Here is a 56,776-nt window from a genome sequence, read left to right as displayed (position 1 = left end):
AGGCCGGGCGGCCCGCCCCGGGCCATGCGAGGCAGCGCCCCGCCGCCGAGGCCTTGGCCTCGGGCGCCCCCTTGCCGCGCTTGAGAAACTCGAACATCGCCGCCCCCTGCTGGTCGTCTTCCTGGCTCGGGGAGGAGAATGGCAGCGCCGGGTTGGGAAAGCCGGAACGGCGCGAACGGTGGTCAGGCCGGGGACGCAACGGCCAGGGGTGGAGGGGGCTGCCGCCCCCGCCGCGTGCCGCGGCTCCCCCGCGCGTATTTTCGGAACAAAGTCGGGCCCGGGAGTCGGGCTTCAGAGCTGCCGCAGACGCGGGCGGCGCCATTGCCGGGCCGGCAGGATCATCAGCTCGTGCAGCGCCCAGACCAGCGCGTCCACCCGGTCGGGCGAGCCCGACCCGACGAAACCCCGCGCCGTCATCTGCGCCATCTGGTCCTCGAGCGCGCCGAGACCGCGCAGGTGATGCACGCGGCCCTGCTCGTAGAGCGCCGCGACCGGCTCGGCCCGGCGCGCCTTGCCGCGGCTGGCATGCAGCGCCCGGAACGGCACCAGAGGGTCGATCTGGCGCACCACCGCCTCGACCAGCGCGCCGCCCTGGTTCACCTCGGCGACCATCCGCCCGGCCTCGTGCCGCGCCATGGCCGCGCAGGCGGCGCGGGCCCAGCCATGCGGCGAGGCCGCCGCCACCGTGGCATCCTCGAGCACGAAGGCGCGCCAGTCCTGCGGCGGCCCCTTGGTCACGGCGCCGGCCACGACGATGCCGCAGGCGTCTGAGCCGGCATGACCGCTTACCGATGGGTCGACGGCGACGACGACGCGGTCGAGGGCGGGCGCTGTCTCGACCGTGCAGGCGGCCAGCATGTCGGCGGTCCACAGCGCGCCCTCGGCATCCGCCAGCAGCACCCCGTCGAGCTCCTGCCGGCCTTGCCGGGTGCCGGCGTAGCGACGGGTCATCTCGTCGAGGAATCCCCGGGCGAGGTTCGCCGCGTTGGCGGCGGTCGGCGCATGGGTGGTGACGGTGCTGTCGGCGGCCAGCAGGTCGCGCAGCACCGCCACGTTGCGCGGCGTCGTGGTGACGCAGGCGCGCGGATCGCCCAGTCGCAGCCCGAATTGCAGCATGTCCCAAGCCGCCTGCCCGCGCTTCCACTTGGCCAGCTCGTCGGCCCAGGCCGCGTCGAATTGCGGGCCGCGCAGCGCCTCGTAATCATGCGCCGAAAAGAGCTGCGCCACCGCGCCGTTGGGCCATGTCAGCATCCGCCGCGTCGCGCTCCATTCGGGGCGGCGATCGGGCGGTGAACAGGCCATGATGCCGCTGTCGCCGAACACCATCACCTCGCGCGCCTGGTCGAGCGTTTCGCCCAGAAGCGCCACACGGCGCGCGGGTCCAGGCGCGCCGGGGCGCGCGCCCTCGACCTGCGCGCGGACCCATTCGGCGCCGGCGCGGGTCTTGCCCGCGCCGCGCCCGCCCAGGATCACCCATGTGCGCCAGTCGCCTGCGGGCGGCAGTTGATGCGGCAGCGCCCAGACGTCGAAGAGCCATGGCAGCGCCGCCAGCTCGACCGGCCCGAGCCCGTCGAGAAACTCAGCCCTCGCGGCAGCAGGCGCGCAGGCGATCCAGCCGGCAACCGATCCGTCGCCGCGCCTCGTCGAGATCGAAATCGCCCGCGGCGAGCCCGTCATCCTGTCGCCTGTGCCAGTCATTGAACTTCCTCTCGACCTCGAACGCCCCCTTAAGAGCGCTCTCCAAGTCACTGATCTTTTTCTGAATGTCCTTCGGGGCTACGGCATCCGACCGTAGCTCCGTCAGCAGGTCCGCCAGCGTCGACCGCACCGATGACAGGAGCAGCCATGCGTCCTCCCATTCCTTGCGACGCGCGGCTTCGTTCGGTCCCGAGGGGCCCGTCATCTCGTTCATCTTCCATTCTCCCGGCTGTGTCCCGGCCGGGAGCGGACATGAAAAAGGCGGCGCCGGGTTGCCCCGGTGCCGCCTCGTCGTTCTTTCCCAGCCTGTGCTTGACCCTAGGTCATACCGCGCGGAATGTCAATCGAAACGAGTTGAAGTGCGCCCTACAAGCGCCCGTCCCGTTTACGAAAAATCAATTCTGGGCTGCGCGCTCGGCCTCGATCTTGCGCCATTCGGCGACGTTGCTGTTATGCTCGGCCAGCGTTTCGGCGAAGGCATGGCCGCCGGTGCCATCGGCCACGAAGAACACGTAGTCGGTGGTCGCCGGGTTCAGCGCCGCCTCGATCGCCGCGCGCCCGGGATTGGCGATCGGCGTCGGCGGCAGCCCGTTGATCACGTAGGTGTTCCACGGGGTCTCGGCCTGAAGCTCGCTGCGGCGCAGGCCCCGGCCCAGCACGCCCTTGCCCTCGGTGATGCCGTAGATCACCGTCGGGTCGGTCTGGAGCGGCATGCCCTGGCGCAGCCGGTTGATGAAGACGCTCGCGACCTGCGGGCGTTCGGCGGCGATGCCGGTCTCCTTCTCGACGATCGAGGCGAGGATCAGCGCCTCTTCCGGGCTCTCCAGCGGCAGGTCGCCGGCGCGGTTCTCCCAGGCCTCGGCGAGGATCGCGGCCTGCGCCGCCTCCATCCTGTCGAGCACCGCCTCGACCTGCGTGCCCGGCGCGATCTCGTAGCTGTCGGGTGCGAGGCTGCCCTCGGCCGGGATCTCCTCGACATCGCCTTCGAGCGTGTCGAGCGCGTTGAGCGCCTGCACCACCTGCCAGGAGGTCACGCCCTCGGCCATGGCGATGCGGTAGCGCGTATCGGCGCGGCCGCGCATCTCCGTATAGGCTTCGGGGATCTCGACGCCCTCGGCGGTCGGGTCGAACTCGGCGAGTTCGTTGAATTCCGAACTCGCGGGGTCGAGCTCGCGCACCTCGGCCAGCACCGCGTTGACGCCGATCTTGTAGAGGATCTCGGTGCCGCAGGTCGAGGCGCCGCCGCGGGTCACGATGTCGACGATCCGCTCCATCGAGGCCCGCTCGGGGATCAAATGGCTGCCGGCCTTGAGCTGGCCCGCCTTCTCGGAATACTCGGCACCGATGCGGAAGATCGGCGCCGAACCGATCGCGCCCTGCTCTTCGAGCCGGGCGCTGACGCTGCGCATGTTGGTGCCCGGCTCGACCCGCAGGCAGATCGCCGCCTCGAGCGGGCCGTCGCCCGAATACTCGTTCACGCCCCAGGCGATGACCCCGGCGGCGCCCGCGAGACCCACGATCAGGAAGGTGATCGTGTTCGAGGCGAGATGACGCCACATCAGGAGGCGACCTTTCCGAACAGCACGCTCGCATTGGTGCCGCCGAAGCCGAAGCTGTTGGACAGCGCATAGTCGATGCGGCGCTCGCGCTTCTGGTTCGGCGCGAGGTCAACGACGGTCTCGACCGCCGGGTTGTCGAGGTTGATGGTCGGCGGCGCGACCTGGTCGCGGATCGCGAGGATTGAGAAGATCGCCTCGATCGCACCGGCAGCGCCGAGCAGGTGACCGGTCATCGACTTGGTCGAGGACATGGTGACCTTCGAGGCCGCCTCGCCCATCATCCGCTCGACCGCGCCGAGCTCGATCGTGTCGGCCATGGTCGAGGTGCCATGGGCGTTGATGTAGTCGATCTGCTCGGGCGCGATCCCGGCATCCCTGAGCGCGGCGCGCATCGCCCGCTCGCCGCCCTCGCCATCCTCCGACGGGGCGGTGATGTGATAGGCGTCGCCGGACAGGCCGTAGCCCAGCACCTCGGCATAGATCTTGGCGCCGCGCGCCTTCGCGTGCTCGTATTCCTCAAGCACCACGATGCCGGCGCCCTCGCCCATGACGAAACCGTCGCGGTCGGCGTCATAGGGGCGGCTCGCCGCCTGCGGGTCCTCGCGCCGCTTGGTCGAGAGCGCCTTGCAGGCGTTGAACCCGGCGATGCCGATCTCGGAGATCGCCGCCTCGGCGCCGCCCGCGACCATCACGTCGGCCGAGCCGTACTTGATCAGCCGCGCCGCGTCGCCGATCGCATGCGCGCCGGTCGAGCAGGCGGTGACCACCGAGTGGTTCGGCCCCTTGAAGCCGTAGCGGATCGAGACCTGGCCCGAGATCAGGTTGATCAGCGCGCCGGGAATGAAGAAGGGCGAGACGCGGCGCGGGCCCTTTTCCTTGATCAGGATCGCCGTCTCGGCGATCGAGTTCAGCCCGCCGATGCCGGAGCCGATCATCACCCCGGTGCGCTCGCGCGCCTCGTCATCCTCGGGCGCCCAGCCGCTGTCCTCGACCGCCTGTTGGGCGGCGGCGATGCCGTAGAGGATGAAATCGTCGACCTTGCGCTGCTCCTTGGGCTCCATGTAGGCGTTCGCGTCGAAACGCACCGACGGATCGGCATCCTCGCCGCGCGGCACCTCGCAGGCATAGTTCGTCGCGAGATGGCTCGCGTCGAAGCGGGTGATGGTGCCCGCGCCGGATTTCCCGGCCAGGATCGCGTCCCAACTCGGCTCGACCTTGTCTGCCAGCGGCGTCACCAGCCCCAGCCCCGTCACGACCACTCGCCGCATCTGACCATCCTCTTCGCAATAACTCGCGCTCTGATACCGCAGGGCTTCGCGCGGGAGCAAGAGCGCGGGCGTGGCGAATTCGCGGCTCGGCGCCACTGCGCAGCTTAACGCGGAGTTCAGCAAGATCGGCTTTGCTGCGCAAAAGGAGTTCCGCCATGCGCGTCTGGCCCGTGCTGCTGTTCATGATGCTGGCCACGCCGCTGCGGGCCGATCCCGCCTGCGATACCGTGGCGGCGCTCGGCCGCGTGGTGACGAGCGCGCAGGACCGCGATGTCGCGATGCTGAACCGGGCGCTGCGGCGGATCGATGCGGCGCGGGCGATGTGGAACCTCGCGGATCACCCCTTGGTGCGGCATCGCACGGAGATCGAAGCCGCGCTGCGGATCGCGGCAGATTGGGCCAATGCGGCGCGCGGACCGGGCCTCGACCGCGCGCCGCTGTCCCCGGAGGACGAGGCCGCCCTCGCGCGGCTGGAGGCGTTGCTGGCCGGCGCCGGCTGCGGTGACGAGATCGGCGCCCCGGGCGCGTCGGGCTTGGCCGAGCGCAAGGTCGGGGCGGTCGCGGGAAGCGGGGGCTGGCAGGCGATCCGGCTCGTCGGCGTCGGCGTGGCGGCGCTGGTCGTCGCCGGGTGCGGCGGCGCGCTGGCCTGGGTTCTGGTGCGTCACGGGCAGAGGCGACGACGGCGCGAGCAGCGCCATTCGGTCAACCTGCCCGCGCGGCTGCGCAGCGGCGGCGAGGAGATCGAGGCGCGGCTGCTCGACATCAGCCGGCTGGGCGCCAAGCTGCGGATCGACCCCGGCGTCGGAGCGCCGGACCCGTCGCGGATCGTGCTGTTTCTGGGCGATCGCGAGATCGAGGCGGCGCCGCGCTGGCGCAACACCCATTATCTCGGGGTGCAATTCGTCAAACCGCTCAGCGAGGAGATGATGGCGCCGCTGATCCAGCCCGCGCGCGGGCCGCGCGAGGGGCCCTGAATCGAAAACGGCACCCGCGAGGGGTGCCGTTTCCCATGCCAGGCCGGAAGGCCGTGGCCCCGTCGGTTACTGCGCTTCCTTGATGAAGCGGACCGCGTCGCCGAAGGTCTGGATGGTTTCGGCGGCATCGTCGGGAATCTCGATCCCGAACTCTTCCTCGAAGGCCATGACCAGCTCGACGGTGTCGAGGCTGTCGGCGCCCAGATCGTCGATGAACGAGGCGTTCTCGACGACCTTGTCCTCTTCGACACCCAGATGCTCAACAACGATCTTGCGCACGCGGTCGGCGACGTCGCTCATAACAGTTCCTCACGTCTTTCCGGCCCATTTGGGCCTTTTTCTCTTGCCCCGAAGGACATTCTCATGCCCGAGCGGGCCGCTCACCGACAGGGGCCGTGACGGCCCCTTCCGGAAAATCTCGTCGTCCTTTAGCAGAGAATCCGGGCCGCGCAAACGCTTTGTGGGCCCCGATCTTCCCGGCCTCAGAGCATCGCCATGCCGCCGTTGACATGCAGCGTGGCACCGGTGACATAACCCGCCTCCGGGCTCGCCAGATACAGCACCGCCGCCGCGATCTCCTCGGCCTCGCCCATGCGGCCCGCGGGAATCTGGCCCAGGATGCCCGATTTCTGCTCGTCGTTGAGCTTGTCGGTCATCGCCGTGGCGATGAAGCCCGGCGCCACGCAGTTCACGGTGATGCCGCGGCTGGCGACCTCGTAAGCGATCGATTTCGACATGCCGACCATGCCGGCCTTGGCGGCGGCGTAATTGGCCTGGCCGGGGTTGCCGGTGGCGCCGACGATCGAGGAGATGTTGATGATCCGGCCCCAGCGCGCCTTCATCATCGGCCGCACCACGCCCTTGCACAGCCGCATCGTCGAGGTGAGGTTGACCTCGAGCACCTGCGCCCAGTCCTCCTCGGACATGCGCATGAACAGGTTGTCGCGGGTGATGCCGGCGTTGTTGACGAGGATGTCGAGCCCGCCCATCGCCTCGATCGCCTGTTTGGGCAGGGCGTTGACCGCCTCGGCCTCGGACAGGTTGCAAGGCAGGACATGGGCGCGGTCGCCCAGGGTCGCCGCCAGTTCCTCGAGCGGCGCGGTGCGGGTGCCGGACAGCCCCACGGTGGCACCGGCCCCGTGCAGCGCGGTGGCGATGGCGCCGCCGATGCCGCCAGAGGCGCCGGTGACGAGCGCGCATTTCCCGGTCAGATCGAACATGTGTGGTCTCCTGCGTAAGCGGTTGGCAACGGGTCTAGCAGCGCCGAGGCGCCCGGACCACCGCCCGCGCGCATCGCCGCGCGCGCGGGTTCGCGTATTTGTGGAACAAAGTGGCCGCGACTTCAGCCCTTGGCCGCCGCGACATCCTCGGGCGTGCCGATGGCGCGGGTCTCGGCCCCCTTGGCGATGCGGCGGATCATCCCCGAGAGCGCCTTGCCGGCGCCGACCTCCCAGAAGGCGGTGACGCCCTGCGCCGCCATGAACTCCACGCTTTCGCGCCAGCGCACCGCGCCGGTCACCTGCTCGACCAGCAGCGTGCGGATCAGCGCCGGGTCGGAGACCGCGTCGGCGCGCACATTGGCGACCAGCGGCACCGCCGGCTCGCGGATGTCGACGCCTTCCAGCGCCTCGGCCATGGCGCGGGCGGCGGGCGCCATCAGCGCGCAGTGGAACGGCGCGCTGACCGGCAGCAGGATCGCGCGCTTGGCGCCCTTTTCCTTGGCGATGTCGAGCGCCCGCTCGACCGCGGCGCGGCTGCCCGAGATCACCACCTGAGAGGGATCGTTGTCATTGGCGGCCTGGCAGGTCTCGCCCTGCGCGGCGGCCGCGGCCACCTCGCGCGCGGCGGCGAGATCGAGGCCCAGAAGCGCGGCCATCGCGCCCTCGCCCACCGGCACCGCGTCCTGCATCGCCTCGCCGCGCAGCCGCAGCAGCCGCGCCGTGTCGTCGAGGCGCAGCGCGCCGGCGGCGCAGAGCGCCGAGTATTCGCCCAGGGAGTGGCCTGCCACGTAGGCGGCGTCGGTGACGCCGATGCCCTCGGATTTCAGCGCCGCCATCGCGGCGATCGAGGTGGCCATCAGCGCCGGCTGAGCGTTGCGGGTGAGGGTCAGGGTCTCGATCTCGCCCTCGAAGATCAGGGTGCTGAGCTTTTCGCCCAATGCCGCGTCGACCTCGTCGAACACGGCGCGCGCGGCCGGATAGGCCTCGGCCAGCGCCCGGCCCATGCCGATGGTCTGCGATCCCTGCCCCGGAAAAACGTATGCGCGCATGGCCCTGCTCCCTTGTGATGCGGTGCGTTGCGCCACCGCATAACGGCTCGGGCCCGCCGCGACAAGAAAGCCTCAGCCCATGGCAGCGCGGCGGAACAGCGGCACGCCCGGCCGCTGCGGCAGGCCGAGATCGGCCTCGATGCGGCGCGCCAGCTCGGAAATCGCGTGCAGGTCGCCCTGCGCCACCCGCACCGAGAGGTTCTCGCCCGACAGCCGCAGCTCGGCCCGCAGCGCCATGCGCCGCGCGTCGTGGCGGTCGCGGATCTCGGTGGCGCGGAATTCGTCGAAGCCCCAGCTCGCGACCTGCTCGATCCGACCGCCGGGACGGCGCAGCACCTCGCGCACCAGCCGTCGCTCGGTGTCGAAATGCATCTCGCTGCGGCTGCTGAGCCCGGCATAGCAGAGCAGCCCGCCGCCCAGCGCCACCGCCAGCGCCAGCTTGGCCCAGAGCGCGGCGTCGAACGGCTGGCCCAGCGGCGACAGCCAGACCGCCCCCGCCGCCGCGGTGACGCCGAGGCCGAAGGCCCAGATCGCGAGGAGGCCGAGGCCGGCCAGCCGGCGGCAGCGGGGGCCGCAGCCGAGCACGAGGGGGGCATGTTCGGAGCGGGCTTGGGCGGATGCGTTCATGAGGCGCGACCTTGGAACCTGTGCAATCGGACAGGTCGAGCTTCCATAGGGATAAGGGCGGGATTATGGCCGGCTGCGGGCGCGGATCGGCCTTTCCACGCGGTTTCGCCCACGCCGCTTGCGCCGCGCCGCATGATCTGTATAAGGCCGCATCCTTCCGCGCATTCGCATGAACCGCGCAGACTCTCGTGAACGGGGAGCGGAAGGCCAAGGCCCCGTTCTATGAAATGCGCCCGGAAATCGAACTGGAGTTCACATGCCGCTTTACGAGCATGTCTTCATCGCGCGTCAGGACCTGTCCAACGCGCAGGCCGAAAGCCTCGTCGAGCACTTCTCGACCGTCCTCGCCGACAATGGCGGCAAGGTGCTCGAAAACGAGTACTGGGGCGTGAAGACCATGGCCTACAAGATCAACAAGAACCGCAAGGGCCACTACGCCTTCCTGCGCTCGGACGCGCCGTCGCCCGCCGTGCAGGAAATGGAGCGCTTGATGCGCCTGCATGACGACGTGATGCGCGTCCTGACCATCAAGGTCGACGCCCACGAAGAGGGCCCCTCGGTCCAGATGCAGAAGCGCGAAGAGCGCGGCGAGCGCCGCGAGCGCCGCTGATCGCCTCCAGGAAAGGATAAGAGAATGGCCACCAAACCGTTTTTCCGTCGCCGCAAGACCGACCCCTTCGAGGGCGAGAACGCGCCGAAGATCGACTACAAGGACACGCGTCTGCTGCAGCGCTACATCTCCGAGCGCGGCAAGATCGTGCCCTCGCGCATCACCGCCGTCGGCTCCAAGAACCAGCGCAAGCTCGCCCAGGCGATCAAGCGCGCGCGGTTCCTGGCGCTGCTGCCCTACGCCGTGAAATAAGGAGACCGACACATGGACGTGATCCTTCTGGAACGTGTGGCCAAGCTTGGCCAGATGGGCGAAATCGTGAAGGTGAAGGACGGCTACGCCCGTAACTTCCTTCTGCCCCAGGGCAAGGCGCTCCGCGCGAACGAGGCCAACAAGGCCCGTTTCGAGGACCAGAAAGCCCAGCTCGAGGCGCAGAACCTCGAGTCGAAGAAAGAGGCCGAAGCGATGGCCGCGAAGCTCGACGGGCAGCAGTTCGTCGTGATCCGCTCCGCCTCCGACGGCGGCTCGCTCTACGGCTCGGTCACCACCCGCGACGTCGCCGAAGCCGCGACCGCCGACGGCTTCTCGATCGACCGCAAGCAGGTCGTGCTGCGCGGCGCGATCAAGGAACTCGGCCTCTACGAGGTGACCGTGGTCCTGCACCCCGAGGTCGACGCCACGATCGAGATCAACGTCGCCCGCTCGCCCGAAGAGGCCGAGCTGCAGGCGTCGGGCAAGTCGATCCAGGATCTGGCCGCGGAAGAGGAAGCCGCCGCCGAGTTCGAGATCCAAGGCCTGTTCGACGACATCGGCGGTGCCGCCAATGACGACGAGGGCCAGGAGGGCTGAAGCCCGCCTGAACCGGCATGAGGACATGGCCGCGTCGAAAGACGCGGCCATGTTCATTTCGGGGGACAGGGTGCGCGGGCCTCGCGGACGCGACGCCGTGTCGCCGGTCGGTACGCTTTTCCCCCCTACTGACACCCCCGGCGGCGGCCTATATGATCCGACTGTACTCGAGTGCCGGGCCCGTCCGGCCTCGCTCGGGCAAGGGGCGCAACGACCGGGAGATGGACGGGCGGTGAATATCGAAGCGGACACGACCACGCGGCCGGAAACCGACCGGCTGAACGAGGAACGGCTCCTCGAGACCATCCGGCATGCCCGGCTGCCCTTGTGCATCACCGATCCGACCCTGCCCGACAACCCGATCGTCTTCGCCAACGCGGCGTTCTGCGCGCTGACCGGTTACCCGATCGAGGAGGTCGTCGGCCGCAACTGCCGCTTCCTGCAGGGTCGCGACACCACCGAGGCCAGCATCGACCGGATCCGCCGGATCATCGCCAGCGGCGAGGTCGACACGGTCGAGATCCTGAACTACCGCAAGGATGGCACCAGCTTCGTCAACGCGCTGCAGATCGGACCGATCATGGGCGAGGACGGCACGCCGGTGCTGTTCTTCGGCTCGCAGCTCGACACCTCGTCGCGCCGCGAAGGCGAGCGACAGGCCCGCGAGCTGGCCGATCGCGAGCTGGGCCACCGGCTGCGCAACATCGTCAACGTCATGTCGGTGATGATCCGCATGTCGGCGCGCGAGGCCGCGGACGTCCAGACGCTGGCCCGGATCGTCGACGGGCGGCTCAAGACCCTGAGCGAGGCGCATTTCCGCACCATCGGCGACAGCTCCGAGAGCGCGGCGCGGCTGCGCGAACTGCTGCGGCCGATCCTCGACGCCTACGCGCCGCGCGGCGACGCCCAATTCGCCTTCGGGGGCGACGATCCGCAGGTCCCCGCCGATCTCGTCTCGGCGCTGACCCTCACGGTCCACGAGCTGGCGACCAATTCGGTGAAGCATGGCGCGCTGGGCGCCCATGAGGGCCGGGTCGCGCTCGAGGTCTCGGCGGATGACGGGCTGAGGCTGTGCTGGACGGAGCGCGGCGGCCCCGAGGTGGTGGCGCCCGAGCGGCGCAGCGGCTCCGGCATCATCCGCTCGCTGGTGGCCGGTGTCGGCGGCACGCTCGAGCTCGACTGGCAGCGCGAGGGGCTGGTGGCCCGGCTCGCCTTTCCCGCCGACCGCTGAACCGGCCCGGCCGCGCGCCCGATGCGCGATGTTCCGGTCGATAATCCTTCATTGCCGCCACCCTGCTGGATACGGACGCCCTGCCCGCGCACGCAGGATGCCGCAATTGCGCGTGCCCGCCCCCGGCCTTGACCGGCGCTGCCAAGCGGGCCGGAGCGCAGGCTTCCGCCACGGCAGCCTGCGAATGGTCATTCCCCTGTGACGCGAAGCCGCTACCCTGCGGCCACCAATTACGGGGGCGAAACGACCCCCGACACCAGGGAGACGATCAATGGCACTGATCCTGAACCGCCGCGGCTTTCTCGCCGGAAGCTCGGCCATGCTGGCGCTGCACCCCTTCTCGGTCCGCGCGCAGGCCAATCAGGCGCATCTGCGCATCATGGAGACGACGGACCTGCACGTCCACGTCTATCCCTATGATTATTACGCCGACAAGGAGATCGACACCGTCGGCCTCGCCCGCACCGCCAGCCTGATCGAGGACATCCGGTCCGAGGCCACCAACTCGGTGCTGTTCGACAATGGCGATTTCCTGCAGGGCAACCCGATGGGCGATTACATCGCCTATGAGCGCGGCATGCCCGAGGGCGCCATGCACCCGGTGATCGAGGCGATGAACACGCTGGGCTTCGACGCCTCGACGCTGGGCAACCACGAGTTCAACTACGGGCTGGAGTTCCTGATGAACTCGGTCTCGGGCGCCGCCTTCCCGATCGTCTCGGCCAACGTGGTGACCAGCATGGGCGAGGAGATCACCGGCGACGAAACCCTCGTGCCGCCCTACGTGATCCTCGACCGCGAGATCACCGACGGCGCCGGCGAGACCCACGCCATCAAGATCGGCGTGATCGGCTTCGTGCCGCCGCAGATCATGAACTGGGACCGCAAGCATCTCGAGGGCAAGGTCGAGCCGCGCGACATCGTGCGCGCCGCCGAGGCCTATGTCCCGAAGATGAAGGAGGAAGGCGCGCATATCGTCGTGGCGCTGAGCCATAGCGGCATCGGCCCGGTCGAGCATAGCGAGGGCATGGAGAACGCCGCGATCCCGCTGGCCGGCGTCGAAGGCATCGACGTGGTCCTCACCGGCCACAGCCACCTCGTCTTCCCCGGCCCCGACTACGAGGATCACGAGGGCGTCGACGTCGCCGCCGGCACGATCAACGGCAAGCCGGGCGTGATGGCGGGTTTCTGGGGCTCCCATATGGGTCTCGTCGACCTGATGCTGGAGCGCGACGGCGAAGGCTGGCGCGTCGCGGGATCGGAGGTCGAGGCGCGGCCGATCTACGAGCGCGGCGAGGACCGCTCGATCACGCCGCTGGTCGAGAGCTTCGAGCCGGTGCTCGAGTCGGTGGCGCAGGAGCATCAGGAAACGCTCGACTACGTGCGCCGCGCCGTGGGCAAGACCGACGCGCCGCTGCACAGCTACTTCGCGCTGGTGGCCGATGATCCGAGCGTGCAGATCGTCTCCAACGCCCAGACCTGGTATATCGAGCAGATGCTCGCGGGCACCGAGCACGAGGGGCTGCCGATCCTCTCTGCGGCGGCGCCCTTCAAGGCGGGCGGGCGCGGCGGCCCGGACTACTATACCGACGTGCCCACCGGCGACGTGGCGATCAAGAACGTGGCCGATCTCTACCTCTATCCCAACACGGTGCGCGCGGTGCGGGTGACCGGGGCCGAGGTCAAGGACTGGCTCGAGCGTTCGGCGGGGATGTTCAACCGGATCGAGCCGGGCCGCGAGGATCAGGTTCTGCTCAATGACGAGTTCCCCTCCTACAATTTCGACGTGATCGACGGCGTGACCTACGAGATCGACCTGTCGGAACCGGCGAAGTTCGACCGCGAGGGCAACGTCGTGGCGCCCGAGGCGAACCGCATCAAGAACCTGCAATTCGAGGGCCAGCCGATCGACCCCGAGCAGGAGTTCATCATCGCGACGAACAACTACCGCGCGACGGGCGGCGGCTCCTTCCCCGGGGCCGACGGCTCGACGATCGTGTTCGAGGCCCCCGACACCAACCGCGACGTGATCGTGCGCTACATCGTCGAGCAGGGCACGATCAGCCCCTCGGCAGATGCCAACTGGCAATTCACGCCGATGGACGGCACCACGGTGCTGTTCGACACCGGCCCCCGCGCGGCCGAATACCTCAACGACGTGAAGGGCGTGCAGATCGCCCCCGCCGGCGACGGCCCCGACGGCTTCGCCCGCTTCGTGATCCGGCTCTGACGCCAAGGCCGCCGGGCGCCACGGCGCCCGGCGGCGCGACCGCTTCGTGGTTCGCCTCCGAGCCGCCTCCTCGACACGCAGGAGGCTGGGGCCGCTCCCGCTGCGAACCCCGGCCCTTTGCACTTCGTGGTGCAGCCTCCCGCGAAGGCCCTTAGGACTGCAAAGTCATGGCAATCAGAGGCTCCCGAAAAAATCGTCGGGAGCCTTCGATTGATGTCTGCCATGCTGACGAAGCTGACCTTACACTTTGTCAATGAACGAAGACACGAGCGCTTTAAACGATACACCGCCTGATGTGGTCAGTGCCGTTCGTTGCAATGTCCGGGTGGAACAGACATTAATGAATACTACTAAGATATCGATCAGGCAGGCGGTTTCTGCGGAATCCGATGCCGTCGCAGCGATTGCACGTAAATCTCGATCGCATTTCCTGCCATATCTGCCCGACTTGCATTCTTTTGATGACGACAAGAAATTTTACAGAAACAGTGTTTTCTTAGAGTGCGAAGTCTGGGTTGCGATCGAAAATGAACATATTATTGGCTTTTGCGCCTTCCAGAAGGGCTGGGTGGATCATCTCTACCTTTTGCCAACGCATGTCGGCAGGTCAATTGGCGAATCTCTCTTAAATAAGGCAAAAGAAAGCCATGACCTGCTACGCCTTTGGGTGTTTCAGGAGAATAAACGCGCCATTAGCTTCTACGAACGCAACGAGTTTCAAAAGATAAGTGAAACCGACGGGTCATCGAATGCAGAAAAGGCCCCTGACGCGTTGTATGAATGGCGTAGGCCAACCGGAACTTCCTGAGACAGGACAGCCGAGGAGGGCTCCAAGCCTTGGTATCACTCACCCGCACCACAAAGTGCAGAAGACTGGCTGCACACCCCCGTCCCGTTTACCGCCCTTGAGGCCCTTGGAGAGGCGATTGCCCCGGAACCGCCCGCACTGGTTGCGGAGCCCTCTGGCTCCGACGCGCGAAACGCGATCTAATGACCTTTGCGGGACCAGATGCGCGGAGGATCGAGTGGCAGGCGAGACGGAAGATCACCCATCGATCCCGGACGAGCCGGAAACCCGGCAGGTCAGCGTCCGTGTCGAGGCGGCCCTCGTCGAGCGCTTCGTCGCGGCGCGGCGGATCTGCGAGGCAAACGGCAAGGAGCTGCCCATCGCCGAGGTGGTGCGGCTCGGCATGGAGGCCGCCATCCGCGAGGTCGAGGCGACCTTCGGGGAGACGGCCGAGAAACAAGCCCCTTCGCGTGGCGATGCCCGGGGAACCGCGCCCGACACCTGAGCGCCAGGACTGCATGCCTCGGGCAGCCCGTCGATCGGTCGAAACCGTATCGGGCGCAGTCGTTCGGAAAGGCTGCATGAGGACGCAGGCGCGGTTGGGCCGCAGGCTCATGCGGGGCCCGGTCGCGCATATCCTCTTGAGAGGCCCCGCGACCCAGCCCTGTTCCTATGCCATGACGGCATCCGCCGGGCAGATCAGCGCCCCCGCCGCGATCAGCGCCTTGATCCTCTCGGGCGCATAGCCCAGTTCACCGAGCACCTCGCGGCCATGCTGGCCCAGGAGTGGCGCGGGCGTCGCGGTCTCGGTCTCGGCGGCCGAGAACTTCACCGGGTGGCCGATCCCCTTCACCCGGCCCGCGACCGGGTGCTCGGTCTCGACGATCATCCCGCGCGCCAGCGCCTGCGGGTCGGCCTGCATCTCGGGAATGCTCAGCACCGGCCCGGCGGGCAGGCCCTGCGCCTCCATCCGTTCCAGCCAGTCGGCGGTGTCGCGCTGTCTGAGGTGATCGGTGAGCAGATCGACCAGCGCCGGAAGATTCTGCATCCGGTCGCGGTTCGTGGCAAAGCGCGGGTCCTCGCCCAGCTCGGGCGCCTCGATCACCTGCAGCAGGCGCAACCAGTTCTGCTGGTTGGCGGCGCCGACATTGATCCAGCCATCGCGGGTCTCGAAGGCCTGGTAGGGCGCGTTCAGCGGATGCGCGGAGCCCACCGGCCCCGGCGTCTCGCCGGTGGCGAAGGCGATGGCGCTCTGCCAGTAGGTGAGCGTGATCCCCGCCTCGAACAGCGAGGTGTCGACCTTCTGCCCCTGCCCGGTCGCGCGCGCCTGCGCATAGGCGGCGCAGCAGCCCATCGCGGCGAGGATGCCGGCGGTGATGTCGGTGATCGGCGCGCCGGGCTTGACCGGCGGCCGGCCCGGCCCCTCGCCGGTGATCGACATCAGCCCCGACATGCCCTGCGCGATCAGGTCGAAGCCGCCGCGAGCGGCATAGGGACCGGTGCGGCCGAAGCCGGAAATCTCGCAATAGACGAGGCGCGGATTGATCTCGCGCAGGCTCTCGTAGCCGAGGCCCAGCTTCTCCATCGTGCCGAGGCGGTAGTTCTCGATCACCACGTCGGCCCCGGCCAGCAGATCGCGCAGCGCCTGCACCGCCTCGGGCCGCTTGAGATCGAGCGCGATGCCGCGCTTGTTGCGGTTCATCATGAGATAGGCCGCGCTCTCGCCGGCGATCTCGGGCGGCACGAAGCGGCGGCTGTCATCGCCCGTGGGCTTTTCGACCTTGATCACGTCGGCGCCCATATCGGCCAGCATCAGCCCGCAGGCCGGCCCGGCCATGATATGCGCGAGTTCCACCACCTTCATGCCCGCCAAGGGTCCCTTGCCGCTCATCTGCCCCTCCATTCCGGCTTGCGCTTGGCGAGGAAGGCTTCCATCCCGTGGCGGAAATCCTCGCTCATGTAGCACATCTCGATCAGGTCGGCGTCCTCCACCGCGCGCGCCTCGCGGTTGCGGCGCATCGCCTCCTTGGTGGCGCGCAGGGTCAGCGGCGCCATGCCCGCCAGCGTCTCGGCGATCTCGTCCGCGCGCGCCATCAGCGCCGCCTCATCGGGCAGCAGCTCGGAGACGAGGCCGATGGCGCGGGCCTCCTCGGCCTCGATCAGCCGGGCGGTGAAGATGATCTCGCGCAGCCGCCCCGCGCCGACGAGCTCCGACAGCCGCGCGAGGTTGGCGGCCGAGAGGCAGTTGCCCAGCGTCCGCGCGATCGGGAAGCCGAAGCGCAGGTTGGCCGCCGCGATCCGCAAATCGCAGGCCGCCGCGATCGCGGCCCCGCCCCCGGTGCAGGCACCGTTCAGCGCCGCCAGCGTCGGCAGCGGGCAGCTCTCGACCGTGCCCAGCACCTCGGCGATCCGCGCCTCGTAGCCATGCGCGTCCGCCGCCGTCTCGAAGCCCCGGAACTGGGTCATGTCGGTCCCCGCCGCGAAGGCGCGGCCGCCCGCGCCCGAGATCACCACGGCGCGGACCGAGCCGTCGGTGGGCACGTTGGCGCAGGCTTCGGCCAGCGCCTCGTACATGCCGAAGGTGAGCGCGTTGCGCGCATTGGGACGGTTGAAGACGATGTGGAGCGTCGCGCCGCGACGCTCCGTGATCAGCTCATCACTCATCGGTAGAAATACTCCACGAGGAACAGCGGCACCGAAGGAACATAGGTGCACAGCATCAGCACCGCGAGCAACACGCCGACGAAGTAGACATTGACCTTCGAGACCTCCCAGATATTGGCCCGCGCCACCGCGCAGCTGGTGATCAGCACCGAGGCCACGGGCGGCGTCTGCTGGCCGATGGCGAGGTTGAGCGTCACGACGAGGCCGAAATGCACCGGGTCGATGCCGGCCTGCTGGATCAGCGGGATCACGATCGGCACCACGAGGATGATCGCCGCCGCCGAGTGCAGGAAGAAGCCGATCACCAGAAAGAATACGTTGAGGATCAGCAGGATCGCCCATTGCGCGCTGGTGATCGACAGGATGCCCTCGGCCAGCTGCTGCGGGATCTGCGCCCGGGTGAGGAAGCCGCCCATCAGCACCGAGGCCGCGACCAGCAGCATCACCACCGCCGTCTGCATGCCGCCGTCGAGCATCGCCTGCCGCAGATGCTTGAGATCGACCTTGCGATACCAGGCCGAGACCACCAGCGCCGCGATCACCGCGAGCCCCGCCGCCTCGGTCGCGGTGACGTAGCCGCCGAAGATGCCGCCCAGGATCACCACCGGCAGCGCGAAGGCCGGCAACGCGTCGATGAAGGTGGCCTTGAGGCGCGGGATGTTGAAGGCCTCTTCGGTCGGCAGGTTGTAGCGCCGCGCGAACCAGTAGGCGACGCCCATCAGCCCGGCCGCGCCGAGCACGCCGGGCACCAGCCCCGCGACGAAGAGCTGCTCGACCGAGGTGTTGGCCGAGGCCGCGTAGAGGATCATCGGGATCGAGGGCGGGATGATGATCGCCAGCGAGGCCGAGGAGGAGGTCACCGCCGCCGAGAGCGCGCCGGAATAGCCGCGTTTCTTCATCTGCGGGATCAGGATCGAGCCCATCGCCGCCACGTCGGCCACGGCCGAGCCGGAGATCTCGGCGAAGAACAGCGACACGCCGATATTGACCATGGCGAGGCCGCCGCGCACGAAGCCAATCAGCGCCGCGACGAAGTTGATCAGCCGGTCGGTGATGCCGCCCGCGTTCATGATCGCGCCCGCCAGCACGAACATCGGGATCGCGATGAGCGAGAACTTGGTCGCGCCGCCATACATGTCGAGCGCAATGGCGGCGAGCGAGTTGACGCCCTCGGTGGCCAGCAGGCCGATCACCCCCGCCATGGCCAGCGCCACGGCGATCGGCACGTTGATGCAGATCAGCGCCACCAGCGCCACGAAGATCAACAGCATCAGCATCAGCGCACCTCCCCGATCACGTGGCCGGCGCTGCGGCTCATTTCCGTGTCGACCTCCTCCTCGATCTCGGCATGCTCGAGCGAGATGCCGCGCGCGGTCTTGGACCAGTAATCCGGCAGGCTCAGCAGCTGGCCGATGATGAACAGCAGCGCGCCGATCGGGATCACCGACTGGGTGAACTGCACGGGCACCCAAGTCAGCGAGACGAGGTAGGAGCCTTCGAGGATCGCCAGCACCTGGAACCCCGCCCAGGCCATCAGCGCGAAGAAGGTCAGCACCACCGCCTCGCCGAACAGGAGCGCCGCCAGCCGGGCCCGCGGCGGCAGCGCCAGCAGCACCGTGTCGAAGCCGATATGCCGCCGCTTCAGCGCCGCCAGCGCCGAGCCGTAATAGGTGATCCAGGCCAGCATGATCGCGGCGACCTCGTCGTACCACGAGAAGCTCTCGCCCATCAGGCGGGCGATCACGGCGACGATGACCACCACGGTCAGCGTCACCATCAGCGCCACCATGACCCATTCGAGCAGCAGCGCCATCACGGTCGATATTCGGTTGAGAATTTGCATGGCCCTTCGGGTCCTCGCGGCCTGTGAGGGGGTGCGGCGGAGCGAATGCCCGGCGCCGATCGTCGCTTGCTGTGTCATCGCTCGCTCGCTGGATGGCAGGTCGCGCCCCGCCTCGCGCGGGGCGCGCGGGAGGCAATGGGCAAGCGGGGCGCCCCTGATCGAAGGCGCCCCGCTTGCGTTCCTCAGCTCGAGCCGCCGAGCGCGAGCACCTGATCGATCAGCTCGCCACCGCCATCGACCTCGGCCGCGAAGGCGTCGTAGACCGGGCGCGAGGCCTCGATGAAGGCGTCCTTGTCGGCTTCGTTCACCTCGACCCCGGCGGCCTTGATTTCTTCGAGCAGGTCGACCTCGAGCTTGGCCGCGTGCTCGTAGGTGAAGTCCTGGGTCTGGCTCGCGCAGTCCTTGAGCGTCGCCTGCACCTCTTCGGGCAGCCCGTCGAAATGCTTCTTGGAGGCGAGGATGTAGGCCGGCGTGTAGACGTGGCCGGTGATCGAGAGATAGTCCTGCACCTCCTGGAACTTGGCCGAGGCGATCTGCGCGTAGGGGTTCTCCTGGCCGTCGATCACGCCGGTCTGCAGCGCGGTGAACACGTCGGAGAAGGACATCGGCGTCGGGTTGGCGCCGTATTGCTGGAACATCTTCACCCGCCAGCTGCCATTCGGGGTCCGCAGCTTCACCCCGTCGAGATCGGCGGGCACGTTGATCGGCCGCAGGTTGTTGGTGATGTGGCGAAAGCCGTTCTCGGCGAGGCCGACGATGGTATAGCCCTTGTCGTTGGCGGCCTGCTCGAAGGTGTCCATCATCTCGGACTGGACCCGGCGCATGTGATCGCGATCCTTGATGATGTAGGGCATCTCGAACACCCCGAAGCGGTCGTCGACCGAAGACATCACCGAGGATGGCAGCGCGAACTGCACCTGCCCGAGCTTGAGCTTCTGCAGCATCTCCTGATCGTTGCCGAGCTGCGACGAGCCGAAGGTCTGCACCTCGGCCGTCTCGCCCAGCGCCGCGTTGGCGCATTCGGCGAAATGCTCGGCGGTCGCCTCGAACAGCGAGCCCGGGTTGCCGACATGGCCGAAACGCAATGTCATTTCGGCGGCCATCGCCTGGCCGGCGATCAGCGCCGACACCGCGGCGGTCGCGAGAATCCTGATGGTCATTCTGTCCTCCTCCCTGATGGACATTCCTCGATCATGGCTGGGCGCCCGGCCGTTCCGGCCCTGTCCGCCCCGCCCTTCTCCCTGCCCGAAACCCGCCATCTCCTCCAAGCGGCGGGCACGCGGCGCTACTCGGCGGCGGCCCGAAGCGCGGACTGGCCGCCGCCGAGCACCTCCATCGCCGCCTGCACGCCGCCCTTGCGATGCGGCACGCCGGCATCGCTCAGCGCCATCTCGACCCCCGACAGGGTGCCGCAGAGCATGAGGTCGTTGAAATCGCCCAGATGCCCGATGCGGAACACCCGGTCGGCCACCTTGCTCAGTCCGTTGCCGAAGGAGATGTCGTAATTCTCGAGCGCCGTGGCGCGGAAGCGGTCGGCGGAATGGCCCTCGGGCATCACCACCGCGGTCAGCACGCCAGAGTAATCCTCGGACCGCGCGCAGAGCACCTCGAGCCCCCATGCCTTCACCGCGGCCCGCGTCGCCTCGCCGTGGCGGGCATGGCGCGCGAAGACGTTCGCCAGCCCCTCCTCCTTGAGCATCGCGATTGCCTCGTTGAGGCCGTAGAGCAGGTTGGTCGCCGGGGTATAGGGGAAGTATCCCTTGTCGTTCGGCCCCATCATGTCGTCCCAAGCCCAGTAGGATCTGGGCAGGCCAGACCGCTTCGAGGCCTCGATCGCCTTCTCGCTGATCGCGTTGAAGGACAGGCCCGGCGGCAGCATCAGCCCCTTCTGCGAGCCGGACACGGTGACGTCGACGCCCCATTCGTCGTGGCGGTAGTCGATCGAGGCGAGGCCCGAGATGGTGTCGACCATGAACAGCGCCGGGTGGCCCGCGGCGTCGATGGCGCGGCGGATCGCGGCGATCGGCGAGACCGAGCCGGTCGAGGTCTCGTTGTGGACCACGCAGACCGCCTTGATCTCGTGGCCCTTGTCCTCGCGCAGCCGCGCCTCGATCGCCTCGGGGTCGGCGCCGCGGCGCCAGTCGCCCTCGATGAACACGGGCTTCAGCCCGAGCCGCTCCGCCAGCGCCTTCCACAGCGTCGCGAAATGGCCGGTCTCGTACATCAGCACGGTGTCGCCCGGCGACAGCGTGTTGACCAGCGCCGCCTCCCAAGCGCCGGTGCCCGAGGACGGGTAGATGATCACCCGGCTGTCGGTCTTGAACACCCATTTCGCACCGTCGAGCGCGGCACGGCCGACATCGGCGAAGGCCGGGCCGCGATGATCCATGGTCGGGTAATCCATGGCCCGCAGGATGCGGTCGGGCACGTTGGACGGGCCCGGAATCTGAAGGAAATGGCGGCCGGCAGGCATGGGTGACGCTCCTTTGACAGGTGGCCCGGTGCGCTTGGCGGCCCCGGATTACGGGACCGGGCCTCTCGGTTGACTTGGATTGAATTCTGAATTCATAATTCGAGTCAAGAACGAATATGATCGGAACGGCCGGGGGATCGACAGGATGCTGCGCGAGGGCTTGAGACGCCGGCTGACGGAGGAGTTCGAGGGCGAGGTGCTGTTCGACGCCTTCTCCCGTGGCCGCTACGCGACCGACGCATCGCATTACCAGATCATCCCGATGGGCGTGGCGGTGCCCAAGGGCGCGGCCGACGTGGCGCGCGCATTGGAGGCCGCCCGCGAGGCCGAGATCCCGGTCACCATGCGCGGCGGCGGCACCTCGCAATGCGGCCAGACCATCAATACCGGGCTGATCCTCGACTGCTCGCGGCATCTCAACCGGATCCTCGATCTCGACGTGGCGGGGCGGCGGGCGCTGGTCCAGCCGGGCATCGTCCTCGACGAGCTGAACCGCCAGCTGAGGCCGCACGGGCTGTGGTTTCCCGTCGACGTCTCGACCGCCTCGCGCGCCACCATCGGCGGCATGGTCGGCAACAATTCCTGCGGCGCCCGGTCGCTGCGCTACGGCACCACGCGGGACAACGTGATCTCGATTCAGGGGCTCCTGTCGGACGGTACCGAGTTCGATTTCGGCCCCGGTTCCGGCAACCGCGTGCCGGAGGAGCTGATGCAGCGGCTCCTGGGCCTGGGCGAGCGCGAGGCGATCGAGATCACCAGGCGGTTCCCGCAGGTGCAGCGCCGGGTCGGCGGCTACAACATCGACGCGCTGATCCCGAACGGTCATCCGGTCAATCTCGCGCATCTGCTGGTCGGCTCGGAGGGCACGCTCGCGGTCTCCACCGCGATCGAGATCAGGCTGTCGCCCCTGCCCGCCCAGCAGAAGGTGCAGGGCGTCTGCCACTTCCCGACCTTCCGCGCGGCGATGGAGGCGGCGCAGCATCTGGTGAAGCTCGATCCGACACAGGTCGAGCTGGTCGACCGCACCATGCTGTCGCTGGCGCGCGACATCGCGGTCTTCGTGCCGACGCTCGACGCCTTCGTGAAGGGCGATCCGGCGGCGCTCCTGTTCGTCGAGTTCGACGATCCCGACACCAATGCCGAGAAGATCCGCGAACTGCACGACACCATGTCGGATCTGGGCTACGGCTTTGGCCGCGGCGGCGAACATGAAGGCGGCGTGGTCGAGGTCTGGGACGCGAAGCTGATGGCCGATATCGGCGAGCTCAGGAAATCCGGCCTCAACATCATGATGTCGATGAAGGAGGCCGGAAAGCCGGTCTCCTTCGTCGAGGACGCGGCGGTCCCGCTCGAACATCTCGCCGACTACACCGACCGGCTCAGCGAGGTGTTTCGCAAGCACGGGACCGAAGGCACATGGTATGCCCATGCCTCGGAGGGCTGCCTTCATGTCCGCCCGGTCCTGAACCTGCGCCTCGAGAAGGACGTGAAGGCGATGCGCGCCATCGCCGAGGAAGCCTTCGACATGGTGCGCGACTACAAGGGTTCGCATTCGGGCGAGCATGGCGACGGCATCGTCCGCTCGGAATTCCACGAGAAGATGTTCGGTCGCCGCATGGTGCGCGCCTTCGAGGAGGTGAAGGACGCCTTCGACCCGGAGCGCCGCCTGAACCCGAACAAGATCGTCGAGCCACCGCGCATGGATGACCGGTCGCTGCTGCGCTACCCCGCGGGCTATCGCTTCGCCGATCTCGACACCGGCTTCGACTGGTCGGCCTGGTCCGGCGCCTCGGGCGGGTTCCAGGGCGCGATCGAGATGTGCAACAACAACGGCGCCTGCCGCAAGCTCTCGGGCGGCGTCATGTGCCCGAGCTACCGGGTGACGCGCGACGAACGGGACGTGACCCGTGGCCGCGCCAACACCTTGCGCCTCGCGCTGTCGGGCAAGCTCGGCCGCGACGCGCTGTTTCGCGACGAGATGGCCGAGACCCTGAAGCTCTGCGTCGGCTGCAAGGCCTGCCAGCGCGAATGCCCCACCGGCGTCGACATGGCGAAGATGAAGACCGAGGTGTTGTATCAGCGCGGCCAGCGGCTGGGCTTCCCGCTCAGGGACCGGCTCATCGCCGAGATGCCGCGCTATGCCTATCTCGCCGCGCTGGCAGGCCCGCTCTTCGCGCTGCGCGACAAGGTCCCGGCCGTGGCGCGGCTCGTCGAGCGGGTCACCGGCATCTCGGCCCGTCGCTCCCTGCCCCGCTTTCGCCGCGACGCCTTCCGCGAGGCCGAGATCGATGCCGCGCCGAAGGGCGACGCAGGCGAGGTCGTGCTCTTCGCCGACACCTTCAACCGCTGGATGGAACCCGAGATTCCCCGCGCCGCCCTGAGGGTGCTGGGCCGCGCCGGCTACAAGGTGCATTCGGCGGTGCCCGAGGGGGAACGGCCGCTTTGCTGCGGGCGCAGCTACCTCGCCGCAGGGATGCTCGACCGCGCCCGCGACGAGGCGCGGCGCACGCTCGCGGCGCTGCTGCCGCATGTCGAGGCGGGCCGCCCGGTGATCGGGCTCGAACCCTCCTGCCTGTTGACGCTGCGCGACGAATTCAAGGCGCTGCTGCCGGGGGCCGAGGCCGAGAAGCTCGCGGGCAATGCGCTGCTCTTCGAGGAGTTCGTGGCGCGCGAGACCGGGGCCGGCCGGATGCGCCTGCCCTTCGCGGCGACCCGGGCGACGGCGCATGTGCATGGTCATTGCCACCAGAAGGCCGCCGGCACGATGGGCGACATGACCCGCGCGCTGGCCACGATTCCCGGTCTCGAGGCCGATGTGATACAATCATCCTGCTGCGGCATGGCCGGGGCCTTCGGCTATGGCGCCGACACGATCGACGTGTCGCTCGCCATGGGCGAGGCCGATCTGCTGCCGGCCGTGCGCCGCGCCGCGCCGGAGGCGCTGATCATTGCAAACGGCACCTCTTGCAGGCATCAGATCGCCGACGGGACCAGGCGGCGGGCGCTGCACATCGCGGAGGTCTTCGACCGGATGTCGGCGGGTGAATGAGGAGAACGGCATGAATGTGGACCGGCCGGTTCCGGAACAGGCGGGGCTTCTCGCCCGGCCCGCGCTCGCGGTGCAGGTGGCCGACGCGCTGCGTAACCTGATCCTCGAAGGCGAGCTGAAGGGCGGCGAGAAGATCCGCGAGATCGAACTGACCGAGCGCTTCGGCGTGTCGCGCACGCCGCTGCGCGAGGCGATGAAGATCCTCGCCGCCGAGGGGCTGATCGATCTGATCCCGAACCGCGGCGCCACCGTGGCGCGGCGCTCCGACGCGGAGCTCGCCGACGCCTTTCCCGTGCTTGCCGCGCTCGAAGGGATCGCCGGGACGCAGGCCGCCGAGCGCGCCACCGACGCCGAGATCGCCGAGATCGGGCGGCTCACCGCGCGGCTGCGCGCCGCGGTGGAGGCCGGTGACCGGCCCGGCTATTTCGAGATCAACCAGCAGATCCACGCGGCGATCCTCGCGGCGAGCCGCAACGAGGTGCTGGCGCGCACCCATGCCACCGTGGCCGGGCAGATCCATCGCGCCCGCTACCAGGCCAACCTGACGCGAAGCCGCTGGGAAAAGGCCATGGCCGAGCACGAGCGGATCGCCGAGGCCCTCGCCGCACGCGACGCGGCGACGCTGGGGCCGCTGCTGCGCGACCACATGATGGCCAAGCTCACCGCGATACTGGGCGCCCGCCGCGACAAGACCGCGACCGACTGACCCGCGCCGACCACTGATCGCAGCATCATGCGGGCCCTGCGCCGCACGTTGCCCCCGACCCCGGCCAATCCCGCATGATCAGGTCTTCGCGTCGCGGGCCGACTGGATCTGTTCGGCGCGGAGATAGTGATCCCTGAGCGCGAGATCGGCGGCCGCTTCGGCGTCGATGACGACCCGGACGCGCGGATGCATCTGCAGGATCGAGGCCGGGCACATGGCCGTGACCGGACCCTCGACCATCGCGCGGACCGCCGCGGCCTTGCGGGCGCCGGTGGCGAGCACGACGATGCTTCGGGCCTCGCAGATCGTGGCGATGCCCATGGTCACGGCGGTTTCCGGCACGGTCTCGCCCAGGCCGAAGAACCGCCGGTTCGCCTCGACCGTGTCGTGGCTCAGCAGCTTTTCGCGGGTCCGCGATCCGAGCGAACTGCCCGGCTCGTTGAAGCCGATATGACCGTTCTCTCCCAGCCCCAGAAGCTGCAGATCGACCGGACCGCGCCGCGCGATCTCGGCCTCGAAGGCGCGCGCCGCCTCGGCGGGGACGCCGCGGCCGGACGGCACGAAACAGGAGGTTTCGGCGATGTCGACATGGGCGAACAGGCGCTCGCGCATGTAGCGGCTGTAGCTCTGCGGATGCTCCGGGCCCAGCCCGACATATTCGTCGAGGTTGAATGTGGTGACCTCGGCAAAGCTCAGACCGGCACGGTGACGGGCGATGAGACCCTCGTAGACCGGCTCCATCGTGCCGCCCGTGGCGAGGCCGAGAACGCTGCGCGGGTTCTCCCGCAGCTGACCCGCGATCAACTCGGTCACGTGGCGCGCCGCATCATCGGCGGTCGGAAGGATGACGACCCGCACAGCCCTAGACCGCTGCCCTGAGCGCGTGCGCGCCGGGATGGCGGCGCGGAGCAGGTTTTGCCGAACCCGGGCCGCTTTGCCCTCGCCCCGCTCGAACGGCGGATGGTTCGCTCGCCCGAACGTCACGGAGGACGTCGGCGTGGGACCGGAAGATCGAAATCTCTGGGACGCCGTGCTCGTGGGCCACCACGCCGCGCCCATTTCCGCAGCCCGGGATCAGCGAAGCCTCTGCAAACGCTCCGGGCAATCGGCCCGGGCTGGGCGCGGCGATCCCGGCCCTCGTCACGTGCCCCGCTTCGGCGGAGCCCTTGATATCACTGTCCGATACGGGTTGAGGATGCATCCGAAACCGACCGAGATGTTGTCCCATCGCAGGCTGTTACGAAGCCACATACGATGCAAGGTGATTTGTCCGCCCATGTCTAATATGACATCGCAGTGTATCGAGAGATTGGAACGCCGGGTCATGGCCCGAACCACGACGGATGCGCGAATGAAACGAGTCGATAGCCGTTTCGGCATTGAACTGACGGGGGAGGAATCATGCTCCGCCCGCGTGCCGACGCGTGTGAAAAGGCCAGTCGGGACGGTGCCGTCGAACGAGAACGCCGCTTGGGACGGGACGCCGGTTGCCGCGTCGCTCCCGAACCGGCCGGAACGTTCCTCTGTCGGGCATGACTTGTCGGGCGCCGCGTTCGTGACAAACCGCTCTTTGGGCCCGCGCGAAGGGCGGTCGGCATGGGCGCGATGACTTGCGGCGGCATCGATCTCGGCGGGACCAAGATCGAGGCCCGCCTGTTCGAGGGGCCCGAGGCCAGCACCACCGAGATGCGCCGCATCCCGACGCCGCGCCGGAGCTATGCCGCCATGCTCGACGCGCTGGAGGAGCAGATCCGCTGGCTTTCCGAGATGGCCGAGCGCCCCGACCTGCCGATCGGCATCGCCGCGCCGGGGATCATCGATCCGCAAAGCGGCCGCATCTTCGCCGCCAACATCCCCGCCACCGGCCATTCGGTGCGCGACGACCTGCAGAAACGCCTTGGCCGGGCGTTTCCGGTGGTCAACGACTGCATGGCCTTCGCCCTGTCGGAGGCACGCGGCGGCGCCGGCGAAGGCCATGGCACGGTGATGGGGCTGATCCTCGGCACCGGCGTGGGCGGCGGCATCTGCGTCGATGGCGTGCCGAGCCGTCGCCATGGCGGCCTCGCGGTCGAGCTGGGCCATATCGGTCTTCCGGCCAGCGCCGCCGCGCGCCACGGCCTGGCGCTCAGGCGCTGCGGCTGCGGCCGGATGGGCTGTCTGGAAACCGCCGTCTCCGGCACCGGCCTCGCCAATATCGCCGAGGACATGCTGGGCACCCGCATGAGCGGCGAGGAGCTGGTCCGACATGGCGAAAGCGGGGTTCTCGACGTCTGGGCCGACATCGCCGGGGAATGCCTGCTGACGATCCAGCTCATGCTCGCGCCGGACTGCATCGTCCTTGGCGGCGGCCTGTCGAACCTGCCCGACGTGGTACCCCGACTGGAGCGGAGCCTGCTGCGCCACGCGCTCGACAACATGACACCCACAAGGCTCTTGCGGGCCCGACACGGCGACAGCTCGGGCACCCGCGGAGCGGCATTGCTGGCGAGAAGATGAGCCGACGGATCAAGAGTACCATCCATGCCGACCGGGCCGGGCGGGGCGCCGCCCTGCCCGCCATCCGACAAGCCCAACCCGCCCTGCCGACCGCGTCGCGGCCCCGTGCCGGGGCGACCATCAACGCGCATGGGCAGAAGAGCCCCGTGCCCGGCCTCGACGGGACGCCGTGATGCTGATCTCCGTGAAAGCTCTGTGGCGGGACGGACGCCTGCTCCACGACATGGCGCTCGACGTCCGGGCGGGCCGGATCGACGCCATCCGTCCCCTGGGCGGCGACACGGCGGATACCGAGGTGGCGCTGGCCTCGCCCCTGCTATGCGACCTGCAGGTCAATGGCAGCGGCGGCGTCATGGTCAACGGCACCCCGACCCCCGACGCGCTGCGGACCATCGCGGCGGCGCAGCGGCGCTGCGGCACCGGCGCCATCCTGCCCACCGTCATCACCGACACGGCGGAGGTCATGGAGGCGGCCGGGGAAGCCGCGCTGGCCGTGTTCGGCGAGGACGGCATCGTCGGGCTGCATATCGAGGGGCCGCATATCGCCCCGGCGCGCCGCGGCACCCACGAGGAGGGCTACATCCGCCCGCTCGACGCGCGCAGCGTGGCCCTGGTCGAACGGCTGCGCGCGGCCGGAATGCCGGTGATGATCACCCTCGCCCCGGAGCTCGCGCCGCCCGACCTCTTCGCCCGGCTCGTCGATTGCGGCGCGGTGGTCTCGGCCGGGCACACCATGGCGACCGCCCAGGAAACCCGCGACGCGCTGGCGCGGGGTCTGTCGTGTTTCACGCATCTCTTCAACGCGATGCCACCGATGACCTCGCGCGCGCCCGGCGTGCTGGGGGCTGCCCTGAACTCGGAAGCCCATGCCGGGATCATCGTCGACGGCATTCATGTCAGCTGGGACATGCTGCGCATCGCGCTGCGGGCCCGCCCGAGGCCCGGGCTGACCTTCGCCGTCTCGGACGCGATGGCCACGGTGGGCGGTCCGGATCATTTCGAGATCTACGGCCAGAGGATCGCCGTGCGCGACGGCATGCTCGTCAACGCCGAAGGCGCCCTCGCCGGGGCGCATATCGACCTGCGCCAGAGCCTGGCCAACCTCGTGACCGAGGTCGGCCTGCCGCTCGCCGAGGCGCTGCCCATGGTCTGCGACATCCCGCGCAGGGTGATGGGCCTGAGGCCCGCCCGTCTCGACGAAGGCATCGCCATCGCCGATGCGCTGCTTCTGGACGAGGGTTTCGCACGGATGGAACTGGGATGAGACCCGGACACGCGACGAACGGCGCGACGATCGATCCGAACGTGAAGCGGTCGAACACTACCTGATCGACATCCGCCGAGAGTTCGAACTGCGGAGTTGCACCGAAACGACCATGCGTGGCGGCAATATTCCGAGTGCGCTGCCCTCCTCCGTTCAGGGCGCGGCTGCTCCGCCTCTGGCCGGTGGCATCGCCCCGCCCGATCGCCATGGCAGAATGCCGCCCAACACCGAAACCGGGGGACGCCGAGCTTGCTCGAAAACCGGGCTGGCGCTATCGTTGAGCAATTCGACGACCGCGTTGCCCACTGGTTTACCGGCTGCAGGCTGTGCCGCATGTCTCGAAGCTAGCGCGTCCGAAGGCAATCTGGTCCTCCAAGCGGTACTGGGGTTGCCTTATGTGTTACCCAGATGGCGCAAGCTCAGTGGGCGTCCAGGGAAAGCCCCACGGCTCCCGGGTGACGACCGCCTTGGCATGGGGCCTCCGCGTCCTGATCCTGCTGTGTCTCGTCGTTCTGGGGCCCGCCCTGCGCGCGCAGGAATCGGGGGGCATCGCCGACAATTTCTCCGATTTCGATCACGGCGCGACCGGGTTTCCGCTGGAGGGTGTCCATGGGGAGGTGACCTGCGAAAGCTGTCATCTGGACGGCGTCCTGACTGGGACACCGGAAACCTGCGTCGGCTGCCACGACAATGGCATCGCGGCGGGCAAGCCGGAAACCCACCCTCCCTCCTCGGACAGTTGCGGCCAATGCCACACCGCCCAGAACTGGAAGCCCTTCGCCTTCGACCACGCCTTCGTGGAAGGCGCCTGCATCGAATGCCACGACGGCGGGACGGCGTCCGGCAAGCCGGCGGACCATATCGCGAGCACCGACAGCTGCGACGCGTGTCACGTCACCAGCGACTGGACCGATGTCCGCGTCGACCACGCCGCCGTGAGCGGCACCTGCGTCAGCTGCCACGACGGCGTGACGGCAACCGGAAAGTCCGAGACCCATCTTCCGACCACGGATACCTGCGACGACTGCCACGTCGTCACCGACTGGACCGATGTCCGCTTCGACCACGCCTCGGTCAGCGGCGCCTGCGCCAGCTGCCACAACGGCAGCACCGCCACCGGCAAGCCCGGCAACCACATCCCGAGCTCCAATACCTGCGACGACTGCCACGTCGTCACCGACTGGACCGATGTCCGCTTCGACCACGCCTCGGTCAGCGGCGCCTGCGCCAGCTGCCATAACGGCAGCACCGCCACCGGCAAGCCCGGCAACCACATCCCGAGCTCCAATACCTGCGACGACTGCCACGTCGTCACCGACTGGACCGATGTCCGCTTCGACCACGCCTCGGTCAGCGGCGCCTGCGCCAGCTGCCACAACGGCAGCACCGCCACCGGCAAGCCCGGCAACCACATCCCGAGCTCCAATACCTGCGACGACTGCCACGTCGTCACCGACTGGACCGATGTCCGCTTCGACCACGCCTCGGTCAGCGGCGCCTGCGCCAGCTGCCACAACGGCAGCACCGCCACCGGCAAGCCCGGCAACCACATCCCGAGCAGCAATCTCTGCGAGGATTGTCACCAGACCACCGAATGGTCGGAGGTGCGGGTCAACCACGACTCGGTCGCCGGCGCCTGCGTCACCTGCCATAATGGCAGCTTCGCCGAGGGCAAACCCAGCGACCATCCGCAGTCCTCGAATGCCTGCGACGATTGCCACGACACCCGCGAATGGGATGATTGATGCGGCGGACCTGCGATCCGCTCCGTCCGTCACGGACAGGATTTCCCCCCGCCTGTCGACCCTTCCACAAGCGGCTCTCCCAGACGGCTCGACCCTGGGCGGCCACGCGGAAAATGGCCCAGCCTCCGGCTTTCGGTTCATTGACAGCTTTCCCTTAACCCCGAAGCTGAGAGAGACTGCGAATGGGAGGGATCGGGATGGGCGACCGCAACGGGTTGGACTGCAAACCAGGTTACGGCCCGATCGCGGCGCTCTCGCTGCTTGCCGCGCTGGCCTGTCCGGAAACCGCCCGGGCGCAGTCCGTGCTGGTCGGGGCGAGCGCGGATTTCGATCCGGATCTGGGCTGCCCGATCCTCGCCGTGGAATTCGCCGAGCCGCTGGATCTCCTCGTGCAGAGCGGGGCGGAGGCCAGCAGCCAGATCGATCTCGTCCTGCGCGAGGAAACGGAGGATGGCGAGGGCCTCGAACTGGACGCGCCCGAGTCCATTCCCGCCCCGTCATCGAGCGATCTCGGCGTGACCAGCATCGGCCTCGAGCAATCGGGAGCGGACCTCGTGCTCGGCATTTCCTTCGCCCGCGCGGTGATCACGAACGCCACGATGTCCTCGGACGGGTTGCGCCTGTCCGTCGCGGTCGCCGATGCCGGTGACGAGGGGGAATGCCTTGCCAGCCTCACGGGAGAGGGTCCCGAGCCGGACGGGCCGGAGCCGGATGGCACGGCCCTGTCGGAGCCGGAAACCGATGCCGATCCGGCGGAGACCGCGGGCGATGAACCTGCCCTCGACGAGGACGACACCGAGACCGATTTCGCCGATGCGCGCGCCGCGATCACCGCCGAGGACTATGATCTCGCGATCCGCTTGCTGACTAGGATCCTGAATGCGCCCGAGAACAGCCGGAGCGCCGAGGCCCGGGAACTGCTCGGCGTCGTGCGGGAGCGCAACGAGCAGTTCGCGCAGGCCGAGGCCGAGTACCTGCTCTATCTGGAGCGATATCCCGACAGCGAAGGCGCTGTCCGCGTCCGTCAGCGCCTCGACGCCTTGACCACGGCGAGGGGCGCCCCGCCCGAACCGCTTCGCGAGGTCGCCGAAGCGGACAGTGCCCGTCCCGAACCGGCGGAGGCGGAAGAGGAGGAAGCGGAAGAGGACGTACCCGTTACTCCCGATCTGGAGCAGCCGGAGCCCCCCGAGGTCACGGACCGGAGGCGCGCGGATGCGCCGGAGGCGGAGGAGGACGAACGAGAGGAAGAGGAAGAGACATTTCCGAAGCTCGAATACTCCGGCAGCGTCGATTCCACCTATTTCTTCCGGCAGGGCACGACCCGCTTCACGGAGTTCGACACCTCTCGCCGATCCGTGGACGATTTCGTGCTGCAGAACTCACTGGTGACCAGCCTGAGCACCATCGGCTCCTACGAGACCGAGGACTACCTTCTGTCCTGGCGCGTCGCGGGCGCCTTCGAAATCGACTTCGATGACGAGGAAGAGAACTTCCGCTTCTCCCGGCTCTATCTCGACTATGATCCGAAGGGGACCGATCTGTCGCTGCGTTTCGGGCGGCACCTTGTCCGATCCGGCGGGGTGTTCGACCGGTTCGACGGCGCGACCCTCAGCTGGCAGCATCAGGAGGATATCAGCAGCCATTTCCAGATCGGCTCGCCCGTGGACAGCGTGCGGGATTCCCTCTTTGCCTTCGACCGGTTGTTCTATGGCCTCAGCGTCGATTTCGCGGAGATCTATCCCGACACCGACCTGACGATCTATGCGGCCGAACAACGCGTCGGATCGCTGGTCGATCGCCGCACGGTCGGGTTCGAGCTGGAATACGAGGGCGAGTGGTTCAGCGCCGACGCCGCCGTGGATTACGACATCTATTTCGACCGGCTGAACTACGCCCGGGTTTCGGGCACGCATATCTTCGAGGACCGCTCGACGATCACGCTCAGCCTCGATTTCGTCCAGTCCCCCACGCTCGCGCTGAGCAATGCCGAGCAGGGTCAACTCGGCATGACGCTGGACGACCTGCGGGACAGCTTCACGCTGAGCGAGCTGAGACAGCTGGCGCTGGACCGCACCACCGCGTCGCGCTCGGCCACCCTGACCTATTTCCGGCCCCTGAACGAGACATGGCTGCTCAACATGGATGCCACGATCTTCGACACCGAGGGCAACCCCGCCTCGGGCGGCGTGGCCGAGATCCCGGCCCCGGGCAAGGATTACTACGCCTCCATCGGCGTCTTCGGCTCCGGCGTGTTCTCGGAAACCGATGTCGTGAGCGCATCGGCGCGCTATGCCGACACCTCGTCTTCGACGCTCGTGCTCGCCGATGCCTCCTATCGCTTCGAGCCGACGGAACAATGGCGACTGCGGCCCCGCCTGCGGCTCGGCCACCGGGACCTGAAGAACACCGGCGGCACCGAGATCTTCGCGATCCCCTCGCTGAACGTCGATTACGAGATCAGGGACAACACCATGCTCGAGCTCGAGATCGGCGGCCGGCTGTCGAGAGCCGAGACGTCGACGACGCGCGACAACAGCACCGAGAGCTACGCCTTCATCGGCATAAGGCAGGATTTCTGAGGCCTCGAACGAGCGCCTATTCCAGCAGCTCGGCGACCTCCGCGTGACCCGCCGCGAGGGCCAGATCGTACGCACGGTGGCGGTCCTGGTTGCGGAGCCACTTGTCGGCGCCGGCCTCGAGCAGCAGGCGGACCACCTCGACGCGGTTGGCCTGCGCCGCGAGCATCAGCGCCGAGTTGCGTTTTTCGTTGCGCAGATCGATGTCCACCCCGGCCTTCAGAAGGCGGCGGACCGCGTCCAGATTGCCCTGTTGCGCCGCGATCAGCAAAGGCGTGTTGCCGGTGGAGGTGGCGAGGTTGGCATCGGCGCCCCCGGCCAGAAGCAGCTTCGCCGTCTCCGTCTGGTCGAAGCGGAGCGCGGCATGCAGCGGCGCCTCACCGGCATGGTCCGCCCGATCGAGCCCGAGCCCGTTTTCGATCAGGAAGGCCGTCGCGGGCGCGTTGCCGGAGGCGGCCGCGTGCCACAGCGCGCCCCGGCCGTCTTCGTCCAGAAGATCGAACGGCAGGCCGTGATCGGACAGCAGGTGCAAGAGCTCGGGCCCGCTGCTGCGCGCCGCGGCCATGAGCAGGCGTGACTGGTGCTCGGGGTTCTGGACGGACAGGTCCTCGCCCGCCAGCAGCATGGCGATACGGGTCCGCCCGTCCGCGATCGCCAGTTGCAGGGGGCGGTTGCCCGACCTGTCGGCAAGATCGCTGCGCGCGCCCTTCATGACGAGATATTCGACGATCTCGAAATGCCCCGCGCCGGTCGCGAGCGCCAGCGCCGTCCTGCCCTCGGCATCCTGCAGGTCGGGATCGGCTCCCGCCTCGACCAGCGATCGGGCCGTGTCGAGATGCCCGGCCTCGGCCGCGTGCATCAGCGCCGTGCGCCCCTGCTTGTCGGTCTCGTCCGGTGCCGCACCCTGTTCGAGCAGTTTTCGCGCGGTCTTTACCTCGCCACGGCGCGCCGCCTCCATCAACAGGGTCCAGCCCAGCTCGGTCGCGATCCGCGATGGCGCGAGCGTGATCGCCGGCGTCTCCCCCTCCGGCGGCGACACCGCCGCGTTCGAGGCCGGCTCGGCGTCGCGCGCATCCAGCTCCGACAGCGCCGCCCTGGCCCGGCGATGCCCCGCCTCGCTCGCGGCGGCGATCCAGCGGCGCGCCTCGGCGGCATCTTCGCCCGTGCCGCGCCCCGAGAGGTAGAGGGTTCCGAGGCTGAACTGCGCCTCGACATGCCCCGCCTCGGCCGCCGTCCGGGTCAGGTCGAAGGCCATCGCCTCGTCCTGCGGCACACCACGGCCACTCCGGTAGAGCGTGGCCAGCATATAGTTCGCCTCGGCATTGCCGGCGGCGGCGAGCGCCGTGAGCATCTCGGCGGCCTCGGAGTAATTGCGCTGCCGCACCGCCCACTGCGCCTCCTCGAGCCGCAGGGCCGTGGTCGGGTCCGCCCCCTCCTCGGCGTGAACCGGAAAGGCCAGCAAGGCCAGTGCCAGCACGAGCGGCGATCTATGCAGTGCCATGTTTGGTCTCGATGGTGATGCCGATGGATTTCAGGAACGGGGTCGGAAGGATGCCGCCCGCGCAGACGATGACGGCGTCGTTGGGACGGCTCGTCGTCTCGCCCGATTGCTCGATCTCCACATGCGTCTCGCCGATCGCCTTGACGTTCGAGCTGAGGATCACGTCGAGGCGCTTCTCGGCCTCGGCCTCTTCGAGCCGCTTGCGGTTCTTGGGCTTCACCCGCGAGAAGGCGGCGCTGCGATAGGACAGGGTGACGTTGGTATCGGGCAGGTCCGCGATGCTGGTCGCCGCCTCGATCGCGCTGTCGCCGCCGCCCACCACCAGCACCGACTGGCCCTTGTACTGCTCGGGATCGATCAGGCGGTAGACCACCTTGCTCTGCTCCTCGCCCTCGACGCCCAGCTTGCGCGGCGTGCCGCGCCGCCCGATGGTCAAAAGCACGGCCCGGGTGCGGTAGGTGCCCTTGGTGCTGGTGACCACGAAGCCGTCGCCCTCGGGCGCGATGTCGGTGACCCGTTCCTCGTAGTTGATCTCGAGCCCGGTATCCTCGAGCACCTTGGTCCAGAACTCCATGAGCTTTTCCTTGGTGGTCTCGCGGAAATTCGCCTTGCCGTAGATCGGCAGCGTCACCGGCGCGGTCATCACCAGCTTGCCGCGCGGGAAATGCGAAACCGTGCCGCCGAAGCTCTCCTGTTCGAGGATCACGTGCTTGAGCCCGTGCTGCTTGGCGCCGAGGCCGGAGGCGAAGCCCGCCGGGCCGGCGCCGACGATGACCACGTCGACCCCGCCTTCGGGCGCCTGCGGCTTCTGCTTCGCGATCTCGCCGATCGCTTGGCGGCCCTGTTCGATCGCGTTGCGGATCAGCCCCATGCCGCCGAGCTCGCCCGCGATGTAGATGCCGGGCACGTTGGTCTGGAAATCCGGCCCCACCTCGGGGATGTCGACGCCGCGCTCGGCGGTGCCGAAGACGAGGCTGATCGCGTCCATCGGGCAGGCCGCCGCGCAGGCGCCGTGACCGATGCAGTTGGCGGGCTCGACCAGCTCGGCCTTGCCGTTCACCAGCCCGAGGATCTGGCCTTCGGGACAGGCGCGCACGCAGGCCCCGCAGCCGATGCACATGTTCGCGTCGACGTCCGGGTGCAGCGAGGCGGGCTGGGTCAGCCCGGCGGCCTGCGCCTCCTGCTTTTGCGTCAGCGCCCTGCGTTCGCCCCGCCGGCGCAGGACCACGAACACCACCCACACCAGCGCCAACGGCACGGCATAGATCAGGAATGTCGTATCAATCAGGGGTCCGTTCCTCTGTTCAATCCGCCCGGAGGCCCAGCTCGTCGGCCTTGGCATCGATCCGGGCAAGGGTATCGGGGAACCGGGAGAACTGTCGTAACGCACGCTCGTAGGCCGCGCGGGCCGCCTCGGGATCGTTCAGCACCATCCGCGACTGCATCAGCCGCATCCAGCCCTCGGGATCGTCCGGCGCGTCTTCGAGACGGGCCTCGAGCCCGTCCACCATGCCGGCGATCATCGCCTGCCGCTCGGCGGGCGTCATTCCCGCCGCTTGCTCGACATCCGCCCGCGTCGGACCCGGGGCGACCGGCGGGGGCGGCAGCAGCGACTCGCCATCGGGCAGCCGCCCGGCGATATCGATGCCGTGCTGGCTAGCCAGTTCGCGCACGCGCTGCAAGACACCCGGCACCCAGTCGGCGTCGGGCCGCGCATCGGACAGCATCTCGATCCACAGGTTGATCGCCGCGCGCGGGTCGCCATCCTGTTCCAGCGCCATCCCCTTGAAAAACCGCGCGCGCGCGTCGTCGGGGTTCAGGGCCAGCGCCGCGTCGAAGGCCTCGTGCGCGGGGGTCGTGACCAGCCCGTCGGCCGCCCTCACCAGCGTCTCGCCATAATGTGACCAGAGATCGGGGTCGTCCTCGACGAGCGCCACCGCCTGCGCATAGGCCTTCGCGGCCTCGGCATGGCGCCCGGTGTTGAAGTAGGACCAGCCCAGCATCCGCCAGCCCTCGGCGTCATCGGGCGTCTCGCGCAGCCGCGCGACGAGACTGGCGATCGCGCCGTCGACGCTGCCGGCGGGCTGGGACATCTCCGCCTGCACCGGGCTCTCGGGCGACGCCATGGCGGGCGCGGGCGCGACCGGCTGGGCGAGGCTGGCCCTCGGCAGGTGCGGCGCCGCCGGCAGGTCGGGCCGACCGATCGAGAGGTAGAGCGCGGCCGAACCGATCACCACCCATCCCGAGACGACCGCGACCGCGACCAGCCGCACCTTGTCGGAGGCCTCGCCCAGCGCGGAGCGCGGTGCCCGGGACGCCGCGACGATCCGCCGTTCGATCTCGGTGCGCGCCGATTGTGCCTCCTGCGGGGCGAGCAGCCCCTGCGCCACCTCGGCCTCGATCGCCTCGATCTGGCTGCGCGCCACAGCGATCGACTGGTCGCTGCTGCCCGGACCGCCCATCCGGCGTCGCAGGAACGGGGCGACCACCAGCGTGGCCGCCACCGAGATCATGGCCGTCAAGATGATCCACAGCGTCATGGTCCGTCCCCCTGTGCCGCGCCCTGCCCCGCTCCCTGCCCGAGCGCCCGCGCGAGTATCGCTCTCTCCTCCTCCGACAGGGCCTCGGGCTCGGGCGACGGTCTCTTGTGTCGCCAGAGGATCGAGAACCCGGCGAAGGCCGCGCCCAGCATCAGCGCCGGTGCCAGCCACAGCAGCAGCGTATTCGCGCCGATCTGCGGCCGCAGCAGGATGTAGGCGCCATAGCGGGCCACGAGGTAGTCGATCACCTCGGCGTCGCTGTCGCCCGCCACCAGCCGCTCGCGGATCAGCACCCGCAAGTCGCGCGCGAGCTCGGCGTTGGAATCATCGATCGACTGGTTGCGGCAGACCGGGCAGCGCATCTCGAGGCTCAACGCCCGCGCCCGCTGCTCCAGCGCCGGGTCGGCGAGCATCTCGTCGGGCTGCACAGCAGGCGCGGCGAGCGGCGCAATGGCGCAGAGACAGGCGACGGCCAGCGCCCGTGCGAGCTGCCGCGGGCCGGTCATGACGGTTTCTCGATTTCGCGGATCAGGGGTCTGAGAACCTCCTGCCAGACCCGCTCGGTGAGGGCGCCGACATGGCGATAGCGAATGCGGCCCTCGGCATCGACGAGATAGGTCTCGGGCACGCCGGTCACGGCGAGTTGCGCGCCGAGCCTGCCTGCGGCATCCTCGCCCGTGGCGACATAGGGGTCGCCGTGCCGGTCGAGGAACCTCCGCCCAGCACCGGGCCGATCCCTCCAGTTCAGGCCGTAGAGCGCGACCTCCTCCTCCTCGGCCAGACGCATCAGCATCGGGTGTTCGCTGAGACAGACCGCGCACCACGAGGCGAAGACGTTGATCAGCGCCACCTCGCCCCGGATGTCCGAGGCCGCAAGCCCGCGCTCGTCGCCGATGAGCGGCGGCTGCGCGAATTCCGGCAGCGGGCGGTCGAGATACCCCTCGCCGGCCACCTCGCGGCCGCCCGACGACGCCAGAGCGAGCAGCGCCCCGCCGATCAGCACGAAGACGGCGACCGGGATCAGCACGGATTTGCGGATGCCACCTGCCATCACGCCTCCACGCCTTGGGGGCGCCCCAGCGATCGCTGGGGCGCGCCGATGCGCATCCGGCGGTCGCTCAGCGACACGAAGCCGCCCGCCGCCATGCTCAGCGGGCCGAGCCAGATCAGCAGCGCCAGCGGGTGGTGGTAGAGCCGCACCACCCACTGCCCGCCATCATTCGGCTCGCCGATCGCGACGTAGAGATTCGAGAGCACCACCGCCCGGATGCCGGCCTCGGTGGTGGTGTTGCGGCTCACCGTGTAGAAGCGTCGTTCCGAGGACATGACGGCAAAGGGCTCGCCGTCGCGCTCGATCGTGAACCGGCCCTGCTCGGCGATGAAGTTCTCGCCATTGAGCTGCTCGACCCGGTCGAGGCTGACCTCGTAGCCGGCCAGCGCCACCCGGTCGCCTGGCGACATGGAGAGGATCCGCTCCTCCTGAAAGGCGGTGACGCCGGTGATGCCCGCCACGAGAAGGCCAAGGCCCGCATGCGCCATCACCATCCCGTAGACCGAGCGCGGCACCTTGCGGGCCAGCGTCGCGCTGCGGCGCCACGGCTCGCGAAACAGCCGGATCCAGAGCGCCAGCGCCCAGAGCGACGCGGCCACCAGCCATGCCGCGAGGCCGAATGCCGCGGCGGCGAAGGGGTGCGCGCCGCCGCCCGCGACGAAGACCGCCAGCGCCACGACCAGCGCCACCGCAGCGGGCGGCCGCAGCTGGCCCAGCGCCCGGCGCAGGCTGTCGCGCTTCCACCGCAGGATCGGACTCACCGCGACGGCGACGAGCAGCGGGATCATCAGCGGCACGAAGGTCTGGTTGAAATAGGGCGGGCCGACGGAGATCTTGTCCGGCCCCAGCAGTTCGACGACCAGCGGGTAGAAGGTGCCGACGAAGACCGTGCCGGCCGCCACCACCAGAAAGATGTTGTTCAGGATCAGCCCGCCTTCGCGGCTGACCGGGGCGAACACGGCCGGCCGGTCAAAGGACCCGGCCCGCATCGCGAACAGGACCAGCCCGCCGCCGGTGGCGGCGAACAGGATCGCCAGAACCCCCATGCCCCGCGACGGGTCGGTCGCGAAGGCGTGCACGCTGGTCAGCAGCCCCGAGCGCACCAGGAACGTCCCCACCAGGCTCAGCGAGAAGGTCAGGATCGCCAGTAGCACAGTCCAGACGATCAGTGTCTGTCGTCGCTCGACCACGAGCGCGGAATGCAGCAGCGCGGTGCCCACGATCCACGGCATGAAGCTCGCGTTCTCGACCGGGTCCCAGAACCACCAGCCGCCCCAGCCCAGCTCGTAATAGGCCCAGAAGCTGCCAAGCGTGATGCCGATGGTCAGAAAGCACCACGCGGCGAGCACCCAGGGCCGCACGAAGCGCGCCCAGCTGGCATCGACCCTGCCCTCGATCAGCGCGGCGATGGCGAAGGCGAAGGTCACCGAGAAGCCGACATAGCCGAGATAGAGAAACGGCGGGTGGATCGCGAGGCCCACATCCTGCAACAGCGGGTTCAGCTCCTGCCCGTCGGCGGGCGCCGGGGACACCCGCGCGAAGGGGTTGGAGGTGAAGATCATCAGCGCGAGGAACGCCGCCGAGATCATGCCCTGCACCGCGAGGACGCGCGCCTTGAGCGTGGCGGGCAGGTTGTCGCCCCTGAGCCCCAGCGCCGCGCCGAACAGCGTCAGGATCAGCACCCACAGGAGCAGCGATCCCTCGTGGTTGCCCCAGACGCCGGTCACCTTGAACAGCATCGGCATCGCGGAGTTCGAATGCATGACGACGACGCGCAGCGACAGGTCGGTGACCATGAAGGCGCGGACCAGCGCCGCGAAGGCGACGACCACGAAGCCGAGCTGCACCACCGCGGCGGCATCCGCAAACGACATGAGCTGGGTCTCGCCCCGCTTGGCGCCGATCAGGGGAACGACCGACTGCGCGAGCGCGATCATCAGCGCCAGCACCAAGGCGAACAGTCCGATCTCCGCCACCATCGCCGATCACCCCCGATCCTTCGGCGGCGCCTGACGGCGGCTTCGCGGTGCTTTGCCGGTCGTCGAGGCCACGCAAGGCGGCGCTCCGAAGGTTCCTCCCGACCGGAGCGCGTTAGGGCATTCTTCGCCCATAACGAAGTTTTGTCCAGAAATCCGGCTTGAAGCTGCGCAATTTTGCGCCAGTTTCCGCCGCGACCCGGCCGCGCGCGCGCGTAAACCCGCCGGAATCGGAACATCGACACGGCCGAAGTGGCGCGACCCGCGCGGAGCCATTACGCGGCCTCGGTCGATATCACATGTTCCCTGCCCCGAGGCCCGTAGATGACTGCAACACTCGTCGGAACTGCCGGAGTGGATCCGGGTGCCAGCCCGTCTGGCGGAGAGGCGACCCAGCCGAAGAGCAAGAAACCGAAGGCCCAGCGGCGGACCTCGGGTGCGTTCGAGCTGCCGGTGATGCTGACGCTCTCCTTCCTCGTCCTCGGCTATGCCTGGACCCGGCGGCTGGAAGGGGATCTCACGGCCGAGACGGGGCTTGGGTATTACCTCGGGATCGGCGGCGCGCTGGCGATGCTCACCCTGCTGCTCTACCCGCTGCGCAAGCGGTTCGCCGGGCTGCGCTTCATCGGCAATGTCCGCAACTGGTTCAGGATCCACATGATGCTGGGCATCATCGGCCCGGTGCTGATCATCCTGCACTCCAACTTCACGCTCGGGTCGCTCAACAGCACGATGGCCTTCTTTGCCATGCTGGTGGTGGCGGGCAGCGGCCTGATCGGACGCCTGTTCTATTCGCGCATCCACAAGGGGCTCTACGGGCGGCGGGCCTCGGTGCGGGAATACCTGAACGACATGGAGGACCTGAAACACGAGTTCGACACGGACATGCCCGACCCGTCATGGCTCCTGGAGACGTTGAAGGACTACGAGACGCGCCGCCTCACCCCGTCGCAGGATCTGTGGTCGAACCTCCATCGCACGCTCACCGGACCGGTTTCGCGCTATCGGCTGCGGCGCGACGTGATGCGGCGCTACGGCCAGCTGCTCGGACGCAAGGACGGCCCCAGGCGCGACCGCAGCGCCTTGGTGAAGCAGCATCTCGACAGCTATCTCCATGCCGTCGCGCGGGCCCAGTCCTTCGCGCTCTATGAGCGGCTGTTCGCGCTCTGGCACCTATTTCACCTTCCGCTGTTCGTGATCCTCGTCTTTGCTGCTATCGTGCATGTCGTGGGGGTTCATCTGTATTGAATGTACCTTGTTAGCAGCATAACGCTCCGCGCCGTCCGCCAGGTTCTGGCCGGGGTCTTCCTGCTGCTGATGCCCACCCCCTCCCTCGCACAATCCCTGCTCGAACGGCTGGTCATGCCGGGCGATCTCATCGAGGGGCATGCCGAGCTGGAGGACGACTGCTCGAACTGCCATGTCTCCTTCTCGGAGGAAGGCGAATCCGAACTCTGCCTCGACTGCCACGAGCTGGTCGAGCGCGACATCGCCGAGCGGCGCGGCTTTCACGGCCGCAGGCAGGAGGTGCTGGAGCAGGAATGCCGGTACTGCCACACCGATCATGACGGGCGCGACGCCGATATCGTGCAGCTCGACACGGAAACCTTCGATCACACCGATACCGATTTCATGCTCGAAGGCGCGCACGCGATCCTGCCCTGCGCCTCCTGCCATGCGGACGAGGCCAAGTTCCGTGAGGCGCCGAACGACTGCGTCGGTTGCCACGAGGAGGACCAGCCGCATCAGGGGCGCCTCGGCACCGACTGCGCCGCCTGCCATGCCGAGACGGGCTGGACCGAGCTGAAGCCCTTCGACCATGCCGAGACCGGCTTCGCGCTGGCGGGCGCGCATGCGGAGGTGACCTGCACGTCCTGCCATGTCGGCGAGGTCTATGAGGGGCTGCCCACGGACTGCATCGGCTGCCACCAGATACAGGACGTGCATGCGGGGCGGTTCGGCGAGGAATGCGACACCTGCCACGTGGTCGAGGCCTGGACCGAAGTCAGGTTCGATCACGACCGCGACACCGAGTTCAGCCTGGTCGGTGCCCATGAGGATGCGGCTTGCGAAGCCTGTCACGCGACCAACGCCTTCGCCGAGGATCTCGCCACCGACTGCTTTGGCTGCCACGAGGCCGACGACGCGCATGAGGGTCAGCTCGGCGAGGCCTGCGACACCTGCCACGCGCCGACCGGATGGGCCGTCGACGTCGCCTTCGACCACGACATCACCCGCTTCCCCCTGCTCGGGCTGCACACGCTCGTCCCCTGCGAGGGCTGCCATCTCGATCCCGCCTTCCGCTCGGCCGAGCCGGCCTGCGCGAGCTGCCACCAGAATGACGACATCCATGAGGGAAGCCTCTCCGACCAGTGCGAGACCTGCCACAATCCGAATGGCTGGGAGTTCTGGACCTTCGACCACGACACCGAAACCGACTTCGCCCTCACCGGCGCGCATCGGGGCGTGAGCTGCGGATCGTGCCATACCGAGGCCGCGGCCGCGAGCATGGCGATCTCCCGGGATTGCGTGTCCTGCCATGCCGAGGACGACGTCCATGACGGCCGGTTCGGCAAGAACTGCAGCGCCTGCCACGACACGCAGGGCTTCGAGGACGCCCGGCTGCGATGATCGGCGCGCCCGCGGGGCGGCGGGCCTTCCTCCGCGCCTGACAGAGGGGCGCGAGAGCCGTTGCCGCCTGGCGGGTCTGCTCGGAAAGGGACGCTTCTGGCCAAGACGTACCGACGTTTCGGCAGCGCCGCGCAACCCGCCAAGCGTTGCCGTTTCGGCATCGGCCTAGCCGGAATTCTCTTCTTTATTGGATCACCCTGCGGCTCGATAGTCGCCTCGTGACCCGGAGGAGCACCCCCATGGCCTATGTGATCGCGGAGCCCTGCATCGACATCAAGGATGGCGCCTGCACGCTGGCCTGCCCGGCGGACTGCATCTACGAAGGCGGGCGGATGTTCTACATCCACCCCGAGGAATGCATCAATTGCGGGCTGTGCCTGTCGATCTGCCCGGTCGACGCGATCCATTACGACCGGGAACTGCCGGAGGCCGCCCGCCCCTTCGAGGCCATCAACCGCGAATTCTTCGGCGCGGAGGTCAGCGGGCTCGGCGATCCCGGCGGCTGGGACAAGTCGGTCTCGACCGATGCGGACCACCCTCTCGTCGCGGCCTATCCGAAATCCGAACGCCAGACAGCCTGAGGTGCAGATGTTCCCCAAACGACCGCGCGGCGTCATCGCCGCGATTGCCACCGCCCTGACCGAGGACGGCCGCCCCGATCCGGCGCCGATGCTGCGCCACGCGCGCTGGCTTCTGGACAATGGCTGCGACGCGCTCAACCTTCTCGGCACCACCGGCGAGGCCAGCTCGCTGCCCGCTCCCGCGCGGATGGAGCTGATGAGCGACCTTGCCCGCGAGATTGCCCCAGCCCGCATGATGGTCGGCACCGGCTGCCCGGATCTCGCCACCACCGTGACGCTGACCCGGCACGCGGCCGAGCTGGGCTTTGCCGCGGCGCTGGTGCTGCCGCCCTATTACTACAAGGGCGTCGACGAGGCCGGGCTGCACGCGTATTTCGAGCGGCTGATCGAGGCGACGGCGGACCGGCCGATCCCGATCTATCTCTACAATTTCCCGCAGATGACCGGGCTTCGCTTCGAACCGGGCTTCGCGGCCTGGCTCAAGGCCAGCTTCCCGGACCGGATCGCCGGGGCCAAGGACAGCTCCGGCGATCTCGACTACGCCGCCGAGCTTGCGCGGATCGGGGGATTCGACGTGTTTCCGAGCGACGAGGCCGCGCTCGCGCAATGCGAGGCGCGCGGCTTTGCGGGCTGCATCTCGGCCACCGTCAATCTCACCGCGCCGCTGGCGCAGCGGCTCTGGACCGATCCCGCGGACGCCGCCCTTGCGAATGAGGTCGGTCGCCGCCGCCGCGCCATCGCGGCGACGCCGCTGATCCCCAGCGTCAAGGCGCTTGTGGCGCGGCTGCACGACCTGCCGGGCTATGCCCGCGTGATGCCGCCGCTTGCCCCGCTCACCGATGAACAGGCACGGGCCCTGCCCGAGCTGTCCCCGCACGCCGCCGAGCCGGCCTGAGCGACAATTTTTCAGAACGACAGGACAGACCAGATGAAGATGAACGACGTGACCAAGCAGCACCGCAACCTGATCGCGGGCGAATGGGTCGAGGGCGCGGACGTCAACGAGAACCGCAACCCAGCCAATACCGACGAGATCGTGGGGCTTTATGCCCGCGCCTCCAAGGACGACGCCAAGCGCGCCATCGCCGCGGCCCGCGCCGCCTTTCCCGCCTGGAGCCGCTCCGGTCCACAGCAGCGCCATGACCTGCTGAAGAAGGTCTCGGACACCATCGCCGCGCGTGCCGAGGAGCTGGGCGAACTTCTGGCCCGCGAGGAGGGCAAGACCTTTGCCGAGGCCAAGGGCGAGGTGATGCGCGCCTCCCAGGTCTTCGGCTTCTTCGCGGGCGAGACGCTGCGCCAGACCGGCGACGCGATCGACAGCGTACGCCCCGGCGTCGAGGTCATGGTGCAGCGCGAGGCGCTGGGCGTGATCGGGCTGATCACCCCGTGGAACTTTCCCATCGCGATCCCGGCCTGGAAGATCGCCCCGGCGCTGGCCTATGGCAACTGCGTGGTTCTCAAGCCCGCCGATCTGACGCCGGGCTGCGCCTGGGCGCTCGCGGAGATTATCCACGAGGCGGGTGCGCCCGAGGGCGTGTTCAACCTCGTCATGGGCCGCGGCTCGGAGGTCGGCGCCGAGATCCTCGACAACCCCGAGATCGACGCGGTGAGCTTCACCGGCTCGGTCGAGACCGGGCGCATGGTCGCGGAGAAATGCGTGGCGCAGATGAAGAAGGTGCAGCTCGAGATGGGCGGCAAGAACCCCCTCGTGGTGCTCGACGACGCCGATCTCGACACGGCGGTGAACTGCGCGCTGAACGGTGCCTTCTATTCGACCGGCCAGCGCTGCACCGCCTCGTCGCGACTGATCGTGACCGAGGGCATCCATGACCGTTTCGTCGAGGCGCTGACCGAGAAGCTCAAGGCGCTCAAGGTCGGCGACCCGATGGACAATGCTGTCCATATCGGCCCGGTGGTCGACGAGAACCAGCTCGAGCAGAACAAGCGCTACGTGAAGATCGGTCAGGAGGAAGGCGCCACACTGGTCTGCGGCGGCGAGGTGATCGAAGGGCCGACGCCCGGCCACTTCATGACGCCGGCGCTCTTTACGAACACCACCAACGAGATGCGCATCAACCGCGAGGAAATCTTCGGCCCCGTCGCCACCGTCATCAAGGTCGCCGACTACGACGAGGCGCTGCGCGTGGCCAACGACACCGATTTCGGCCTCTCCGCCGGGATCTGCACCACCAGCCTCGGCCGCGCCGCGCATTTCCGCCGCCACGCCGAGGCCGGCATGGTGATGGTCAACCTGCCCACGGCGGGTGTCGATTACCACACGCCGTTCGGCGGGCGTAAGGGATCGAGCTACGGCCCGCGCGAGCAGGGGCAATACGCGCGCGAATTCTACACCACGGTCAAGACCACCTACATCCAGGCCTGACCGGCACGGCGTCACCACCTCCTCCCGGTGACCCCCGGCGCGCGCCCGCTTCCCCGCGGCGCGCGCCTTTTTCGATGCGGCCCTGCCATGGCGAGCGCGTGCTATGCTGGGGATGGACCGGGGCGTCCCGCCCCGTGCATCGAGGCGAGGGAGGTCCAGCCATGATCATGCGGATATTCCAGGTCGTGACCCGGCCCGGCAAGGAAGCGGCGTTCGAAAGCTTTTTCCACGAGACGGCGATCCCGCTCATGCGGGCCACGGACGGTCTCGTGCAGGTGCTGCCCGGCGCCGCGCGCCTCGACAGCCCGCGCGAATTCGCCTTCGTGATGATCTGGCGCGATCTCGACGCGCTCCGGGCCTTCGCGGGCGAGGATTACGCGCAGCCCCATGTCGATCCGGCCGAGGCGGAGCTGGTCGAGTCCCGCAGCATCCGCCATTACGACCTGGTCGAGGGCTGAGCCGCCCGCCTCAGCTTTGCGCGTAATGCGCCTTCGTCAGCGCCGCGATCCGCGCGACATCGACGCGCAGCGCGTCGAGACGCGGCAGGTCGGCGCGGGCCTGCGCCATCAACTCGGCCAAGGCCGCATCGGCATCGAAGCCGGTGAGCGCCCCGTCGCGCAGCACCGCGCGGCCCGCGACCACGAGATCGCGGACATGGCGCGCGCCCATCCGGGCCAGCAGCCTCTCGCCCGGCGCGTCGTCGGGCCACAGCGCCTCGGCGCTCAGCGCGGCCCAGTCGAGCGTCACCACGTCGGCCCCCTCCGGCATCGCGCCGATATCGGCATTGGTGCCGCAAGCCGCGTCGAAGACGGCGGCCACTGGCATCGCGCTCTCCAGCCCCCGCCCCGCCTGCAGCAAGCCGAAGAGCCGCATCTCGGCCCAGATGTCCTGCGCGTCGTCGAACCCGGTGCCGTCGAGGCCGATGCCGGTCGCCATGCGCGCGCGCACCGCGCCGGGCAGGATGCCCGATCGCAGCCGCAGATTGGCCGAGGGGTTCGAGGCGAGCCGCACGCCGCGTTCGGCCAGAAGCTCCGCCTCGGCCTCGGTCAATTGCACGCCATGCGCCACGGTGAGGCGCGGCGACAGGAACCCGATCGCGTCGAGATGCGCGACCACCCCGCCCGGAAAGCGCCGGTCGAGCCAGTCGCGCTGGCGCGGGCTTTCCAGCAGGTGCATGTGGATGCGCCGGTCGTGGCGCTCGGAGGCCTCGGCCACCGCCTCGAGCATCGCGTCCGAGCACCATTGCGGGCCGATGGGGCCGAGCTGCACATCGACCATCGGCCCGGCATGGCGCCGGGCGATCTCCTCCACGGCGGCGATCTGCTCGGGGATCGGCGCGTAGCGCGGCAGCAGCCCGTCGAACCAATCAGCATCGGCAGCATCGAGGCTCTGCCGGTAGGCCTCCGCCCCGCCATAGACCAGTGGCGAGGCATCGAGCAACGGGCAGCTCAGCGCCAGCCGGATCCCGACATCACGCGCCGCGCGCACCACCTCGCCCGCCTCCTCGACCAGCCGGTCGGCATTGAGCGAATTGTGGCAATGCACGGTGCCCGCGCAGCCGGCGCGGGCCAGCCGCGAAAAGGCGACCAGCGCCTCGAGATAGGGATCGGTGCGCGGCCTGAGCCGCAGCCCGGCGATCCACGGCTCCAGCGCGTCGTCATTCGCCCCGAAATCGAGCGTGCGGATGCCATAGCCATGATCGTGCTCGTTGATCGGCGCGGGCAGCGCCATCAGCCCGGTGCCGCCCTGCCTCGGCACCGCCTGCGGGTCGGGGCCGAAGGTGATGCGGCGCGGCCCCTCGGGGGCGCCGTGCCCGGGGCGCGGCCACCAGCGGTCGACCTCGAGCGCGAGGTTCACGCGCCTTCCAGCGCGTTGAACTTGCGCATCCACGGCGCGTCGCGCAGCTCCTCCAGCCCCTCGGTCAGCTGCGCGACGAGGGCCTCGGCGGCCTGCGTCAGCTTGCGGCGGCGCGGCACCAGAAGCCCCAGTTCCAGGCCCCCGAGGCGCGTGCCCGCGAGCGGTACCGCGGCGATGCTGCCTTCGGTGAGTTCGCGCACCATGCCCAGCGGCGTGTAGAAGGCGACACCGTCGCCTTCGAGGATCAGCGGCTTGAGCATCAGCAGGTTGTTGGAGGCGGCCAGCACCCGGCCGGTGCGGTTGAGCACCGACAGTTCCATCTCGATCAGCGAGCGGATCGGTGCGGTGTCGAGCTGCAAGAGCAGGTTGTAGGCGGCGCAGTCGGCCAGGGTCACCGAGGCGCGATCCGCCAGCGGGTGGTCCTTGGCGACCATCGCCATCAGCGGCATCGGGATCGGCGAGATGAACTCGGTATCCTCGGGCCGCGCGAGGCTGAAGGTGATTCCGAGATCGGCCTCGCCCTCGGCCACCATGGTGGCGACGGTGCCATGCGCGCCGGTGCGCACCCGGAAATCGACCTTGGGATGGGCCTTGTGATAGCGGCTCACCTGCTCGGGCAGGAAGCTCACCAGCAGGCTGTCGAGCGAGGCGATCGAGACGGTGCCGGTCTTCTCGCCCCTGAGCGCGCCCAGCTCGCCCTTGAGCACCTCGAAATCGTTCAAGGTCTGGTCGGCATGGGCCAAGAGCCGCTTGCCCGCCTGCGTCAGCCGCAAGCCCCCCGGCAGCCGCTCGAACAGCGGCGTGCCGAGCTCGTCCTCGACCTTCTGGATCTGCCGGCTGATCGCGGAGGAGGCGACATGCAGCTGCTCGGAGGCCGCGCGGATCGATCCCGCGCGGGCCACCACCGTGAAATAGCGCAGGAAGGCTGCGTGCATGTCGTCTCTCCGGTCAGGCGCCCTGCCAGACCGGCGCGCGCTTTTCGAGGAAGGCGCGAACGCCCTCGTCAGCATCGGCGCTTTTGAGCGCCTTCACAACCGCGGGCAGTTTCATCGCCTGCGCCTCGGACGGGCTCAGGTGGCCGGTGCGGTTCACCACCTGCTTGATCGCGCGCAGCGACAGCGGCGCGGAGGCCGCGATATCCTCGATCCAGCGCTCGGTTACGGCATCGAGTTCGCCCTGCCCCGCCACCTCGTTGACGAGGCCGAAGCGCTCCATCGTGGCCGCGTCGATCCGCCGCCCGCCCAGCATCACCCCCATGGCGAGGTTGTGCGGGATCTTGCGCTGCAGCATCACCATCCCGCCATCAAGCGGCATCCGCCCCACCCGCGCCTCGGGCAGGCCGAACTTCGCGGTCTCGGCGGCCACCACGATGTCGGCCCCCAGCACCATCTCGAAGCCGCCGCCCAGCGCGTAGCCGTTGACGCGCGCGATCAGCGGCACGTCGAGCGAGCGGCGAAACGAGATGCCGCCAAAGCCATTGGGGCGCGGCGCGGCCCAGTATTCGAGGCCCGAAAGCGACGAGTCCTTCATGTCGGCGCCGACCGAGAAGGCCTTCTCCCCGGCCCCGGTGAGGACCGCGACGGAGATGTCGTCGCGCTCCTCGATGTCGCACCAGATCCGCTCCAGCGCGGCCTCGGTCTTCTGGTCGATCGCGTTCATCACCTCGGGCCGGTCGATGGTGACCCGGGCGACGCGGTCGCGGACTTCGTAATGGACGCTCATGCCACCTGCGCCTTCTTCGGGGCGAGCCCGGAGAGGATCTCGCCATTGTGCTCGCCGAGCTGCGGCGGGCCCTGACGGACGCTGAGCTGCGCGGCCGACATGTCGATCGGGCTGCCGACGAGGCGGATCTTGCCCGCCGGCGTCTCGCCCGCCTCGATCACCATGTTGTTCACGATCGTCTGCTCGTCATCGAGCGCCTCGGCCAGCGTGCGCACCGGCGCGCAGAGGATGTCGACCTCCTCAAGCCGGGCGAGCCAGTGCTCGCGGCTGTTCTTGGCGAATTCGCGCTTGAAGATCGCCTGCAGCTCGGCGCGGTGCGCGGCCTGCGCGTCGAAATCGCGGAAGCGCTCCTCCTTCGACAGGTCCTCGATCCCGATCGCGGTGCAGATGTCGCGCAGCGGATTTTCCTTGAACGCGCCGACCATGACGAAGGGCTCGGTCGTGGTCTCGAACACGCCGGTGAGCGGGAACGCGCCCCAGTTCAGGTCGCGGCCCCGCATCATGTGCGCCGCCGCCTCCTGCATCTGCATCGCCAGCATCGAGGAATAGAGGCTCACCGCCACCTGCTGGCCCTCGCCGGTCTTCTGGCGCTGCAGGATCGCCAGCAGCACGCCCTGAACGAGGTGCATGCCGGCGGTGTAGTCGCACAGCGCGGTCGAGAAGATCGCGCGCGGCAGCTCGGGGTCCGAGCGGCGCTCCATCACGCCGCTCATCGCCTGGGCGAGGATGTCCTGCCCGCCCTTGTGCTTGTTGGGGCCTTCGAGACCGAAGCCGGTGCCCACGGCGAAGATGATGCCGGGGTTGCGCTTCTTCAGGTCCTCGTAGCCCATCCCCATCCGCTCCATCACGCCGGGGCGGAAATTGTTGACCACGACATCGGCGGTGTCGATCAGCTCGAGCACCTGAGCGCGGGCCTCCTCGGATTTGAGGTTGAGAGCCAAGCTCTTCTTGTTGCGATTGAGCGAGCAGAAGATCGGGTTGTTGAGCCCGTCCGGGTCGGCACCCAGCGACCAGCGCGACAGGTCGCCGATCTTCTCCTTTTCGACCTTGATCACCTCGGCGCCGTAATCGGCAAGCACCTGGGTGCAGGAGGGTCCGAGCATCACCTGGGTGAAATCGATCACCTTGATGCCTTCGAGGGGGAGCGGTTGGGTCATTATTCTGCGGCCTCCATGACGAGGGCGTTGGACGAGGGCACGTCGCCGGGATCGGCACCCTGCGCGCGCATCTGTTTCTGGATCGCGGAGACGTCGGCCTCGCGCACCGTGACGCCGGCATTGAGCGCGACGGTCGCGGCGACGCCCACGGCCTCGCCTTGCGCCATGCAGGGCGGGATCTCGCGGCTCTTCTTCTGGGCCTGCGGGGTGCAGGAATAGTGACGGCCAGCGACCAGCAGGTTGTCGACATCCTTGGGCACCAGCGCGCCGTAGGGGGTGTAGTAGTCGCGGCCCCGGCAGACGGTGTCGGCGAAGTGGCGGCGCTTCATCACGTCGTCCTTGGTGACGACGTACTCACCTTCGAGCAGGCGGGTGGTGCGCACCCCGGTCTGCGGCGCGAAATCGACCACATGCGCCTTTTCGAAGCCCGGCAGGTTCTCGCGGGCGAAGGTCATGAGCCGCTCCATCCGCTTGCGGCCCTCGAACTCGGCCCCGGTAAGACCCTCGACCGAGAGGCCGCTATACTGCGGCATGTGCGGGCAGTTGAGCCAGATCACGCCCGGCAGCGGCGTCTTCAGCCACCAGTAGTTCCAGCAGCCGCCGATGATCCGCTTGGCCTCGTGGTCGAGACGCTGGAACTCCTCGGGGTTGGCATACTGCCAAGCCTCGGCCTTGTCGGTATCGACATTGCCCCAGCGCGAGACGGTGGTGACGATGAAGCTCGCCTCCTGGAACTTGGCGCCGGCCGAGGCCGCGACGTCGAGATCGCCCGAGGCGTCGATGATCACGTCGCCCATGATCGCCTGACGGCCTTCCTTGGTCTCGCAGATCACGCCCTTGGCGACGCCGTCCTCGACGATGGCCTCGGAGAACCAGCTGTGCAGCCGCAGCTTAACCTTGGCCTCCTCCATCAGGTCGTAGGAGACCTTCTTGTAGCCGTCGGGATCGAAGGCGGCGGCGAAGCAGACCGGGTGCGGCATCGACTGGGTGTGGAAGTCGAACATCCCCCAGCGCGAATACTTCTTCCAGTTCTCCTGGGTCTCGCGGCGGCCGGGCATCCGGTCCTCCTCGGGCGGCGTGTGGCACAGCCCGATGGCGCGCATCCGCTCGATCATCTCCATGCAGATGCCCTTCACCGTGATCTCGGTGTCGTTGTGCATGTCGTCGAGGAGCAGCACCATGCCGCCGGCGGCGAGGCCGCCGAGATAGGGGTAGCGCTCCAGCAGCGTGACCGAGGCACCGTTGCGGGCGGCGGAGACGGCGGCGGAGATCCCGGCGGGGCCACCGCCGACCACGACGACGTCGGAGCGGTCGACCACGGGCACGTCGCGCAGACTCTCCCTGATGGTTTTGTTCAACATCTTGATTCTCCTAAATATTTTATTGCGCGGCGTTCAGTGGACGTCCGATGTCTTCCAGCGGATGAACTTGGCTTCGGCAAAGCTCACCAGGGCGAACATGACCACGGCCAGAAGGGCTGCGGTGAAGACGGTCGCGTAGAGCAGCGGCGAGCGGAAGTTGAAGGTCGCCTCGATGATCAGCGCGCCGAGTCCGAAGTTCGAGCCGATCCATTCCGCCACGATGGCGCCGATGACGCAGGTGGTGGAGGCGATCTTGAGCGCCGCGAAGAGGAAGGGCAGCGAGCTTTGCAGACGCACCTTCCAGAAGATTTCCCAGTTCGAGGCCGAGAGCACCCGCATCAGGTCGAGCGTGGCGGGCGAGACCGCCTTGAGGCCGCGCACCATGTTGACCAGCGTCGGGAAGAAGCAGATCAGGCCCGCGATGATGATCTTGGGGGCGAAGCCGTTGCCGAAGATCAGCACGAGAACGGGTGCCAGCGCGATGATCGGGATGGTGTTGATGAACACCGCGATCGGGAAGAAGGCGCGCTCGGCGGTGGTGTTGTGCACGAACCAGACCGCCAGCAGGATCGCCACGAGGTTGCCCGCGACGAAGCCCAGCGCCGCCTCGAAGAAGGTGGGCCAGAAGTTCAGCCACAGCGTCCCGGCATTGTCCTGGAAGGCACCGAGGACGGCGATCGGGCTCGGCGCCATGTACTCCGGCACCTCGAAGAACCACACCACGCCCTGCCACAAGAGCAGCAGGCCCGCGACGGCGGCGAGCGCGGGGCCGCGGTCGAGCACCGCGTCGAGCACCCGGCTCATGCGCGGCGCCGGCACCGGCATCGGGATTTGGCTTGCCTCGGCCATCTCAGCATTCCTCCAGCAGTTTGCGCAGATGCGCGGTGATCTGGACGAACTCCAGCGTGTCGCGATCCGCCAGCCGCCGCTCGGACGGCAGCTCGACCTTCATGAATTCCTTCACCCGCCCCGGATGGGCGGCGAGCATCAGCACGTATTGTCCGAGAAAGGCCGCCTCGGGGATCGAATGGGTGACGAAGAGGATCGTCGTTCCGGTCTCGCGCCAGATCCTGAGCACTTCCTCGTTGAGCTTGTCGCGGGTGATCTCGTCGAGCGCGCCGAAGGGTTCGTCCATCAGCAGGATCTTGGGCTTGGTGACGAGCGCGCGGGCAATGGCGACGCGCTGGCGCATGCCGCCCGACAGCTCGTGCGGCAGCGCGTTCTCGCGGCCCTTGAGCCCGACGAGTTCGAGGAGATCGCGCGGATCGGCATGGGCATCGCCGCCGCCGCCCACCTCGAGCGGAAGCTGCACGTTCTCCAGGGCGGTGCGCCACGGCAGCAGCGTCGCGTCCTGGAACACGTAGGAGAAGTTGCGGTCGCGCCGGGCGTCCCGGGGCGACTGCCCCTGCACATCGACCACCCCGGCGGCGGCCGGGACCAGATCGGCGATGGCGCGCATCAGCGTGGACTTGCCGCAGCCAGAAGGCCCGAGAATCGTCACGAAGGCGCCCTGCGGGATCTCCACCGAAACGTCCTTGAGCGCGACCACCGTGCCTTCGGCGAAGGTGACGTCGACATTCTCGACCCGGATCGCGCCCGGATCGGGCGTGGCAGCGGGGTTCCCCGCTGCCGTATGAAGCTCTGCCGCAACCATCAGGAGACCTCTTTGCGCGCGTCGGCAGTCATTTCGAGGATCTTCAGCGTCATCACCTCGTCCACGGTCGGTGCGTCGCCGTCGAACTGGCCGAGATCGGCATAGGCCGCGATCTGCGTCTCCCAGTTCTCGCGGTTCATCGTGCCCCAGCCATTCTCGGCGGTGGCTTCGGTGAAGACGAAACCGAGCACCTGCTCGACCGCGCGCATCTCCGCCTCGCGATCCATGTTCGGATAGGCCGCGATCAGCAGATCGACCGCCTCCTCGGGGTTCTCGCGCACATAGTGCCAGCCGCGCGCGGTGGCGCGGGTAAAGCCCGCGAGCGAGTCCGCGTCGGTCTCGATGGTCTCGTCGGTGGCGTAGTAGACGGTGGCGTAGAGCTGGATGCCGGTATCCCACAGCATCAGGTCGACCCGGTCCTCGCCCAGCACGTCGAGCGCCGCGATGTTGGTCAGCCAGCCGGTCACGGCCGCGGCCTGCCCGGTCATCAGCTGGTTCATGTCCGAGCCCATGTTGACGATCTCGACATCATCCTCGGAGATGTCGTTGGCCGCCAGCAGCGCCTTCAAGAGGATATGCGCAGTGGGTTGGGTGGCGATGGTCTTGCCGACCATGTCCTTGGGCTCGCGGATCGGGTTGTCGGGCAGCGAGAAATAGGTGAAGGGGTGCTTCTGGTAGCCGGCCGCGAAGGCCTTGATCGGGATGCCCGCGGCGCGGGCCAGCATCACCGAGGGGCTCGACGAGATCTGGCCCACCTCGGCGCGCCCGGCCGCGACCGAGCCGACGCCGTCCACGTTCGGACCGCCCGGCGTGATCTTCAGCTCCAGCCCCTCTTCCTCGTAGAAGCCCTTGGCCTGCGCCACGACCTCGCCCAGAAGACCGTTGGAGGCGAGCCAGCCAAGCTGCATATCCACCGTCCTCAGCCCGGCTGCCGAGGCGGGGCCGACGCCGATGACGGCCGGCAGGCCGGTTGCAGCGGCCATGCCCCCGGCATATTGCAAGAACCGGCGCTTGGTGAGTTTGGTGTTCGGCATCGTGACGTCTCCCTGTTTTCGATCACCGGCATCCCTCCCGACGCCGACCATCGAGCGGGATGATGCGGGGCTCGCGCGTTCCAATAAAGAACAAACTTTGCGCCACCGCGGTCTAATTTCGGCAATCTAGGGAATCCGCCGAGTTGCCGTGAAGGCACCATCGGAACGGCAGGCCGCATCGCTCCGGAAATCACTCACGGATTCTCCCCCGGCGCGCAGGAAGGACAGATTTTAGGTCATGTTCGCCGCCATCACCGTGGCCCTCTGACATCAATCTCGGAGCGATGGCCGGGGATGGATGCTTGCCGATTAGCAATCGGTGCGGCTGCCCCGAGGGCTTATACTGGAGTTGCACCGCGAGGGTCGCCCGTCACCGGCGCAGCGGTAAATAGTCTGGAACCGGCCAGTCGGGCGCCGTTCGGGCGCCGTCTCCCAATCAAGCCCTCGCCCGACCCAACCATCTACCAGGAAGAAAGCCCGGCGGACTCATACTGGGTCCAACTGGCCTGCGTCGGTGTGTCCGAGACGGTCTCAGGTGGCCTGCGCCTATCAGTCCGGTGGGCGTCCCACCCCTCTCAGGGTCGCATCAGGCCGAAGCGAGCTGCATGAGCGCAGCGCGATGTTGCAGATGAAGCAGTTCCTCGTGCGGCAGCCGTCAGGGACAGGTCTCATCGTGCCGACTTTCGATGCGGCCAATCCGTTCTGGACGGTGTCAGGCGGGTGTCCTGCGACCCTTCTGCTCTCAGACGAGAACGAAATCGTCCAGGGAGAGGCTGCTGGCATCCATCCCTTTGAACTTGAGGGTCTGACCCTTGATGACGACCTCGGCATGATCATCGTCGCCGTCGCGAACCGCATCGAAGATCGACTCTCGAACCAGTTCGGGGGCCAGGCCGTGGAGTTCGATAACGTCGATCCCGGCCTCGAAATCACGGATCGTCTCGACCTCCCCCGCCCGCAATCTCTTGAACACGAACACGTCGCCCCCCAGTCCCCCCGACACCGTGTCATTGCCGATGCCGCCGAGGATACGGTCCGCGCCGCGACCTCCGTACAGGTGATCGTCGTCGTTCCCTCCCCGAAGGAGGTCGTTCCCTCTGCCCCCCTTCAGAGTGTCGTCCCCATTGCCTCCCTGCAGGCGGTCACCGCCGCGTCCGCCGCCGAGAATATCGGCCGAACGGCCACCGAACATCTCGTCGCGCCCCTGGCCGCCATGCAGACGGTCCTGTCCGGACGAGCCTCGCATGATGTCCGCCCCCTTGCCGCCGTTCAGGACATCGTTCCCGAGACCGCCGTTCAGCCTGTCGGCCCCCACGCCCCCATGCAGCTCATCCGCGCCATGGCCACCGCGCAACCTGTCGGCACCGACATGTCCGCGGAGCTCGTCATCGCCCCGGTTTCCGAACAGGACGTCCCTGCCGCGACCGCCGCCGAGCCAATCCGATTCACGGCCACCGAAAAGCTGATCCTGGCCGGCCTTGCCACGCAACAGGTCCGTGCCCCATGACCCCAGGATGACATCGGCGCCACGACCGCCATTCAGCGTGTCATGTCCCGCGCCCCCCAGCAGCCGGTCATCGCCGGTGCCCCCCGCGAGGCTGTCGTCGCCATCATTGCCATGGGCATGGTCGTCTCCCCGGCCGGCGGCGATCCGGTCATCGCCCGCCCCGCCGCAGAGCAAATCGTCGCCCGCGCGACCGAAGATCGTGTCGTCGCCGCCCAAGGCGTCGACTTCGTTCGCCTCGAAATTGCCGACAACATAATCGGCGTATTCAGTGACGGCAAAGTCGAACACGTCGGCGACATTGATGGTCAGGTCGCGACCGAAGCTCAGCCCATCGTTATCGGTCGCGATCAGGTGGAGTTCGACGCTCGGTTCGACCTCGTAATCGAGCATCACCCCGGACTTCAGCTGCAGCTGTCCGGAAGCCACCTCGAAGCGAGCATCCGAAACCGTGAAATCATGGCGTGAACCGTCATCGACATCGGCCACCGTGATCCGGCCGACCACGGCGCCGGCCGCGTTCTCCTCCACGCCGAGAGTGCTGACGTCCAACCACGTCGGGGCCTCATTGATGTCGGCCACGGCGATGTCGAAGCGGCGCACGGCGCTGGAGCCGTCCGAGGAGGTCGCGGTGACGGTCAGCGCGACGCTCGGCTCGGTCTCGGCGTCGAAGCTGGCGCCGGCGGCGATCCGCACCGTGCCGTCGGCGGCGATGGCGAAGCGCGCGTCGTCCACCGCGTAGCTCACCGTGGCGGTGGCGTCGGCATCCTCGGCGCGGGCCTGGATCCCGACCAGCGTGCCCGCGCCCGCGGTCTCGTCGATCCGGTCGAGGGTGGCGCCGTCGGCGTCACTGACCGCGCCGATGGCGTGCTCGTTGATGTCGGCCACGGCGATGTCGAAGCGGCG

The 56,776-nt window shown here is 68.4% G+C and carries 51 protein-coding genes and 1 pseudogene (1 of these 52 cut by a window edge); 21 read left to right on the top strand and 31 right to left on the bottom strand.

Annotated elements, in window-relative coordinates; all coding sequences use genetic code 11:
- The 5 genes from O4G76_RS09710 to fabF form a co-directional block, all read right to left on the bottom strand.
- Positions 1-97, bottom strand: the start of a protein-coding gene (locus O4G76_RS09710; protein ID WP_269397147.1) for a phage portal protein. It extends 1,076 nt beyond the left edge of the window; only the first 97 of its 1,173 coding nucleotides appear in the window; its start codon is at positions 95-97; its stop codon lies beyond the left edge, outside the window.
- Between the two features lie 194 nt (positions 98-291).
- Positions 292-1,677 carry a DNA-packaging protein gene (locus O4G76_RS09705; protein WP_269397146.1) on the bottom strand — a complete coding sequence of 462 codons (1,386 nt, stop codon included), beginning with the start codon at positions 1,675-1,677 and terminating at the stop codon, positions 292-294.
- The gene (locus O4G76_RS09700; RefSeq protein WP_269397145.1) at positions 1,580-1,912 is read right to left on the bottom strand and encodes a hypothetical protein; all 333 of its coding nucleotides are present in this window, start codon (positions 1,910-1,912) and stop codon (positions 1,580-1,582) included. The genes O4G76_RS09705 and O4G76_RS09700 overlap by 98 nt, the downstream gene beginning before the upstream one ends.
- A gap of 181 nt (positions 1,913-2,093) precedes the next feature.
- Positions 2,094-3,257 carry an endolytic transglycosylase MltG gene (mltG, locus tag O4G76_RS09695; RefSeq protein ID WP_269397144.1) on the bottom strand — a complete coding sequence of 388 codons (1,164 nt, stop codon included), beginning with the start codon at positions 3,255-3,257 and terminating at the stop codon, positions 2,094-2,096.
- The gene (gene fabF, locus O4G76_RS09690) at positions 3,257-4,525 is read right to left on the bottom strand and encodes a beta-ketoacyl-ACP synthase II (protein ID WP_269397143.1); all 1,269 of its coding nucleotides are present in this window, start codon (positions 4,523-4,525) and stop codon (positions 3,257-3,259) included. Before fabF ends, mltG begins: the two co-directional genes overlap by 1 nt.
- 155 nt (positions 4,526-4,680) lie before the next feature.
- Here fabF and O4G76_RS09685 point away from each other — a divergent pair, with 155 nt between their 5' ends.
- Positions 4,681-5,499: a PilZ domain-containing protein gene (locus O4G76_RS09685; protein WP_269397142.1), complete on the top strand. Its 819-nt coding sequence runs from the start codon at positions 4,681-4,683 to the stop codon at positions 5,497-5,499.
- Between the two features lie 66 nt (positions 5,500-5,565).
- On the opposite strand, the gene O4G76_RS09680 is transcribed toward O4G76_RS09685, so the two are convergent.
- From O4G76_RS09680 to O4G76_RS09665, 4 genes are all read right to left on the bottom strand, one after another.
- Entirely contained in the window at positions 5,566-5,799 is a 234-nt protein-coding gene (locus O4G76_RS09680; RefSeq protein WP_017929475.1) for an acyl carrier protein, read from the bottom strand.
- 182 nt (positions 5,800-5,981) lie between these two features.
- Complete coding sequence (gene fabG / locus O4G76_RS09675; RefSeq protein WP_269397141.1) at positions 5,982-6,719, bottom strand: 3-oxoacyl-[acyl-carrier-protein] reductase; 738 nt, start codon at positions 6,717-6,719, stop codon at positions 5,982-5,984.
- A 122-nt stretch (positions 6,720-6,841) separates the two neighbouring features.
- Positions 6,842-7,768 (bottom strand): ACP S-malonyltransferase, encoded by a 927-nt coding sequence (fabD, locus tag O4G76_RS09670; protein ID WP_269397140.1) that lies wholly within the window; start codon positions 7,766-7,768, stop codon positions 6,842-6,844.
- A gap of 72 nt (positions 7,769-7,840) precedes the next feature.
- Complete coding sequence (locus O4G76_RS09665) at positions 7,841-8,395, bottom strand: hypothetical protein (protein WP_269397139.1); 555 nt, start codon at positions 8,393-8,395, stop codon at positions 7,841-7,843.
- 256 nt (positions 8,396-8,651) lie between these two features.
- On the opposite strand from O4G76_RS09665, the gene rpsF reads away from it, so the two are divergent.
- The 7 genes from rpsF (at position 8,652) to O4G76_RS09630 (ending at position 14,607) form a co-directional block, all read left to right on the top strand.
- Positions 8,652-9,005 (top strand): 30S ribosomal protein S6, encoded by a 354-nt coding sequence (gene rpsF / locus O4G76_RS09660; protein ID WP_085897358.1) that lies wholly within the window; start codon positions 8,652-8,654, stop codon positions 9,003-9,005.
- Between the two features lie 24 nt (positions 9,006-9,029).
- On the top strand, positions 9,030-9,257 hold the full coding sequence (gene rpsR, locus O4G76_RS09655; RefSeq protein ID WP_017929480.1) for a 30S ribosomal protein S18: 228 nt from the start codon (positions 9,030-9,032) through the stop codon (positions 9,255-9,257).
- Positions 9,258-9,269: 12 nt separating this feature from the next.
- Positions 9,270-9,854, top strand: a complete 585-nt coding sequence (gene rplI, locus O4G76_RS09650; protein WP_269397138.1) for a 50S ribosomal protein L9 — start codon at positions 9,270-9,272, stop codon at positions 9,852-9,854.
- 232 nt (positions 9,855-10,086) lie between these two features.
- Positions 10,087-11,085 (top strand): PAS domain-containing protein, encoded by a 999-nt coding sequence (locus O4G76_RS09645; protein ID WP_269397137.1) that lies wholly within the window; start codon positions 10,087-10,089, stop codon positions 11,083-11,085.
- A 271-nt stretch (positions 11,086-11,356) separates the two neighbouring features.
- The gene (locus tag O4G76_RS09640; RefSeq protein WP_269397136.1) at positions 11,357-13,315 is read left to right on the top strand and encodes a bifunctional 2',3'-cyclic-nucleotide 2'-phosphodiesterase/3'-nucleotidase; all 1,959 of its coding nucleotides are present in this window, start codon (positions 11,357-11,359) and stop codon (positions 13,313-13,315) included.
- A 253-nt stretch (positions 13,316-13,568) separates the two neighbouring features.
- A complete protein-coding gene (locus O4G76_RS09635) occupies positions 13,569-14,123 on the top strand; it encodes a GNAT family N-acetyltransferase (RefSeq protein ID WP_269397135.1) in 555 nt (184 codons plus the stop codon).
- A gap of 217 nt (positions 14,124-14,340) precedes the next feature.
- On the top strand, positions 14,341-14,607 hold the full coding sequence (locus tag O4G76_RS09630) for a hypothetical protein (protein ID WP_269397134.1): 267 nt from the start codon (positions 14,341-14,343) through the stop codon (positions 14,605-14,607).
- Positions 14,608-14,772: 165 nt separating this feature from the next.
- Here O4G76_RS09630 and O4G76_RS09625 read toward each other — a convergent pair whose 3' ends face one another.
- The 6 genes from O4G76_RS09625 to O4G76_RS09600 form a co-directional block, all read right to left on the bottom strand.
- On the bottom strand, positions 14,773-15,993 hold the full coding sequence (locus O4G76_RS09625; RefSeq protein ID WP_269397133.1) for a CaiB/BaiF CoA-transferase family protein: 1,221 nt from the start codon (positions 15,991-15,993) through the stop codon (positions 14,773-14,775).
- Complete coding sequence (locus O4G76_RS09620) at positions 15,990-16,766, bottom strand: enoyl-CoA hydratase (RefSeq protein WP_269397132.1); 777 nt, start codon at positions 16,764-16,766, stop codon at positions 15,990-15,992. Before O4G76_RS09620 ends, O4G76_RS09625 begins: the two co-directional genes overlap by 4 nt.
- Complete coding sequence (locus tag O4G76_RS09615; protein ID WP_269397131.1) at positions 16,763-18,043, bottom strand: TRAP transporter large permease; 1,281 nt, start codon at positions 18,041-18,043, stop codon at positions 16,763-16,765. The genes O4G76_RS09620 and O4G76_RS09615 overlap by 4 nt, the downstream gene beginning before the upstream one ends.
- Positions 18,043-18,609 (bottom strand): TRAP transporter small permease, encoded by a 567-nt coding sequence (locus O4G76_RS09610; RefSeq protein WP_269397130.1) that lies wholly within the window; start codon positions 18,607-18,609, stop codon positions 18,043-18,045. The genes O4G76_RS09615 and O4G76_RS09610 overlap by 1 nt, the downstream gene beginning before the upstream one ends.
- A 182-nt stretch (positions 18,610-18,791) precedes the next feature.
- Positions 18,792-19,769: a TRAP transporter substrate-binding protein gene (locus tag O4G76_RS09605; protein ID WP_269397129.1), complete on the bottom strand. Its 978-nt coding sequence runs from the start codon at positions 19,767-19,769 to the stop codon at positions 18,792-18,794.
- Between the two features lie 125 nt (positions 19,770-19,894).
- Positions 19,895-21,082: an alanine--glyoxylate aminotransferase family protein gene (locus O4G76_RS09600; protein WP_269397128.1), complete on the bottom strand. Its 1,188-nt coding sequence runs from the start codon at positions 21,080-21,082 to the stop codon at positions 19,895-19,897.
- A gap of 160 nt (positions 21,083-21,242) precedes the next feature.
- Between O4G76_RS09600 and O4G76_RS09595 the strand changes: the two genes are divergently transcribed.
- Positions 21,243-24,131: an FAD-binding and (Fe-S)-binding domain-containing protein gene (locus tag O4G76_RS09595; protein WP_269397127.1), complete on the top strand. Its 2,889-nt coding sequence runs from the start codon at positions 21,243-21,245 to the stop codon at positions 24,129-24,131.
- Positions 24,132-24,141: 10 nt separating this feature from the next.
- On the top strand, positions 24,142-24,837 hold the full coding sequence (locus O4G76_RS09590) for a GntR family transcriptional regulator (protein WP_269397126.1): 696 nt from the start codon (positions 24,142-24,144) through the stop codon (positions 24,835-24,837).
- Between the two features lie 78 nt (positions 24,838-24,915).
- On the opposite strand, the gene nagB is transcribed toward O4G76_RS09590, so the two are convergent.
- The gene (gene nagB / locus O4G76_RS09585; RefSeq protein ID WP_269397125.1) at positions 24,916-25,695 is read right to left on the bottom strand and encodes a glucosamine-6-phosphate deaminase; all 780 of its coding nucleotides are present in this window, start codon (positions 25,693-25,695) and stop codon (positions 24,916-24,918) included.
- Between the two features lie 738 nt (positions 25,696-26,433).
- Here nagB and O4G76_RS09580 point away from each other — a divergent pair.
- The 5 genes from O4G76_RS09580 (at position 26,434) to O4G76_RS09560 (ending at position 32,921) form a co-directional block, all read left to right on the top strand.
- On the top strand, positions 26,434-27,333 hold the full coding sequence (locus O4G76_RS09580; RefSeq protein WP_269397124.1) for an ROK family protein: 900 nt from the start codon (positions 26,434-26,436) through the stop codon (positions 27,331-27,333).
- Complete coding sequence (locus tag O4G76_RS09575; protein ID WP_269397123.1) at positions 27,330-27,506, top strand: hypothetical protein; 177 nt, start codon at positions 27,330-27,332, stop codon at positions 27,504-27,506. Before O4G76_RS09580 ends, O4G76_RS09575 begins: the two co-directional genes overlap by 4 nt.
- The gene (locus tag O4G76_RS09570; protein ID WP_269397122.1) at positions 27,506-28,597 is read left to right on the top strand and encodes an N-acetylglucosamine-6-phosphate deacetylase; all 1,092 of its coding nucleotides are present in this window, start codon (positions 27,506-27,508) and stop codon (positions 28,595-28,597) included. Before O4G76_RS09575 ends, O4G76_RS09570 begins: the two co-directional genes overlap by 1 nt.
- 455 nt (positions 28,598-29,052) lie before the next feature.
- On the top strand, positions 29,053-30,342 hold the full coding sequence (locus O4G76_RS09565) for a hypothetical protein (RefSeq protein WP_269397121.1): 1,290 nt from the start codon (positions 29,053-29,055) through the stop codon (positions 30,340-30,342).
- A 197-nt stretch (positions 30,343-30,539) separates the two neighbouring features.
- Positions 30,540-32,921, top strand: a complete 2,382-nt coding sequence (locus O4G76_RS09560; protein ID WP_269397120.1) for an autotransporter domain-containing protein — start codon at positions 30,540-30,542, stop codon at positions 32,919-32,921.
- Positions 32,922-32,937: 16 nt separating this feature from the next.
- Here the strand turns inward: O4G76_RS09560 and O4G76_RS09555 are convergent, their stop codons facing one another.
- The 6 genes from O4G76_RS09555 to O4G76_RS09530 are packed head-to-tail and all read right to left on the bottom strand — an operon-like array spanning position 32,938 to position 39,989.
- Entirely contained in the window at positions 32,938-34,419 is a 1,482-nt protein-coding gene (locus tag O4G76_RS09555; protein ID WP_269397119.1) for an ankyrin repeat domain-containing protein, read from the bottom strand.
- Positions 34,406-35,761, bottom strand: coding sequence for an NAD(P)-binding domain-containing protein (locus O4G76_RS09550; RefSeq protein WP_269397118.1), 1,356 nt, complete (start codon positions 35,759-35,761; stop codon positions 34,406-34,408). The genes O4G76_RS09555 and O4G76_RS09550 overlap by 14 nt, the downstream gene beginning before the upstream one ends.
- Positions 35,724-36,959, bottom strand: coding sequence for a c-type cytochrome biogenesis protein CcmI (gene ccmI / locus O4G76_RS09545; RefSeq protein WP_269397117.1), 1,236 nt, complete (start codon positions 36,957-36,959; stop codon positions 35,724-35,726). The genes O4G76_RS09550 and ccmI overlap by 38 nt, the downstream gene beginning before the upstream one ends.
- On the bottom strand, positions 36,956-37,465 hold the full coding sequence (locus tag O4G76_RS09540) for a cytochrome c-type biogenesis protein (protein WP_269397116.1): 510 nt from the start codon (positions 37,463-37,465) through the stop codon (positions 36,956-36,958). Before O4G76_RS09540 ends, ccmI begins: the two co-directional genes overlap by 4 nt.
- The gene (locus O4G76_RS09535) at positions 37,462-38,010 is read right to left on the bottom strand and encodes a DsbE family thiol:disulfide interchange protein (RefSeq protein ID WP_269397115.1); all 549 of its coding nucleotides are present in this window, start codon (positions 38,008-38,010) and stop codon (positions 37,462-37,464) included. The genes O4G76_RS09540 and O4G76_RS09535 overlap by 4 nt, the downstream gene beginning before the upstream one ends.
- Positions 38,010-39,989 (bottom strand): heme lyase CcmF/NrfE family subunit, encoded by a 1,980-nt coding sequence (locus O4G76_RS09530; RefSeq protein ID WP_269397114.1) that lies wholly within the window; start codon positions 39,987-39,989, stop codon positions 38,010-38,012. Before O4G76_RS09530 ends, O4G76_RS09535 begins: the two co-directional genes overlap by 1 nt.
- Before the next feature lie 321 nt (positions 39,990-40,310).
- On the opposite strand from O4G76_RS09530, the gene O4G76_RS09525 reads away from it, so the two are divergent.
- From O4G76_RS09525 to O4G76_RS09500, 6 genes are all read left to right on the top strand, one after another.
- The gene (locus O4G76_RS09525) at positions 40,311-41,234 is read left to right on the top strand and encodes a hypothetical protein (RefSeq protein WP_269397113.1); all 924 of its coding nucleotides are present in this window, start codon (positions 40,311-40,313) and stop codon (positions 41,232-41,234) included.
- A gap of 69 nt (positions 41,235-41,303) precedes the next feature.
- Positions 41,304-42,617 carry a cytochrome c3 family protein gene (locus tag O4G76_RS09520; protein ID WP_269397112.1) on the top strand — a complete coding sequence of 438 codons (1,314 nt, stop codon included), beginning with the start codon at positions 41,304-41,306 and terminating at the stop codon, positions 42,615-42,617.
- A gap of 239 nt (positions 42,618-42,856) precedes the next feature.
- Complete coding sequence (gene fdxA, locus O4G76_RS09515; protein ID WP_085897839.1) at positions 42,857-43,198, top strand: ferredoxin; 342 nt, start codon at positions 42,857-42,859, stop codon at positions 43,196-43,198.
- Between the two features lie 7 nt (positions 43,199-43,205).
- Positions 43,206-44,093: a dihydrodipicolinate synthase family protein gene (locus O4G76_RS09510; protein ID WP_269397111.1), complete on the top strand. Its 888-nt coding sequence runs from the start codon at positions 43,206-43,208 to the stop codon at positions 44,091-44,093.
- 33 nt (positions 44,094-44,126) lie between these two features.
- A complete protein-coding gene (locus O4G76_RS09505) occupies positions 44,127-45,581 on the top strand; it encodes an aldehyde dehydrogenase family protein (protein ID WP_269397110.1) in 1,455 nt (484 codons plus the stop codon).
- Positions 45,582-45,742: 161 nt separating this feature from the next.
- Positions 45,743-46,039: a putative quinol monooxygenase gene (locus O4G76_RS09500; protein ID WP_269397109.1), complete on the top strand. Its 297-nt coding sequence runs from the start codon at positions 45,743-45,745 to the stop codon at positions 46,037-46,039.
- Positions 46,040-46,049: 10 nt separating this feature from the next.
- Here the strand turns inward: O4G76_RS09500 and O4G76_RS09495 are convergent, their stop codons facing one another.
- The 9 genes and pseudogenes from O4G76_RS09495 to O4G76_RS09455 all read right to left on the bottom strand — a co-directional run.
- A complete protein-coding gene (locus O4G76_RS09495; RefSeq protein ID WP_269397108.1) occupies positions 46,050-47,438 on the bottom strand; it encodes an amidohydrolase family protein in 1,389 nt (462 codons plus the stop codon).
- Entirely contained in the window at positions 47,435-48,373 is a 939-nt protein-coding gene (locus O4G76_RS09490; protein ID WP_269397107.1) for a LysR family transcriptional regulator, read from the bottom strand. Before O4G76_RS09490 ends, O4G76_RS09495 begins: the two co-directional genes overlap by 4 nt.
- A gap of 13 nt (positions 48,374-48,386) precedes the next feature.
- Positions 48,387-49,160: an enoyl-CoA hydratase-related protein gene (locus O4G76_RS09485; RefSeq protein ID WP_269397106.1), complete on the bottom strand. Its 774-nt coding sequence runs from the start codon at positions 49,158-49,160 to the stop codon at positions 48,387-48,389.
- A complete protein-coding gene (locus O4G76_RS09480) occupies positions 49,157-50,317 on the bottom strand; it encodes a CaiB/BaiF CoA-transferase family protein (RefSeq protein WP_269397105.1) in 1,161 nt (386 codons plus the stop codon). The genes O4G76_RS09485 and O4G76_RS09480 overlap by 4 nt, the downstream gene beginning before the upstream one ends.
- Positions 50,317-51,678 carry an FAD-dependent oxidoreductase gene (locus tag O4G76_RS09475; RefSeq protein WP_269397104.1) on the bottom strand — a complete coding sequence of 454 codons (1,362 nt, stop codon included), beginning with the start codon at positions 51,676-51,678 and terminating at the stop codon, positions 50,317-50,319. The genes O4G76_RS09480 and O4G76_RS09475 overlap by 1 nt, the downstream gene beginning before the upstream one ends.
- 33 nt (positions 51,679-51,711) lie before the next feature.
- Positions 51,712-52,527, bottom strand: coding sequence for an ABC transporter permease (locus O4G76_RS09470; RefSeq protein ID WP_269397103.1), 816 nt, complete (start codon positions 52,525-52,527; stop codon positions 51,712-51,714).
- Between the two features lies 1 nt (position 52,528).
- Positions 52,529-53,332 (bottom strand): ABC transporter ATP-binding protein, encoded by an 804-nt coding sequence (locus tag O4G76_RS09465; RefSeq protein WP_269397102.1) that lies wholly within the window; start codon positions 53,330-53,332, stop codon positions 52,529-52,531.
- Positions 53,332-54,366, bottom strand: coding sequence for an ABC transporter substrate-binding protein (locus O4G76_RS09460; RefSeq protein WP_269397101.1), 1,035 nt, complete (start codon positions 54,364-54,366; stop codon positions 53,332-53,334). Before O4G76_RS09460 ends, O4G76_RS09465 begins: the two co-directional genes overlap by 1 nt.
- Before the next feature lie 742 nt (positions 54,367-55,108).
- Positions 55,109-56,776 (bottom strand): annotated as a pseudogene (locus O4G76_RS09455) (hypothetical protein); the annotation flags it as partial.

It is taken from the genome of Limimaricola sp. G21655-S1, assembly GCF_027213785.1.
GTDB lineage: Bacteria > Pseudomonadota > Alphaproteobacteria > Rhodobacterales > Rhodobacteraceae > Limimaricola.
Note: the sequence above shows the minus strand (reverse complement) of the source record. Positions and strands in the feature narration are given on the sequence as shown.

Bases quoted from the DNA above. Each gene is read 5' to 3' on its own strand.
- O4G76_RS09705 (WP_269397146.1), bottom strand. From the start codon at position 1,677: ATGACGGGCTCGCCGCGGGCGATTTCGATCTCGACGAGGCGCGGCGAC.
- O4G76_RS09700 (WP_269397145.1), bottom strand. From the start codon at position 1,912: ATGAACGAGATGACGGGCCCCTCGGGACCGAACGAAGCCGCGCGTCGC.
- mltG (WP_269397144.1), bottom strand. From the start codon at position 3,257: ATGTGGCGTCATCTCGCCTCGAACACGATCACCTTCCTGATCGTGGGT.
- fabF (WP_269397143.1), bottom strand. From the start codon at position 4,525: ATGCGGCGAGTGGTCGTGACGGGGCTGGGGCTGGTGACGCCGCTGGCA.
- O4G76_RS09685 (WP_269397142.1), top strand. From the start codon at position 4,681: ATGCGCGTCTGGCCCGTGCTGCTGTTCATGATGCTGGCCACGCCGCTG.
- O4G76_RS09680 (WP_017929475.1), bottom strand. From the start codon at position 5,799: ATGAGCGACGTCGCCGACCGCGTGCGCAAGATCGTTGTTGAGCATCTG.
- fabG (WP_269397141.1), bottom strand. From the start codon at position 6,719: ATGTTCGATCTGACCGGGAAATGCGCGCTCGTCACCGGCGCCTCTGGC.
- fabD (WP_269397140.1), bottom strand. From the start codon at position 7,768: ATGCGCGCATACGTTTTTCCGGGGCAGGGATCGCAGACCATCGGCATG.
- O4G76_RS09665 (WP_269397139.1), bottom strand. From the start codon at position 8,395: ATGAACGCATCCGCCCAAGCCCGCTCCGAACATGCCCCCCTCGTGCTC.
- rpsF (WP_085897358.1), top strand. From the start codon at position 8,652: ATGCCGCTTTACGAGCATGTCTTCATCGCGCGTCAGGACCTGTCCAAC.
- rpsR (WP_017929480.1), top strand. From the start codon at position 9,030: ATGGCCACCAAACCGTTTTTCCGTCGCCGCAAGACCGACCCCTTCGAG.
- rplI (WP_269397138.1), top strand. From the start codon at position 9,270: ATGGACGTGATCCTTCTGGAACGTGTGGCCAAGCTTGGCCAGATGGGC.
- O4G76_RS09640 (WP_269397136.1), top strand. From the start codon at position 11,357: ATGGCACTGATCCTGAACCGCCGCGGCTTTCTCGCCGGAAGCTCGGCC.
- O4G76_RS09635 (WP_269397135.1), top strand. From the start codon at position 13,569: ATGAACGAAGACACGAGCGCTTTAAACGATACACCGCCTGATGTGGTC.
- O4G76_RS09625 (WP_269397133.1), bottom strand. From the start codon at position 15,993: ATGAGCGGCAAGGGACCCTTGGCGGGCATGAAGGTGGTGGAACTCGCG.
- O4G76_RS09620 (WP_269397132.1), bottom strand. From the start codon at position 16,766: ATGAGTGATGAGCTGATCACGGAGCGTCGCGGCGCGACGCTCCACATC.
- O4G76_RS09615 (WP_269397131.1), bottom strand. From the start codon at position 18,043: ATGCTGATGCTGTTGATCTTCGTGGCGCTGGTGGCGCTGATCTGCATC.
- O4G76_RS09610 (WP_269397130.1), bottom strand. From the start codon at position 18,609: ATGCAAATTCTCAACCGAATATCGACCGTGATGGCGCTGCTGCTCGAA.
- O4G76_RS09605 (WP_269397129.1), bottom strand. From the start codon at position 19,769: ATGACCATCAGGATTCTCGCGACCGCCGCGGTGTCGGCGCTGATCGCC.
- O4G76_RS09600 (WP_269397128.1), bottom strand. From the start codon at position 21,082: ATGCCTGCCGGCCGCCATTTCCTTCAGATTCCGGGCCCGTCCAACGTG.
- O4G76_RS09590 (WP_269397126.1), top strand. From the start codon at position 24,142: ATGAATGTGGACCGGCCGGTTCCGGAACAGGCGGGGCTTCTCGCCCGG.
- O4G76_RS09580 (WP_269397124.1), top strand. From the start codon at position 26,434: ATGGGCGCGATGACTTGCGGCGGCATCGATCTCGGCGGGACCAAGATC.
- O4G76_RS09575 (WP_269397123.1), top strand. From the start codon at position 27,330: ATGAGCCGACGGATCAAGAGTACCATCCATGCCGACCGGGCCGGGCGG.
- O4G76_RS09570 (WP_269397122.1), top strand. From the start codon at position 27,506: ATGCTGATCTCCGTGAAAGCTCTGTGGCGGGACGGACGCCTGCTCCAC.
- O4G76_RS09560 (WP_269397120.1), top strand. From the start codon at position 30,540: ATGGGCGACCGCAACGGGTTGGACTGCAAACCAGGTTACGGCCCGATC.
- O4G76_RS09555 (WP_269397119.1), bottom strand. From the start codon at position 34,419: ATGGCACTGCATAGATCGCCGCTCGTGCTGGCACTGGCCTTGCTGGCC.
- O4G76_RS09550 (WP_269397118.1), bottom strand. From the start codon at position 35,761: ATGCCAAGGCCGACGAGCTGGGCCTCCGGGCGGATTGAACAGAGGAAC.
- ccmI (WP_269397117.1), bottom strand. From the start codon at position 36,959: ATGACGCTGTGGATCATCTTGACGGCCATGATCTCGGTGGCGGCCACG.
- O4G76_RS09540 (WP_269397116.1), bottom strand. From the start codon at position 37,465: ATGACCGGCCCGCGGCAGCTCGCACGGGCGCTGGCCGTCGCCTGTCTC.
- O4G76_RS09535 (WP_269397115.1), bottom strand. From the start codon at position 38,010: ATGGCAGGTGGCATCCGCAAATCCGTGCTGATCCCGGTCGCCGTCTTC.
- O4G76_RS09530 (WP_269397114.1), bottom strand. From the start codon at position 39,989: ATGGTGGCGGAGATCGGACTGTTCGCCTTGGTGCTGGCGCTGATGATC.
- O4G76_RS09525 (WP_269397113.1), top strand. From the start codon at position 40,311: ATGACTGCAACACTCGTCGGAACTGCCGGAGTGGATCCGGGTGCCAGC.
- O4G76_RS09520 (WP_269397112.1), top strand. From the start codon at position 41,304: ATGCCCACCCCCTCCCTCGCACAATCCCTGCTCGAACGGCTGGTCATG.
- fdxA (WP_085897839.1), top strand. From the start codon at position 42,857: ATGGCCTATGTGATCGCGGAGCCCTGCATCGACATCAAGGATGGCGCC.
- O4G76_RS09510 (WP_269397111.1), top strand. From the start codon at position 43,206: ATGTTCCCCAAACGACCGCGCGGCGTCATCGCCGCGATTGCCACCGCC.
- O4G76_RS09505 (WP_269397110.1), top strand. From the start codon at position 44,127: ATGAAGATGAACGACGTGACCAAGCAGCACCGCAACCTGATCGCGGGC.
- O4G76_RS09500 (WP_269397109.1), top strand. From the start codon at position 45,743: ATGATCATGCGGATATTCCAGGTCGTGACCCGGCCCGGCAAGGAAGCG.
- O4G76_RS09490 (WP_269397107.1), bottom strand. From the start codon at position 48,373: ATGCACGCAGCCTTCCTGCGCTATTTCACGGTGGTGGCCCGCGCGGGA.
- O4G76_RS09485 (WP_269397106.1), bottom strand. From the start codon at position 49,160: ATGAGCGTCCATTACGAAGTCCGCGACCGCGTCGCCCGGGTCACCATC.
- O4G76_RS09480 (WP_269397105.1), bottom strand. From the start codon at position 50,317: ATGACCCAACCGCTCCCCCTCGAAGGCATCAAGGTGATCGATTTCACC.
- O4G76_RS09475 (WP_269397104.1), bottom strand. From the start codon at position 51,678: ATGTTGAACAAAACCATCAGGGAGAGTCTGCGCGACGTGCCCGTGGTC.
- O4G76_RS09470 (WP_269397103.1), bottom strand. From the start codon at position 52,527: ATGGCCGAGGCAAGCCAAATCCCGATGCCGGTGCCGGCGCCGCGCATG.
- O4G76_RS09465 (WP_269397102.1), bottom strand. From the start codon at position 53,332: ATGGTTGCGGCAGAGCTTCATACGGCAGCGGGGAACCCCGCTGCCACG.
- O4G76_RS09460 (WP_269397101.1), bottom strand. From the start codon at position 54,366: ATGCCGAACACCAAACTCACCAAGCGCCGGTTCTTGCAATATGCCGGG.